This is a genomic window from Candidatus Scalindua japonica, assembly GCF_002443295.1.
Classification (GTDB): Bacteria; Planctomycetota; Brocadiia; order Brocadiales; family Scalinduaceae; genus Scalindua; species Scalindua japonica.
On sequence record NZ_BAOS01000046.1, the window covers coordinates 1 to 46,790 of the forward strand.

General features: G+C 38.2%; 35 protein-coding genes and 1 tRNA gene. 20 read left to right on the forward strand and 16 right to left on the reverse strand.

Annotation, left to right across the window (positions count from 1 at the left end; all coding sequences use genetic code 11):
* The 3 genes from SCALIN_RS21005 to SCALIN_RS21015 all read left to right on the forward strand — a co-directional run.
* The coding region (locus tag SCALIN_RS21005) for a glycosyltransferase family protein (RefSeq protein ID WP_203415609.1) at positions 1-839 on the forward strand (839 nt) is incomplete at its 5' end.
* Positions 840-1,082: 243 nt separating this feature from the next.
* Entirely contained in the window at positions 1,083-1,667 is a 585-nt protein-coding gene (locus SCALIN_RS22945) for an acyltransferase (RefSeq protein WP_203415604.1), read from the forward strand.
* Positions 1,668-1,721: 54 nt separating this feature from the next.
* Positions 1,722-5,384 (forward strand): polysaccharide lyase family protein, encoded by a 3,663-nt coding sequence (locus SCALIN_RS21015; protein ID WP_096896396.1) that lies wholly within the window; start codon positions 1,722-1,724, stop codon positions 5,382-5,384.
* 61 nt (positions 5,385-5,445) lie between these two features.
* On the opposite strand, the gene SCALIN_RS21845 is transcribed toward SCALIN_RS21015, so the two are convergent.
* Complete coding sequence (locus tag SCALIN_RS21845) at positions 5,446-5,985, reverse strand: hypothetical protein (protein ID WP_133112136.1); 540 nt, start codon at positions 5,983-5,985, stop codon at positions 5,446-5,448.
* Between the two features lie 6 nt (positions 5,986-5,991).
* The gene (locus tag SCALIN_RS21025; protein ID WP_096896398.1) at positions 5,992-6,828 is read right to left on the reverse strand and encodes a metallophosphoesterase; all 837 of its coding nucleotides are present in this window, start codon (positions 6,826-6,828) and stop codon (positions 5,992-5,994) included.
* A 176-nt stretch (positions 6,829-7,004) separates the two neighbouring features.
* Between SCALIN_RS21025 and rfbC (SCALIN_RS21030) the strand changes: the two genes are divergently transcribed.
* The 5 genes from rfbC (SCALIN_RS21030) to SCALIN_RS21050 are packed head-to-tail and all read left to right on the forward strand — an operon-like array spanning position 7,005 to position 11,539.
* Positions 7,005-7,565 carry a dTDP-4-dehydrorhamnose 3,5-epimerase gene (gene rfbC, locus SCALIN_RS21030; RefSeq protein ID WP_096896399.1) on the forward strand — a complete coding sequence of 187 codons (561 nt, stop codon included), beginning with the start codon at positions 7,005-7,007 and terminating at the stop codon, positions 7,563-7,565.
* Positions 7,555-8,424, forward strand: a complete 870-nt coding sequence (gene rfbD / locus SCALIN_RS21035) for a dTDP-4-dehydrorhamnose reductase (RefSeq protein WP_096896400.1) — start codon at positions 7,555-7,557, stop codon at positions 8,422-8,424. The genes rfbC (SCALIN_RS21030) and rfbD overlap by 11 nt, the downstream gene beginning before the upstream one ends.
* Entirely contained in the window at positions 8,411-9,667 is a 1,257-nt protein-coding gene (locus tag SCALIN_RS21040; protein WP_096896401.1) for a class I SAM-dependent methyltransferase, read from the forward strand. The genes rfbD and SCALIN_RS21040 overlap by 14 nt, the downstream gene beginning before the upstream one ends.
* Before the next feature lie 13 nt (positions 9,668-9,680).
* Positions 9,681-10,637: a dTDP-glucose 4,6-dehydratase gene (locus tag SCALIN_RS21045; RefSeq protein ID WP_096896402.1), complete on the forward strand. Its 957-nt coding sequence runs from the start codon at positions 9,681-9,683 to the stop codon at positions 10,635-10,637.
* A 2-nt stretch (positions 10,638-10,639) separates the two neighbouring features.
* The gene (locus SCALIN_RS21050) at positions 10,640-11,539 is read left to right on the forward strand and encodes a glycosyltransferase family 2 protein (RefSeq protein ID WP_096896403.1); all 900 of its coding nucleotides are present in this window, start codon (positions 10,640-10,642) and stop codon (positions 11,537-11,539) included.
* A gap of 19 nt (positions 11,540-11,558) precedes the next feature.
* On the opposite strand, the gene SCALIN_RS21055 is transcribed toward SCALIN_RS21050, so the two are convergent.
* Together SCALIN_RS21055 and SCALIN_RS21060 are read right to left on the reverse strand one after the other, a co-directional pair.
* A complete protein-coding gene (locus SCALIN_RS21055) occupies positions 11,559-12,887 on the reverse strand; it encodes an FAD-binding oxidoreductase (protein WP_096896404.1) in 1,329 nt (442 codons plus the stop codon).
* Positions 12,888-12,922: 35 nt separating this feature from the next.
* On the reverse strand, positions 12,923-14,557 hold the full coding sequence (locus SCALIN_RS21060) for a glycosyltransferase family 39 protein (RefSeq protein ID WP_133112138.1): 1,635 nt from the start codon (positions 14,555-14,557) through the stop codon (positions 12,923-12,925).
* A 348-nt stretch (positions 14,558-14,905) separates the two neighbouring features.
* Between SCALIN_RS21060 and SCALIN_RS21065 the strand changes: the two genes are divergently transcribed.
* The 3 genes from SCALIN_RS21065 to SCALIN_RS22480 all read left to right on the forward strand — a co-directional run bounded on the left by SCALIN_RS21065 (position 14,906) and on the right by SCALIN_RS22480 (position 20,523).
* Positions 14,906-15,646 carry a S1C family serine protease gene (locus SCALIN_RS21065; RefSeq protein WP_162532456.1) on the forward strand — a complete coding sequence of 247 codons (741 nt, stop codon included), beginning with the start codon at positions 14,906-14,908 and terminating at the stop codon, positions 15,644-15,646.
* A 195-nt stretch (positions 15,647-15,841) separates the two neighbouring features.
* Positions 15,842-20,278 (forward strand): tetratricopeptide repeat protein, encoded by a 4,437-nt coding sequence (locus tag SCALIN_RS21070; protein WP_096896407.1) that lies wholly within the window; start codon positions 15,842-15,844, stop codon positions 20,276-20,278.
* Between the two features lie 71 nt (positions 20,279-20,349).
* Positions 20,350-20,523, forward strand: a complete 174-nt coding sequence (locus SCALIN_RS22480; RefSeq protein ID WP_162532457.1) for a hypothetical protein — start codon at positions 20,350-20,352, stop codon at positions 20,521-20,523.
* A gap of 234 nt (positions 20,524-20,757) precedes the next feature.
* Here SCALIN_RS22480 and SCALIN_RS24240 read toward each other — a convergent pair whose 3' ends face one another.
* Complete coding sequence (locus tag SCALIN_RS24240; protein ID WP_096896408.1) at positions 20,758-21,096, reverse strand: group II intron maturase-specific domain-containing protein; 339 nt, start codon at positions 21,094-21,096, stop codon at positions 20,758-20,760.
* Between the two features lie 202 nt (positions 21,097-21,298).
* Between SCALIN_RS24240 and SCALIN_RS22950 the strand changes: the two genes are divergently transcribed.
* Positions 21,299-22,177 (forward strand): PEP-CTERM sorting domain-containing protein, encoded by an 879-nt coding sequence (locus SCALIN_RS22950; protein WP_096896409.1) that lies wholly within the window; start codon positions 21,299-21,301, stop codon positions 22,175-22,177.
* Positions 22,178-22,190: 13 nt separating this feature from the next.
* Here the strand turns inward: SCALIN_RS22950 and SCALIN_RS21085 are convergent, their stop codons facing one another.
* The gene (locus SCALIN_RS21085) at positions 22,191-23,354 is read right to left on the reverse strand and encodes a M20 metallopeptidase family protein (RefSeq protein ID WP_096896410.1); all 1,164 of its coding nucleotides are present in this window, start codon (positions 23,352-23,354) and stop codon (positions 22,191-22,193) included.
* A 515-nt stretch (positions 23,355-23,869) separates the two neighbouring features.
* On the opposite strand from SCALIN_RS21085, the gene SCALIN_RS21090 reads away from it, so the two are divergent.
* Positions 23,870-26,095 (forward strand): DNA polymerase domain-containing protein, encoded by a 2,226-nt coding sequence (locus tag SCALIN_RS21090; protein ID WP_203415610.1) that lies wholly within the window; start codon positions 23,870-23,872, stop codon positions 26,093-26,095.
* 35 nt (positions 26,096-26,130) lie between these two features.
* Here SCALIN_RS21090 and SCALIN_RS21095 read toward each other — a convergent pair.
* From SCALIN_RS21095 to SCALIN_RS21115, 5 genes are all read right to left on the reverse strand, one after another.
* A tRNA-Leu gene (locus SCALIN_RS21095) sits at positions 26,131-26,218 on the reverse strand.
* Positions 26,219-26,367: 149 nt separating this feature from the next.
* Positions 26,368-26,832: a hypothetical protein gene (locus SCALIN_RS21100; RefSeq protein ID WP_096896411.1), complete on the reverse strand. Its 465-nt coding sequence runs from the start codon at positions 26,830-26,832 to the stop codon at positions 26,368-26,370.
* Between the two features lie 55 nt (positions 26,833-26,887).
* Positions 26,888-27,922 carry a flotillin-like protein FloA gene (floA, locus tag SCALIN_RS21105; protein WP_096896412.1) on the reverse strand — a complete coding sequence of 345 codons (1,035 nt, stop codon included), beginning with the start codon at positions 27,920-27,922 and terminating at the stop codon, positions 26,888-26,890.
* A gap of 17 nt (positions 27,923-27,939) precedes the next feature.
* A complete protein-coding gene (locus tag SCALIN_RS21110; protein ID WP_096896413.1) occupies positions 27,940-28,401 on the reverse strand; it encodes an NfeD family protein in 462 nt (153 codons plus the stop codon).
* 7 nt (positions 28,402-28,408) lie between these two features.
* Positions 28,409-29,896: an NfeD family protein gene (locus SCALIN_RS21115; RefSeq protein ID WP_096896414.1), complete on the reverse strand. Its 1,488-nt coding sequence runs from the start codon at positions 29,894-29,896 to the stop codon at positions 28,409-28,411.
* 256 nt (positions 29,897-30,152) lie between these two features.
* Here SCALIN_RS21115 and SCALIN_RS21120 point away from each other — a divergent pair, with 256 nt between their 5' ends.
* On the forward strand, positions 30,153-31,706 hold the full coding sequence (locus tag SCALIN_RS21120; RefSeq protein WP_096896415.1) for a sigma-54-dependent Fis family transcriptional regulator: 1,554 nt from the start codon (positions 30,153-30,155) through the stop codon (positions 31,704-31,706).
* A gap of 112 nt (positions 31,707-31,818) precedes the next feature.
* Here the strand turns inward: SCALIN_RS21120 and rfbC (SCALIN_RS21125) are convergent, their stop codons facing one another.
* The 4 genes from rfbC (SCALIN_RS21125) to SCALIN_RS21140 all read right to left on the reverse strand — a co-directional run bounded on the left by rfbC (SCALIN_RS21125) (position 31,819) and on the right by SCALIN_RS21140 (position 35,397).
* Positions 31,819-32,373: a dTDP-4-dehydrorhamnose 3,5-epimerase gene (gene rfbC, locus SCALIN_RS21125; protein ID WP_420885452.1), complete on the reverse strand. Its 555-nt coding sequence runs from the start codon at positions 32,371-32,373 to the stop codon at positions 31,819-31,821.
* A gap of 73 nt (positions 32,374-32,446) precedes the next feature.
* Positions 32,447-33,502 (reverse strand): dTDP-glucose 4,6-dehydratase, encoded by a 1,056-nt coding sequence (gene rfbB / locus SCALIN_RS21130; RefSeq protein ID WP_096896417.1) that lies wholly within the window; start codon positions 33,500-33,502, stop codon positions 32,447-32,449.
* 10 nt (positions 33,503-33,512) lie between these two features.
* Positions 33,513-34,535, reverse strand: coding sequence for a DUF362 domain-containing protein (locus tag SCALIN_RS21135; RefSeq protein ID WP_096896418.1), 1,023 nt, complete (start codon positions 34,533-34,535; stop codon positions 33,513-33,515).
* 382 nt (positions 34,536-34,917) lie between these two features.
* Positions 34,918-35,397 carry a hypothetical protein gene (locus SCALIN_RS21140; protein WP_096896419.1) on the reverse strand — a complete coding sequence of 160 codons (480 nt, stop codon included), beginning with the start codon at positions 35,395-35,397 and terminating at the stop codon, positions 34,918-34,920.
* Positions 35,398-35,632: 235 nt separating this feature from the next.
* On the opposite strand from SCALIN_RS21140, the gene SCALIN_RS21145 reads away from it, so the two are divergent.
* The 5 genes from SCALIN_RS21145 to SCALIN_RS21165 all read left to right on the forward strand — a co-directional run bounded on the left by SCALIN_RS21145 (position 35,633) and on the right by SCALIN_RS21165 (position 43,184).
* On the forward strand, positions 35,633-36,250 hold the full coding sequence (locus SCALIN_RS21145) for a hypothetical protein (protein WP_096896420.1): 618 nt from the start codon (positions 35,633-35,635) through the stop codon (positions 36,248-36,250).
* The gene (locus tag SCALIN_RS21150; protein ID WP_162532459.1) at positions 36,247-37,368 is read left to right on the forward strand and encodes a porin; all 1,122 of its coding nucleotides are present in this window, start codon (positions 36,247-36,249) and stop codon (positions 37,366-37,368) included. Before SCALIN_RS21145 ends, SCALIN_RS21150 begins: the two co-directional genes overlap by 4 nt.
* 638 nt (positions 37,369-38,006) lie before the next feature.
* The gene (locus SCALIN_RS21155) at positions 38,007-38,867 is read left to right on the forward strand and encodes a universal stress protein (protein ID WP_096896422.1); all 861 of its coding nucleotides are present in this window, start codon (positions 38,007-38,009) and stop codon (positions 38,865-38,867) included.
* A gap of 51 nt (positions 38,868-38,918) precedes the next feature.
* Positions 38,919-42,383, forward strand: a complete 3,465-nt coding sequence (locus SCALIN_RS21160; RefSeq protein WP_096896423.1) for a mechanosensitive ion channel domain-containing protein — start codon at positions 38,919-38,921, stop codon at positions 42,381-42,383.
* 258 nt (positions 42,384-42,641) lie between these two features.
* Positions 42,642-43,184: a hypothetical protein gene (locus SCALIN_RS21165; protein WP_096896424.1), complete on the forward strand. Its 543-nt coding sequence runs from the start codon at positions 42,642-42,644 to the stop codon at positions 43,182-43,184.
* A 78-nt stretch (positions 43,185-43,262) separates the two neighbouring features.
* Here the strand turns inward: SCALIN_RS21165 and glgP are convergent, their stop codons facing one another.
* A complete protein-coding gene (glgP, locus tag SCALIN_RS21170) occupies positions 43,263-44,948 on the reverse strand; it encodes an alpha-glucan family phosphorylase (protein ID WP_096896425.1) in 1,686 nt (561 codons plus the stop codon).
* Positions 44,949-45,342: 394 nt separating this feature from the next.
* Between glgP and SCALIN_RS21175 the strand changes: the two genes are divergently transcribed.
* Positions 45,343-46,734, forward strand: a complete 1,392-nt coding sequence (locus SCALIN_RS21175) for an MFS transporter (RefSeq protein WP_096896426.1) — start codon at positions 45,343-45,345, stop codon at positions 46,732-46,734.
* Positions 46,735-46,790 lie beyond the last annotated feature (56 nt).

Below are 46,790 nucleotides of genomic sequence, written 5' to 3' on the forward strand. Positions count from 1 at the left end.
TTGCTACTATATGCACTTTTTTCATTCTTTTGAAAGAAAAACCAGACATTCTTATTGTCCCAAACCCATCTGTAGTTTTGTCTTTCATTTCCGCGGTTTACAAATATGCTTTTAAATATTCATTAATTATTGACCTCCATACGCATTACATTAATCCTCAGGGGTTAAATGGCTTGCTTTTTCAGTCGTTAAATAGATTCTCACTAAAATGCTGCAATTTGATCATAGTAACTAATAGTTCCTATCAGGAGAAGATAAGAGACAAAACAAACAATGAAATATTCATTTTGCCGGACATGATCCCCACGTTTGACCGCAAATTCAAGAAAGTACCGCTTAAGGGTAAAGTAAATATATTGTATGTATGTACGTTTTCAGAGGATGAGCCGTGGGAAGAGGTAATTAAAGCGGGAAGTCTACTGTCTGAAGGTATTTGTGTCTATATTACAGGAAAACATAATAGATTTAATAAAGATATATTACCTTCAAATATTGAACTAACCGGCTTTTTGCCAATTGAAATGTATCAAAATATGTTGAGGTCAGTGGATGCCATCATGGTTTTGACATACGAAGAGGACAATTTATTATGTGGAGGTTATGAAGCCATTGCCGCAGAAAAACCCTTAATAATATCAAACAAGAAAGTAATAAAAAGGTTTTTTAGTAAAGGTTCTGTTTATACTGAGAATATTGCAAAAGATATAGCTGAGGCTATAATGAAAATGTTTCAACATAAGGATAAGTTAACTGAAGAGATGAAAAGTATTAAATTAATTAGAGATGAGGAATGGAAAATTCAATGGAATAATTTCTTAAATAAAATATATAGAAAGTGATGCTGGTATAGTTGGCTCGGTACATCTATTTCTCCTTTTTTGACCCGTGTTCAATCTTGCATGATTAGTGTTACTATTGTATAGTAAATGTTCTTTTATTTAAAAGATCGCGTGAAGAAACTTCTTGAAATTAACTGATTCATTTTGCTTTAAATTATATTTCAATGCCGGCCACTCAATAATTTAATATATTGTAATTCAGGTTGAATATGTATTCAGTTTACATTCAAATATTTACTATCAATGAGCGAAGAAATACAATTAATCAACAAAATCCGTTCTCAGGGGTTGTTTGAACTTATTCATAAAAGTGTAGGATATTTTAAGGGGATACTCACATCACTTATAAGGTTTCAAAAAATATCTAAGATAAGAATAATAGGCAGTATTAAAATTGTTAAAAGAAAAGGTTTGATAAGTGTTGGAGATTTTACCACTTTCTGGCCGTGCGTAAAGCTCAATTGTCAAAATAGCGCTAATAATAAAATTGCCAGGTTACAAATAGGTCATAGTTGCTCTATTGGTGACAGAACGGAGATACATTGCGGCGAAAACATTGAAATAGGTAACTACGTAATTGTAGCATGGGATTGTGTCATTATGGACCGTGATTATCATTCTTTAAATGGCACGCGGGAAATCGTAAAAACTGTTAAAATTATGGATAGAGTCTGGATTGGATGCCGTTCAATTATATTGAAAGGTGTTACCATTGGTGAAGGCTCTGTGGTTGCCGCGGGTTCTGTGGTAACTCGTGATGTGCCTCCATATACCCTTGTCGCAGGTAATCCAGCGAAGGTAATCAAAGAGGTTAAGGAATGGTGCTGAATTGATAACATACTTTTTTATTTTGAATAATTTAGAAAGGTTGGAATATTACTAATGGCTATATATCCGAAAATCATGAAAAGATCAGGGATCAGAATACTTTTAATCATCTTGGGCATTTTTATTTTTGCGGGTTATGTACAGGCGAATGAAAATATGATAAATATTGGTGGTCTGGAATTTCCGGCTGATTGCTCCCTTGTGAAAAATGAAAGGCCGCGTCTGCTGTTTCGTGGCAGAGACCTGCCTGCGTATAAGTCCAGAATCCAGGGTGTGATGAAAACGGATTATGAGCGTTTTAAGGCATACTGGGACAAAAAAATCTCTAAGAAGGACTATAAATTGTTTTCGCCGGAGCAAATGGATGGCATCTGTCTGGGGGTACTATACCAACTCAGCGGTGAACGTCGTTATGCCGATGTTATTAAGAATTCACCATTCTTTGAAAAAGGGAGTATATTCTGGTCATACCCCTTTACCCTGGATTTGATCATGGACACTCTCACCAGGGAGGAGATTACTAATCAGATAGACCGTTTCCTTGCGCTTGGTAGGCAAAATAAGTTCCGGTGGTCAACTGGTAGTGATTGCCTGTGGCCTGCTTTAGTTCTTTACGGCTCTGATCCAGATCGTGATGAAGAAATTGCAAAGTGGATTGCTCGTGGCGTGAAGGAAACCAGAAAAGTAATTCAGTCTTCAAATTACAGTGCGGACAATCGAGGTGGAGATTTTAACAGTTTTTCCTATATCGGCAACCACTCCCTGGTCCGACTTGGAGCGCATATTACTGCCATGAGCAATGCTCTTGACGAAGATACATGGCAGACAAGTACATGGATGCGTCACCTGGCCTCATACTATATCTACCATTTTATGCCATGGAGAAATAGCGTCATCCATTTTGACAACACCACCGGTCTTGTGTTTGGTCCTGTCGGAAGCTCTTTTGGCGGAGAGTATCTGCTGCACGCTGCTCCGGCACGTTACCGGGACGGGCTCTATCAATGGTGGATTAATCAATTCCTTGTCGCGGAAAACCCGAAAGCCAGAGGCTGGCGCAGAGAGTCCAGAGAGAATCAAGTCATGGCCGGCTTCTGGGGAAGGCTTCTTTTTTACGATCCTGAAATTCCCAAACGGAAGCCGAAGGACATTCCTCCCAGTCGTTTCTTTGCCACTCGTGGTATTGCTTCAATGCGTGAGAATTGGTCCAAAGATGCGACTTTTGTGCATTTCCGCGCGGGAGCGCTTGGGGGACTGGGAGACAATCGTCACAATGCGGATAATAACACCTTTACCATTTATAAAAAAGGCATCCTGGCATTGGATACTGGCGGGGCCCATTTGCTGGACATGAAAAGACTTAAATTCAACCCGTCTGCGATAACCGATTATTCTTCCAGGACGCTGGCCCATAATGGCATTCTTATCAAACACGAAAAGGAGGAGCCAGTAGCAATTGGAGGAGGATCTCTGCTACGACACTGGCCTGCCCAATGGTCTGAGAAGCGTGGTGTAAATATTACAGAAAGAAATGTTGCTAAGATTATAGCGTATGAAACATCCCCGGAATTTGACCACGTGTGCGGAGATGCTACTAATAATTATGACCCCAATGATGTGGACCTTTTCACCAGAGAAATGGTCTATGCCCGTCCCAATCTCATATTCCTGTATGACCGCGTTGACACTGCGCGTGATCTGTGTCACTCTACATTTCTTCTGCACACTGCTGATAAACCCGTGATAGATGGAAGTGAAACACCGGATCAGCGTATTCATCCCGAGGGACATTATCTCTGGGATGGAAATGTGGTTACCGTCACAGATGAAGAGATGGGTGGCAGGATGTTCTTAAAGATGTTGCTGCCCGAGACACGGGAAATACGACTGCTCGGTGGCGAGTATCACGAGTTTGAGACACCGGATGGAAAGAACCATGGACCTACAGCAGAAACTTACAAGATACCCCTGGACAGTGGGGCCATCAGGCAATCCCGGTTACTGGGAGAAGGTCTGCGTGGTTGGAGAATCGAGGTGGAAGAGAAAAACGGTGACCGTTCACAACGTTTTTTAAACGTCTTCCAGACTTGTGACGAAGGTGTTTCCAGAATGGTCCCCTGTGAACTTGTGAGTCGTGATGATATGGAAGGGGCAAAGGTGCAAATTGACGGTCGTACTGTCGAAGTGCTTTTCAACAGCAAAATGCCGTCAGGAGGAGAGATTTCCATCCGTCAGGATGGGAGAGACATCATCCAGCGAGCTCTTGCAGATAAGATCGAGGACCATTATGAACGCTGGAAGAGTCATCCCGGGTATGAGAAGTGGATGAATGATCCTTTTCTTCAATCAGTGGTGTTGGGAGATAACCCGAAACAGAGCCAATCATCAATATCTCTTTTACAGACAGCGACAAATACCGCAACCAAAGCAGAAAATACAGGTACAATTCATGACGGACAAAATATAGTCAGAGACATACTTTTTAAAGAAGATTTTGAAGATAAGAACTTTACTTCGCGAGGATGGTATGATAATACAAACTTGAGTTTAACAGTATCAGAACATGTTCCGGGAAGTAAAAGTTCTGTTGTATTCCACTTCAAAAAAAATGATAAGACGCCACAATCCGGTGGGGCAATAAGAAAGAAATTTACAGAAACTGACGAAGTTTATGTCAGCTATTTTGTCAAATACAGTTCAAACTGGGAAGGATCTAATAAGACATATCACCCACATGAGCTTTATCTATTGACAAACATTGATGATGACTGGATTGGGCCCTCTCGTACTCATTTAACAGCCTATATAGAGCAAAATGAAGGAGAGCCTCTTCTTGCTATACAGGACGCGCTGAATATTAACCAATCAAAGATAGGCGTTGATCTTACACACGTTACCGAAAACAGGGCTGTAGCAGGCTGTAATGGAGAGGGGAGCTGTTATAAGGTGGGGAGTGGCCACAACAATGTAAAACATTGGAAGGCAGGCAGTATTTATTTTAAGGATAAGCCTGGTAAAAATTACAAGAGTGATTGGCATTTTATAGAAGCTTATTTTAAATTGAATACTATATCTGGTGGAGAAGGTGTGGCAGATGGTCAGATAAAATATTGGTATGATGGCAATTTGATCATTGACCACAATGATGTCATAATGAGGACTGCGATGCATCCCGATATGAAATTCAATAAGATTCTTATCGGGCCATACATAGGTGATGGTTCTCCTGTCGATCAGACCTTCTGGATTGATAATTTAACGGTTGCAGCCTCATCTACGGGTGACACCGCCCCTCGGAATAAAATCAGTTCGGAATTACAAACTAACATGACTGAAGATGAAAGTTTGCAGGAACAGCTTGACAATCTATACCAGATTCCGGGTGTAGAATGGTTACATCAAGGTGTGGATTTGACAAAAGATACTAAAGGACCTTTTACTGTCAAGATTCGGGTGGAAGGGCTTGAAGAGGAGAAGCATTCTACCGTCTTTCCGAGAATTAGATATTATGTTGGTACCGGTAAAAGTCATGGATACTATGATATGAAATATGAAGGAGAAAATGTTTGGAGTTTTGATATTCCGGATCCGAACTGGCACAAGTACCGCGCTAATAGTATCCATTATCATGTTAAACTCTTTGATGAAGCAGGTGAGGTTGTTTCAGAGAGCCGTTGGGAAATAGAATTGATTGATTCATTTATCCAATCATATTAGCAACTATATACAATTAATTATTGGCCCCACATACACCAGGCGCAGGGGAGGAGGAGGGGGTTCATTCCAAATGAATATTATCAAGGAAAATTGTATGTTTTTTTCTGGGTTGTACCAGGAAGATGATTACCTGTTGGACGGTTGCAAGGACTATTCTTCTATTTGTTCCTGATGTGTGTAAACGGTTTAATGGAAGAGAAATATGGTTCATGCCATATTTAAGAGTACTTTCGTGGTTGTATCTATTGTGAAATGAAGGAGCGTTCTGGTCATCTATACGAATGGTAAAGAGTAGCGGTGTTTCTTCCTGGTGGTACATGTCAAAATTAAGAGTGCTGTAGCTTGACCAATCCGGATTGAACTTATTCAGCTCTACTCCGGGATAGGAAGAGGGATACAACTCCATCTTAAGGCATCTTTGACCTGACGTTGCGTGCCTGTCTGTAAGGGTGAAGAGCGATTTACATTGCCATGAGAGTGTATCGAGTGTGTCTTCTGTCTCAAAATCGTACCTAAATGGTTGCCTTGGTGAACAACTCATTAAAAGCATAGGTGGGAGTAGTAATAAAAATAACAAACGTATTAATTTGGTATTCAACATTAAATATTACTCAATAAATTCAAATAATACGACTTCTGGAGGCATGCCAAACCGAAAACGTAGATCTGATGTGCCAATGCCGCTTGTGACATATAATGATTTATTTTCGTTTCGATATAAACCGTAAATGTGTGCAACGTCAGGCTTCCTTTTAATAATCTTCCAGATAAATTCAGGGAGAAACACCTGACCTCCATGGGTATCGCCGGAAAGGACCAGGACATCCTCTGTTGCGTTTATACTATTGTACACAGAAGAGACGTGAGAGAGTACTATAGTCGGTTTGCCATTATGCATCTTATGCAGAGTTTTTAAGTCAGGCGCATAGTCCGAATTTCCTAAGCCGATAATAGAAAATTGTGTACCTCCAGCTTCGAGATCCATGCGAGCATTTCTTAAAAATTTGACTTGATGTTGTATCGGTGGGAGTGTGCTTCCTTCTGAATGACAAAACAGGCAAGACCATCTAGAGAAAGAATAATCCGCATCTCCCATTACAGCGTATACACCAAGTGGAGCGCTTAATTTTGACAGGAAGCTTATAGCGTTGTCGTAAGCCTGTTTCCCCGCATTCCATTTAACATAATCTCCCGTTAATAAAATCAAGTCGGGTTTGAGTGTGTTTAAGATTGTAAGTGTGTGTTTTATAGATAAAGACCTGTTTTCTCCGATATGTAGATCGCTAAGCTGTACTATTTTTAATTTCTTAAATGTAGATGCCAGGGCTTTATTTCTGATCTTAACTGTCTTTAAGTTAACTTTCTGTGGTTCGATGTAGAAACTGTACAATACAACCACTATCAGGCTTGTAATTGTGATTCCAATAAAAAATTTTCTCATCATTTTTAAACAACTTTTTTTGTTTTCATTTTCAAATATTCTTGATTTTTTTTACTAACTTACTATACTCACATAAATTACTTAAAGTAGTTTCCTGTCAACAAATGTTCAAACGCTATCTTTACTATTCTAAAGTCTTCGTCTCGAATATTTATATCTGAGATTATCGGAAATAATAAATGTCATTTCAATTCAAAAAACTTGCCATACCGGAAGTGATCTTAATCGAACCTGAAGTGTTTAAAGACGATCGCGGTTTTTTTATGGAAACATATAAGCTTTCTGATTTTAAAAAAACAGGCATTGATGTTGATTTTGTTCAAATATGCCATTCTCGTTCGAGTAAGAATATTTTGCGTGGATTACATTACCAATTAAATCCAAATGCTCAAGGAAAACTTGTTCGTTGTATTAAAGGTGATGTTTTTGATGTGGCCGTTGATATTCGTGAAGGCTCTCCTACTTTTGGCAAGTGGGTTGCTGAAATACTTTCTGAGGATAATAATAAAATGTTGTATATTCCTGAGGGGTTTGCTCATGGGTTTGTAGTGTTAAGTGATTGGGCAGATATGTTGTATAATATGACGAATGAATATGCCCCGGAATCAGCACGTGGAATCGCATGGGATGATGCTGGTTTGGCTATTTCATGGCCTGTCAGTAACCCTGTATTGTCTGAAAGTGACCAGAATAGTCCGGCACTTGAAAAAATAGATAACACATTTAAATATGAGAAATAAATTTTTAATAACCGGCGCAAATGGGCAATTAGCAAAAGCATTTATTTCTCAATTAACAGATGCAAAGAAGGAAGTCAGTTCATTTACTAAAGAACAGTTAGATATTTCAAATTATAACGCAGTCATCAAAATCGCGAAGGATATAAAGCCGGATTATATTATTAATTGTGCCGCATTTAATTATGTAGATGCAACCGGGGAAGAATATGATACAGCCTTTGAAATCAATACTAATGGAGTAAAAAATTTAGCGTTAAGTAGTAAAGAAATAGACGCTTTTTTAGTCCATTTTAGTACTGATTTTGTTTTTGATGGGAAGAAAGACGGTTTGTATACAGAAGAAGACCTGCCTCATCCGGTTAATCCTTATGGACAGAGTAAATTAGAAGGGGAGAGAATTCTCAAGGAGGTCGGTGCTGATTATTTATTACTCAGGACTAGTTGGGTGTTTGGGGATGGGAGACAAAATTTCTTATATAAGCTTTCTCAGTGGGCGGCTAAAGCAGATGTATTAAAAGTCACTGCAAATCATGTTTCGGTGCCTTCTTACTCAGAAGACATTGCCAGAGTCACTTTATTAGCTTTAGAAGCGAAACTTAAATGGCTTTATCATTTGTGCAATAGCGGTTATGCTTCGCGTTACGAATTAGCACGACAATATTATGAGTCTATGGGAATTGAAAAGGTTATTATACCTGTCCCTGATACTTATTTTAAAGAAAAGGTACAACGCCCTTATTTCACGGCTATGTCAAATGCAAAGATTTCTCATGATTTAAACATCACCATTCCCGATTGGAGAGATGGGGTCAATCGCTTCTGCGAGCAAATGAAGGAAGGTAAATATGCGAGATTTTAAAGAGACCACATCATGTAGAGTTTGTCGATCTGAAAATTTATTTCAATATCTTGATCTTGGAAGTCATCCATTGGCTAATTCTTATATAAAACAGAATCAAGTTAATGAGGAAGAGTTTAAAGCTCCGCTGAAGATTCTGTTGTGCGAAGAGTGCGGCCTCTCGCAACTATCTGTAGTGGTTAATCCGGAGAAAATGTTTACTCATTATTTGTATGTTAGTTCTACTCCTGAGACGTTCAGAGATCATTGTGATCAGCTGGCTGGGGATGTAAGTCAATTATTGCATCATGGTACAGATAAGTTTGTTCTGGATATTGCAAGTAATGACGGTTGTTTATTAAGAGCATTTCAAAAACAAGGGTTTAAAACATTAGGAGTGGATTCTGCGAAGAATCTGGCAAAAGAAGCTAATGAAAAAGGGATTGAAACTATTTGTGGTTTTTGGTCAACGTCTATCGCTTTAAATATAGTTGAAAGATATGGCAGGCCGTCAATTATTACCGGGCAAAATGTATTCGCGCATGTTGGCGATGTTCATGAATTTGTCAAAGCGGTTGAAATTTGTTTAGATGATAAAGGAATGTTTATTTTAGAATTTCCATATTTATTAGATTTCATTGAACGTAATCTTTTTGATACCGCTTACCATGAACATGTTTCTTACGTAGGAGTAAATCCTGTTAAATATCTTATCGAAAAATACGGACTTGAGATCATCGATATTAAACGGTTTTATAATATTCATGGAGGTACGATTAGAATAATTATGGCAAGAAAAGGGGTGTATCAAGTTTTCGATAATGTCAGGGAGGTATTAGAGCGGGAAGAAAGCTTTGGTATTAAAAACAGTGAAACCTATATCGCATTTGCTAAACGTGTGGATAAAATTAAACAAAATTTAATTGCTTTGCTTGATCAGGCGAAAGAAGAGGGACGGACTATCTGGGGATATGGGGCAAGCGCGAAAGGGAATACTCTTTTGAACTATTTTGGTATTAATAACCAATTGATAGAACGTATTATTGATGATAATCCTAAAAAATGGAAATATTTAACACCCGGTGCAAGAATACCAATTTGCGGGATTGAGGAGTTAAATTCAAAAGACAATATGGTGGATGATTTATTATTATTAGCCTGGAATTTTGGTGAAGAAATACAAAAAAGATGTATGGCTGTCGGGTATAAAGGAGATTTTATTTATCCTGTTCCGAGGCCAGAAAGAGTAAAATCTGTATCATAAAATAATTGGAGCCATGATGTCGAAAAAAGTTGTTGCGGTAACAGGCTGTTTAGGCTTTATTGGATCTCATTTCACTCGTGCTTGTTTACATAGAGGATGGAATGTCTGGGGGATCGATAAGATAACTTATGCGGCGCATGAGCACTGTTTACAAGAATTTAAAAGGTCAGACCTTTTTAAATTTACACAGGCAGATATATGTACAATGACTCATCTGTATGATATTGACGTTGTTGTTAATTTTGCGGCTGAAACACATGTAGATAATTCAATTATGGATGCCAGGCATTTTGTTCAGACAAATGTTTGTGGTGTTGAAAATTTATTGGAATTAATCAGAAGTAAGCGTAATTATGAAATGCCTTTATTGGTCCACATCAGTACAGATGAAGTATATGGAGATATTGCAGAAGGGCTTCATAGCGAAACAGATATTTTAACGCCGAGCAATCCTTATTCTGCTTCCAAAGCAGCAGCAGATTTACTGATTTTAGGTTGGCATAGAACGCACGATATTCCTTATAATATTATCCGTCCAACCAATAATTATGGTCTGGACCAGTATCCTGAGAAACTTATTCCTAAGGCGGTTAAATATTTAACATTAGGTAAGCCAATTCCAGTTCATGGGGATGGGAGTTGCCGAAGGAATTGGTTGCATGCACAAGATACAACGCAAGGGATAATGACAGTTATTGATAAGGGAGAGTGTAATACCGTCTATAATTTATCAGGTAACTGTGAATTGCCAAACAAAGAGGTTATTCAAAAGATTATCAATTATTATTTTGGCGAAGAACCATCTGATCCGGAAAAATATACAAAAACAAATTATGTTCGTATTGGGGAAGATATACGCTATTCATTAGACGATAGCAAATTGAGGAAACTGGGATTTAAGCCTGAACAAGATTTTGATGAACAGCTTAAGGCACTCGTTAAATATTATAAAGATCATTTTATTTGGTGAACATGAAATTATCAGTCATAACTCCCATTCATAATGAAACTGAATGTATCCCTCTATTCTTAGATAAAATCAAGCCTGTCTTAGATGATTTAAAAGGGATTGAGGGGTGGCAGTTGTTTTTTGTTAACGATGGAAGCACAGATAACTCTTTAGATTTACTTAAACATGCACATCTGAAAGATAATCGAATTAATGTTATTTCATTATCAAGAAATTTTGGATATCAAGCGGCGCTTTTAGCTGGACTTCAGACTGCAGATTCTGATGTATATGCAATTATAGATGTTGATTGTGAAGATCCACCGGAATTATTGAAAGTCTTTCTCCAGAAAATCAATGAAGGTAATCACCTAGCTTATGGGATACGTTCTCAGCGGCCGGAACCAAAGTACATTGTCTGGTGCCGAAAGATATTTTATAAGTTGAATATGCTGATAGCTGACAGTAATGTTTATATGTGGATGGCAGAGTACAGCATGTTTACTCGTCATCTACGTAACGCAATTTTGAAGCCACAAACAACATTTCCTTTTTTGCGTACTGAAATGGCTTATGCAGGGTATAAATCGGAAGGTATTCAATATCAACGTCAAAAACGTATAGCAGGTAAATCTCACTATAAATTTTATCAGATGGCAAGGTTTGCTATTGCGGGAATTCTGGCAGGTACTACTTTTCCTCTACGTTTTATATTATCTTTGTCTGTAGCCATTTTTTTGGTGTTTAGTGTTTTGCTGTTTTCAATTCATGATCTTTCGCTGTTAACTTTTCTAACGATAGATTTAGGTTTGTTTTATCTTTTGATTACTATTCCTCTCATAAGCATATATTTGGCTCGAACATATAAAAATGTTGTTAATAGACCTGGATTTTTTATTGACCCACAAGACACCTATATTTAATACAGAAATTACAATGTTACTAAATATTCAATCGCTTTGACTGTAATGATTGAAACTGATTTTCTTTATCTAATTTATGCTTGTAAATAATAAATTCTTCGGATTTGTTATAACTTTTTTTAAACATTTCAGCGCTCATTCTCGCATCCTTGGTTAAATATAATCTTCCGCCATAATCTGTAACTATTTCATCTAATTGATCTAAAAAAGCAAACAACTCAGAAGAAATAGGAAAATCTAATGCAAGTGTAAATCCCTCCATTGGAAAGGATATCAGGTTTGCGTTTTCTTTGCCAAAAAGTTTCAATCCAGCAAAAAAGGAACCCATTTTACTCTCATTTACTTTCCTTAATATCTTGATAATGCCATCTTTGCATGCATTCTTAGGTAAAACAAACTGATATTCAGTAAAACCTCTTTTCCCATAGATTCTGTTCCAGTTATGGATGCCATCAACGGGATAAAAAAAAGAGTCGTAGTCAACTATAGAGTCTTCTGCCTTTTTAGAATGTTTGTTATAGATGAGAACATTAATGATTTTTACGGTTAATTTATTCAGTGTGAAATCAGGAAACATAAATGGGATATTAAACCTCTTTTTTTTCTTTATTTTCAGTAGGTTTTGAGAAATATCTGATTTCTTCATATCTTTCGTTGTTGCATGCTCTCCTAACATCAAAATACCCCTTCCGGACTTCTCTCCTTTCGAAAGGCAATCTATCCAGGCGATTGAATAAGTGAAGTTATTGTACTGTTCAAACAACTCCATCATCTCGTAAATATTTCTGGCCCTGATAGTTTTCTGCTTTATATAAGCGGTTTCAATTCTTTTTAACCTTATTACCGCATTGAGAATTATTCCCGTTAGTCCCATTCCCCCACATGTGGCCAGGAATAAATGGTAATTTGCCACTCTTGAACAACGAATAATCATACCTCCGGGCAACATAATGTCCATAGATACAATATAGTCTGAAAATGAGCCCTCTTTATGATGATTTTTACCATGTACATCACTGGCTATCGCTCCACCTACCGTAATAAATTTAGTCCCTGGAGTTACAGACAAAAACCAGCCTTTTAAAATACACTTATCAATAATTTTATCTAAACTGACACCGGCATCACATTTGATAGTCCCATTATTCTCATCAAAATCATGTATGCTATTTAGACTGAGGAGAGAAATTATGTTTTTATTTAATGAAGAGTCTCCATAACTGCGGCCTGACCCCCTTGTTATGAGAGGATGCTTATCTCTTAAATGCTCTTTCAGGCCGTTATCGGTGCTGAATTTTTTAATGTCCGCGTCTATTACAGGATAATTTCCCCAACCTGATAATTTCATATAAATCTTTTAAATGGTATCAATGATGTTTTAATCTATTTAGTATCTAAGTATCTCTGAAGGGCACTTTGCCAGTAATTGTTGTTATTCAGATTTACCGGTTTCATTACTTTTACAAAAAACCAATCGGTTTCTGCATTACCCACTTCTCCAACTGTTTTTAAAACAATATTTGGATATTTTAAGCGCAAGTTGCTCTCCCAGTCATAAATGGCAAAGTCATTATTCAGGATCACATAATCAATTTCACCATTAAAGTCGCTTTTTGCCCATCTGTTGCCACGTATTGTATCAATGATTGTAACATTCACATCAGGATTGATGTATGGCCATAATTCTGTTGGCCCAACTACCGTGTAATGTTTTTCTTTATTTTTAAAAATTTCATCCATTAGTTCGATGACTGCACTCTCACTATATTTTTCCTTTATACTATAGGTAATAAATTTACCACTAAAAGCTGCCAGTAAACCCACTGCTACTATCGTTAATAAGAGGAGTAATGACCGACTCAAGTTTTTTATTCCCGGACTAGGTGTTAATTCTAACTCTTTACAAAGAATTAAGAAAAAGAATGGAACAATAGGTATAGCGTGATCTGCCCAGGGATGTGGGTCCAGCGCCAAAACTCCTATAGCAGATAAACATCCGACAGGAATACTGATGCGTGCTAATATTTTTTCTTTGGTTGAATGTCTAAAGAGAAAAACAATAAACAACACAAGAGCTAAGATTAACGCAAAAAATTCTCCTGAATTTGACAAAAAGAAATAATCGGACCACCTTCCTGTCTCTTTCTCAAATACAGGCAAGACACCATTTTTTAGAATTGAAACAACCGAATCCCCTACATCCATATTAAAATTTACAGGAATTTTAGTTGGGATTAGAGTATCCATAATGCCCTTTTGAAAAATAAAGCTAAGGGTACCGGTTAATATAAGTGAAGCATAAAATTGTTTTTTAAATTTAGATATGCTATTCCAGGAAACTATTAATTCTGTTATTAAAAATGATATCAAAAAGGCGAGGGGAACAGCAGAGGTAACATGTATTAAGCTCAAAAGAGAGATGCTCAAAATACCTGAAATGTATAATATCAAATGATTTTTCTTGGCTCCTGTTTTGATGAGGAGAAAAACTGCCAGGGTCATGATAGTTAACATTAAATCCGGGCGTAGGTTGGAAGAGCCTACTCTGATAATGTTTGTATCCGTTAAATAAAGTAACCAGCATAACAGGACAATAAACTTGTTGCCGGATATTTTTCTTAAAAGCAGATAAACCATTGTGAACAAAATAAGCATTTCAATAATACCAAATGCTTTAGCAGACCATATACCTGCCCCAAAAATTTTAAACCACCACGACATCGGTATGATTCTTACGGTCCTGCTCACATCGTAACCAAAAGAGGCCTTTACTCCATTGATATCCTGGAGTTCTTTAGCACTCTGCTGGCTTTCTCCCGGATCTGAATTTCTCGACAGGGAGAGAGCAGGATAGCTGTAAAGCCCTCCATCTACACCAAGCGGCACATAGACGTACATGACTATGATAAGCAAAATTGTGGTGATTAATGCGCCGGCACCTACCATATATACAGGTTTTTTCTCTTCTTGCAGCAGATTCTTGAATGATTTAATGAAATTATTTTTTAAATATAGCATTGAGACCGTTAATGATTCAAAATTGTTCAATTATTTAGATGGTCAATTGTCACCATTCTTATTGATAACCTGTTAATATTTATTGTTTCTTTTTTATCGTATTTCTTTTTATAATACGCAATTATCTATGAAAGTGTTGAGTGTTTACTTTCAGCTTAATAACACAATTGTGATGAATTGTCAACTTTTGACGATGTTTGTTCAAGTTTGAACGGCTTCCATTTTAATATTTTTCAGATCAGATTGTATTGTGCCGTATTATTTGCATAATCTCTTTATGTACCCGGTTAAACTCTATTATGTTCAATACGTGATATCATGTGTTTTTTTTCTTTTTTTACATTACTATTGCTGCTAACAATTGGAAATGTTTCTGCTCATGGCCGTGATACCCATCTGGTAGAGACGATAAATAGAATCAAACCTTCAATAATAGCGGTTGGGACCTATCATCCACTTTCCAGACCTGCAGTAAAATTCTATGGTACTGGTTTTGTCATTAGTAGAAATGGTTTCGCAATTACGGCAGAGCATGTAATAAGTGCGATAGCAAGAAATGGCGAAATGGGTAATTTATATGCTTTTTTTCCTGATACAGGGAACTCAATAAAAGTAAGTGCTAAACTCATAAGCAAGAATATAAAATATGACCTTTCGATTATTAAATTGAAAGGAAGTGGATTTGATTATTTAAAGTTAGGAGATTCTTCAAGTGTTAAAGAAGGTCAGTCTATCGCACTTTGTGGTTATCCATATGGCCCTGTTTTTGGATTGCATCCAACTACACATACTGGAATAATCAGTAATATAAGTCCTATGGTAGTTCCCGTACAGAATATGTCATTACTTTCCAATAGAATGATAAAGGCATTAACAGACCCATATTACATCTTTCAGATTGATTGTACGGCTTTTCCCGGTAACAGTGGTGGGCCGCTGGTTCTTCCTGAAACGGGTGAAGTTATAGGTGTGTTGAATAGTGCATTTATAAAGATCACAAAGGAGAATAAGCAGATATCTACCGGCATTAGTTATGCGATACCTATCAATTATGTAAGAGAGCTTATTGAATCTATCAAAAAGAAGTGACATACATATTAAATGTTTCTTTCGGGTTAGAGTGTTGTATTTATTAAAGTTACAATGAAAGTTTTGTGTTGATAGTAAAACAATTTTGTAGTTGACATAATTTACTACTGCTATATTATAACAAAATATTGTATAGCTATTTAACTGTATTGTCCTTAAATATCTTAATATTGAAAAAAAAGGGGTGCTAAATTAATGGATGAATTTAAAAAAACACGCAGGAAACGTAGGCAAAAAAACACTGGTATGATCGAGAGTACCGATAATCCGGCGAAGAGATACAGACGCTCCAGGAGTTCCAGGGGTACGAAGTTCTGGATTTTGTTTGTGGTAGTTCCAATAATTGTCGTGTTGTGTGCGTCTATAGGCTCTTACGGTTTATACAAAAAGAGAAAAGCATCTCGTTACGAAAATACTAAACAAGGTCTGCAGCAAGGATCGATATATGCAAAATTAAATAGACATAATGATGCAATTAAAGAGTATAAAAAGGCGTTGGAGAAGAACCCTCAGGATATCAATATCCTCTATCAATTGGGCATTTCATATATCAAGTTAAAGGAATTTGACAAAGCGGTAAGTGCGTTTAAAACTGCCCTCAAAATCAAACCGAATTACTCAAAAGCACGTTTCCAGTTGGCAGTCATTAGATTAACTAAGGCAAAAGAGTTAAGAAAGCTTGGTGAGAGTGAATCTGTTGTTTTAGAAATACTGTTGGATGCTGAAGATATATGCAGAGAGATAATAGAGAAAGATAATAATTTCATACAGGCGTATGCTTTATTAGGGGAAGTTCATTTCTTACAAGGATTACTTGATGATGCCATAATAGATTATAAACGTATACTCAAAATTGATAATTCATATGTAAATGGTCATATTGCTCTTGCCAGGTTGTACGTGAACAAAGGTAGTTTAGATATGGCAGAGGAGGAGTGTAAATTAGTGCTGTCAGAATTTGAACCCGATAATAAGATGGTGCAGTTTCTCTTAGCGACAATTTACGAGCAAAAAGGCATGTATGATGAGGCCGTTTCATTATTGATGCGGATGAGCGAGGATGCGCCTGGTAATACGATGGTGAACATACAATTAGGTTTATTATATTTGAAACTGTCTAAATTTGATGAGGCACTTGAGCAAGCCGATAAAGTTGCTTCTCCGCTGCCACCGGCAGTATATTTTATTAAAGGAAGTGTGTTGCTGCAAAGAAAAAAATTCAAGGAAGCTATTACCCTCTTGAAAGAGGCAGTTATTAGCTTGCCTAAACTGGTAGAACCACACTATTTTCTGGCACATGCTTTATCAGGGATTGGGCGTTTTGAGGAAGCTAAGACTGAGTTTAAAACTGCCATCAACCTCGCTCCAAATTTCGTTCCCGCAAAAATTGGTCTTGCGAAGCTCCTGTCGAGCGCGGGTTGGCATAAAGAAACAATTGATCTGTGTAATGAAGTCCTTGAACTCAAACCTGACAATGTGGATGCGATGCAATTGCTTGGTCTGGCATATATTAAAGAACAAGATTTTGAAAACGCTGAAAAACAGTTTCGGAAAATTCAAGAGATAGACTCATCTGTTGGTGATATTAATATGGCCTATTTGAGCCTTACTTCGGGACAGTTAAGCAAGTGTATACGTCAGTGTGAGGAGATTCTCCATACTGATCCTGAGACAGTAAAAATTTATGATATTCTGGGTCTGGCACACATAAGACGAGGTGATTTCGATAGTGGTATTGAACAATTTAAGAAGGCCCTGAAGTTAAATCAGAATTCAATATCTACTCTTGTTAATCTTGCAAAGGTTTACGTAGTAGCTGAAAGAATAGATGAGGCGAAGAAAATACTGAAAACAACGTTATCAACAAATCCGGATAATTTAAAAGTATTGTCTTTATTAGCAGGTATATATCAGAGGGAAAGCAATGTTGATGAGTCGGCAAAAATCTTTGAACGGATAATAGAAATAGACCCTGATTTAATTGACGGTTATGGATTAGCCAGTATGTATTTCTTGCAGGGTAAGACAGACGAGTCGATTGATTTGTATAATAAGGCGCTTAAACTCATTCCTGAAAATGTTGTAATACTTACGAATCTTGCCCTATCGTACCAACAAAAGGAAAATTATGTAGCATCTCTCAAATATTGTACAAAGGCAATTGAATTAAGACCTGAAAATCCATCTTATAAGTTTATGTTGGCAAATATTTTTATTGCTAAAGGTGCACATAGCGCCGCGAAGGAGCAAATTGAATCTATACCATCTTTCTCAGGTGACCAGAAAAATGCGTTTCTTGAATTAATAGATTTATCCCAATTGGACGAAAAGAAAGGAAAGCAGATAGCACTTGCATTAAATAAAATAATCTTTCTGAGGCAAGGTGGTTTATTAGATTTGGCAATAAAAGAGTGTAAAAAGGCAATTGAGATTTTTCCTGAAAATATAATTCCTAAAGTAATCCTGGCTAATACCTATCTCAGTTTAAAGCGTAACGAGGAGGCGATTGCAGTATATTCTGAAATTGTCAAAGAGAAACCGGAGTTTGCGTCCTCTTATTATGATCTGGGAATGGCATATATTTTGAGCGGTAATCAGGACCAGGCACTTTCAACGTATCAAATGCTTGATGATAATGATGAGGGGTCTGTGTCGGCTCGCCTGGTACTTGCAGGTACTCTTATGAAAGATGGTGATGCGGAAAAGGCGGAAAAGGCGGCAAAGATAGTTGGGGATGTTATAAAAATAGATCCGAACAATTTGATGGCTCAAAGTTTGTTGGGTAAGATGAGCCTTGCGGATAAGGATTATTCAAAGGCAGAAACCGCATTCACGAAGATGATTGAATTAAAGGGTGATACTTTTGAAGGTCATTTTAATATGGCAAGAATGAAATTATCTCAAGGTGAATATGAAGAGTGTATTCAGCACTGTAAGGTGGCATTGCGAACAAAGCCTGTAGATGTGCGAATACATAATATCCTGGGAGTTGCTTATATGAGGAAAGGTATGTTAAAAGATGCGGCATTATCTTTTAATAAAATAATAGACATTAATTCTGATTTTATTCCGGCTTATCTGAATCTTGCACATATGAACATGGTTGCGCAAAAGCCTGGCATAGCTTCTCTTTTGTACAAAGCTGCACTGAAGGTGGATTCTGATTCAGTTGAAGCTCGAATTGGCTTAGGAAATTCATACGCGCTATTGAATGATAATGTACTTGCTATTGCTGAATTTGAGACGGTGATAAAAAAATATCCTAACAATATTGATGCTCATGTTGCATTGGCAAGAAGCAATATTGCTCTGGGTAATAACACGAAGGCAAAACAGGCAGTAATGAATGCTTTAAGCATAGACACTGATAATCCAATAGCACGTTCTGTGCTAACGAAGATATATGTAATAGATGAAGATATGCAACAGGCAATAAAACAGTTGGAATGGGTTTTGGTAAAAAGCCCTAAAACAATAGAAGTTTATGATCTTGGGGTTTTGTATGTGGACATTGGAGAGTTTGATAAGGCTATATCAGTTTATAAGCAGGGTGTAGACAATTTTCCTGGTAATCACTTATTGTGGTGCAATCTTGCAGTTACTTATCAATTAGGTAAGGATTATAAAAGTGCTAAAACTGCTTTTAATAAGGCATTAACAATTCAGCCGGATGGTATTATTCCAAATTTGTGCATGATTCATTTATATATGGCTAAAGGTGAAATAGATAATGCGAGACAGCATTTGAAAAACTTGACAATAATCGGAGATGTAAACAAGCGGAGGTATCTGCGTTTGTTGGAATTGTGTGGTAAGGATGTGGAAGTAGCTGATAAGGTATCACATCATTTATCACGGGCTATTATTTATTCTAATAATAGATGGTCCAAACGTATTATAAACGAATATGATGAGTTGATAAAAATGGTACCTGGCAATGCTGTTGCATATAATGCAAAGGCAGATAATCTGGTATTGATTCGACAATATGATAAAGCAATAAAAGCTTATAAGAAAATAATAGAAATAGAGCCGGAATCTCCGGATGCTTATATTAAACTTGCCGGTGTATATAGACGTAGTGGGGACAATGATGAGGCATTGGCTCAGTTTAGAAGGGTAATACGTGTTGATCCTGAGAATACTATTGCTCACTTGAATATAGGCATTTTGACAGAAGCCAAAGGTCTGCTTGAGGAATCAGTCAATTTTTATAATAAGGTAATAGAATTAGACCCGAATTCTTCGGTTGCGTACAATAACCTTGCATGGTTATATGCATCAAAAATGAAGAATAAAATTGAAGAAGCATTGGTGCTGGCAAAAAAAGCAAAGGAACTTAATCCGAATAATCCAGCCATTGCCGATACTCTTGGGTGGATTTACTATTTGGATGCTGATTATGACAATGCTGTTTCGGAGCTTAGAGCTGCGGCGCGTAATGCGACATGGAACCCTTCTATACGTTATCACCTTGGGGCTGCTTATTACAAAAAGGGGATTCTGAGAGATGCATTGAGAGAGATGGAACGTGCATTAAAAATTAGTAGCACTTTTCCTGAGGCGGAAGATGCAAAAGAAATTATTGAAAAAATAATAATAAACAAGGTAAGGGGCAACAGTAGTAAGTGAGTATACTCGGCTTTGGTTGATTATGAAGTAATAATTAATGTAAAAAAAAGAGTTTCGGTGGCATTTTTATAATGGTGCTGACAGTTGGATTTGTTTTGACAACTGCTAATGCAATTCCAACCAGCGGCACCGCCGCCGATTTAACTGGAACCCGGGCCGCAGAGGTCGATGGGGAGATAAACATAACAGATACTCCAAATCACGCGGATGCTACTCTTGATTGGCTCATCATAGATATAATTTAGATGGCACTTTACTACACATAGACTTTTAACGGATTCAAATAGCCCGCTATAAATCATTTCACTCTTGATCTTTCGGATTCTGCTATAGTTAATGGGGTGTTCCAGAATGGAGTTATTACTGACGTCACCATTAACGGTAATGATATAGTTGACAACAAGTTATATCCTTGTAAACCCTACGTATTACTCGTGGCGACTGCGTATAGCTGCTCTGTTGTAGAGTAAAGGTTAAAATCATACTTTAGTACATTTGCTGAGTAAGTATTGTTCGAATGACAGTAACCCCATTCTTCTCAACCGGCGTATTGGAAAACGTCTGTTGTCAGTCCTCCGTTTTATTGAGCACTTAAAGCATCTCAGCCTCATGCGTATCCAACATTCTAATCTTCCATATACTACCTGTAAATCGCCAGGTCGAAAGTAATTGACGTGCTCTCTTATCACAGGAATGAGTCTGCCAATAACTGTTTTCAGGTTAACGCCTTGTGATCGTTTAGAGTCATGAGGTGTGAAATAATAGTTGACAGTGACAGCAATAGTGTTTATTATATTAAACAAAAGAGGCGGTAGCAAATAGCATTATCCCTGTTGAACATATTTTCAATTATACAAATTAAGTATTTCATTTTCAGCTGAAAAATACGAAATAAACTGTTGGACATTAGTTTGTATTATTATCTTGTCACAGAATTTTTTTTTTATTCTGGTAGAGAGCGATCTTGGTGTGGTGAGTAGGTTAGCTCTTTTAAATATTTATTAAAGAGAGGGACGTATTATGATGTTAATGTTTTATAGAAAATGCAGTACTATAGCCGTATTGTCAGGTATTGTCACGTTGATGGTATTCTGCTCAACGGTGATGGCTACACCAGTTGAGTCGGTTTTTTCTGACCCTGCCAATGGGTGGATGCAGTTTGCGGATGATGACGGTATCGCTACCGGACACGGAGGTCAGAACTTCGATACGGAATATCTCTTTTACAAGATTGATGGTGATAATCTTTCAATAGGGCTGCAGACAGGGTTTGATGTGGAAACCGGAAGGAATGGTACTGGTAGATATTATACGGGAGACCTTGCGTTATCATTTGATGGCGATCACTCAGGGTTTGGCGGCAGCGGATATGAGTATGCTCTGGACTTTGGATTACAAACCAGAGATTTGAGGAAAAGGTCCCAGGGAGACCCACAGAATATCGATGCTAACGTCCACGGTACCATCGGTACGTCCGGTATAGATGTTGCTGGCTTGTACGAGAATGTAGAGTGGTATAACGGCCATATGCAAGTTAATACGGATGATGGTGATGGTGAAGACGAACCTCCATTTGCAATGAATGAGGGTGATATTGTAGCCAACGCTCTGCAGTACAATATTGGGGATTTGGGAACGAACAGTTTTTACAGAATAGTTACATTTGATACAACTTTGGTTTCTGAGGCATCTGATGGAAGCTATTCAGTGCACGCCCACTATACAATGAACTGTGGGAATGATTCAATCCATGGTGGTTTTGCTGTTGTTAATAGCTCTAACAGCTCTGAGCCTGTCCCTGAACCTGCTACTGTGGTTCTGTTAGGAATCGGTCTGATTGGGTTGGGAGGAGTATATATTAGAAGGAGATATATACGACGCCTAAGTGAGAATGTTTAAGAGTGGTGTAATGTTAAGATAAACGCTCAATAGTCAGTTTTGCTGCTTCAGCAAGGAATGCAGCGCCGATACCCAGGGCGTCTTCATCAAAATCGAATGTAGAGCTGTGAGCGGGTATGCATTCCAACCCCTTCTTCTGCGATCCCAATCTTACCAGGCATCCGGGGATTTTTTCCAGATAATAGGAGAAATCTTCACCACCCATACAAGCAAATTTGGTGTCAACCAGAGCATTGTGTCCAATGGAATTAATGACAGCAGTTTTTGCGATTTCAGACTCTTCCACGGTATTTATAACTGACGGGTAGCCCATAGTAAAGTTTACGCTGACTTTTGCGTTGTGAAGTGTCCCGGCAGCATCTACGATACGTGTTATACCAGACATTATTTGATCTCTTATCTGCGTGTCTGTCGTACGTATTGTACCGGAAAGTTTAGCCTTCTCTGCTACCGCATTAGGCACAGAACCTCCCTCGATCCGCCCTACCGATACAATTGAGGGATACAAGGGATTTACTTCTCTGGAAACGATAGTCTGAAGGGACATTACTATAAGACTGGCTACTACAATTGCGTCAACTGCATCGTGAGGCTGTGCGGCGTGGCCTCCCTTACCTGTAATTGTAATATCGAATCTATCGGTAAATGCCGAGATCGTACCGGCTTGTACTACTAATTTTCCTGTCTTGTAATGTCTGTCCAGATGGCATGCGAATATTGCTTCTGCTTTAACAAGCAGTCCCGATTCCATGATTTTCTGCGCTCCACCACCGCCTTCTTCTGCCGGTTGGAATACAAGTAACACGCTGCCCGTTTGAAGAGATTCTTTAAGTAAAGAGGCTGCCCCGATCAGCATTGCGACATGCCCGTCATGACCACATGCATGCATTACACCCTCTGTTTTTGAAGAAAACTCAAGCCCTGTCTCTTCCTGGATAGCCAATGCATCCATATCTGCCCTCAAGGCTACAACAGGCCCTGTATCATTACTTTTATTTATACGGCCTATTACACCGGTTTTCCCAATTCCTGTAGTTGCTTCAATACCAAGCCTCTTTAATTCCCTGGTTATGATGGTAGCAGTATTCTCTTCCTGATAACCAAGCTCCGGATACATATGGATTTCACGACGTATTCGAACCATATGTTGAAACAACTCTTTTGATACAATATTCATAAATTCATTCTATTATAATGGCGATAAATATCCAGATTAAAATCAGTAGCGTCAGATTAGGTTTTTGCATATAGCAATTTTTTGCTCCAATACTGTCATTCCCGCATGCTTTAAGCGGGAATCCAGATTGAACGAACCACTTGGATACCCGATAAAGAAATTCCTGCCCGAATAGGTACAGGCTGGCGGGTATGACAAAAAACGGTATACGCAAAAACCTAACCGGACGCTACTGAATTAAAATAGTCTTTTATATATTCTGCAGAGTTAAATTTTCATTGGGTTGCACGAACAAACTCATATGTCCATGATGTTTCCTTTAACATACTGAAAGTATAACAAACAGGGTTTGTACATGCTGTCTTTACATAAGGTACAAAAATATGTTTATTTCTACTGGACAAAAAAGTACTGGACCATAGAATACTAATTCAGGGATTTTTTTCAATTCTTCTATTTAATTCCTGAATTCTTTAAATCCTAAATTACCTAAAAAGGAAGGTTATCAGTTACAAATGGATATGAAATTCAAAAAAGTATCTTTTCACGAGAATGAGATTCTATTTGGTCGTGATTCTACTCCTTTTATTACGGCTGTTGAGTTTGATGGTAATAATAGTGTAGAGATTTTTTTTCGTAAAAAAGATAAAGTTGCATCAAAGAAGGAAGTATTTAAACCTTTTATTTTATTGGAAGATACTATCCATATGGAAGGATGGAACGGTACGTATGAGGCAAAGAGGCTTAATGGAGATGCTTATTATAAGTACCTGGTCTTTCTGGAAACCTGGTCAGATTTGCAGCTATTGTTAAAGCATTTTAAGAAGAAGACCGGAGCAACTCCGGCAAGTTTGAGCGCTCCTTTTCTCTTTTTAAATGATCCGGTTCATCAATACCTTGTTTTTTCAGGACAAACACTCTTTAAAGAGATGTTATATATTGATCTTGTCAGACTACAGCTTGACATCGAAACATACTGTGCTGAGGGGTATGAGTTTTCAAATCCATATAGAGATGAAGACAGAATTACTCTGATATCTCTTTCGGACAGTAGTGGTTGGGAGTATGTAATCTCAGGAAAAGAATATGGTGAGAAAGAGATGCTGGAGGTTATGGTTGAACAGATAAATTTAAGAGACCCTGACGTAATCGAAGGTCATAACATATTTAATTTTGATTTAACTTACATATCGGCGCGTGCGAGAAGGTACAAGGTTCCTTTGGCTATTGGCCGCAATAAACAGGTACTTAAATCTCATCAGTCACGTTTAAATATTGCAGAGAGAACAATCTCTTATAAAAAATTTGAGATATATGGTCGTCATATTGTGGATACGTACTTACTGGCACAGATGTATGATGTTACTGCCAGGAATCTGGAGAGTTATGGCCTTAAGAATGTAGCCAGGCATTTTAATCTTGCTTCTCCGGATAGAACGTACATAGATCCGGACAGGTTAAGTTGGTATTTTGATAATAAGCCAGATGAACTTTTAAAATATGGCCTGGATGATGTCAGGGAGACAAGGGCAATAAGCGAAATCCTGGGCCAGAGCTTTTATTATCAGACGCAGATATTTCCATACTCGTTTCAGAATACTATTATCAGAGGCAATGCGACTAAAATTAATTCTCTTTTTATTAGGGAATATATAAGTTCAGGTCATTCGATTCCCCGGACATCCCAGTCCAGAGAGTACTCAGGTGGATACACAGATATGTTTCTTCAGGGTGTGATCAACAGAGTTTTATACTGTGATGTTCAGTCACTGTATCCATCCATAATGTTAACCTTTAAATACTTTCCGAAAGTTGACGAGCTGAATATCTTTCATTCACTATTGGGTGACTTGAAGGATTTCAGATTAAAGACAAAGGAGATGATGTCTACTGCTGAGACAAAATCTGAAAAAATGTATTTTGACGCGCTCCAGTCCACGTTCAAGATACTCATTAATTCATTTTATGGTTATCTGGGTTTTGCGTATGGACACTTCAGTGATTTTGAAGAGGCAAACAAAGTAACGGCAAAAGGACGTGAAATTATTAAATCCATGATTGAATGGCTGGAGGATAACGATTGTAAGGTGATAGAGATTGATACAGACGGTATATACTTTGTTCCTCCCGGCAGAGTTAAACAGGAGGAGGATGAGGAAGAGATCATTAATGAATTATCCAGTGCGCTGCCTGAAGGTATAAATCTTGAGTTAGCCGGCAGATATAAAGCAATGTTCAGCTATAAAATCAAGAACTACGTACTCCTTGATTATGATGACAAAATAATTATCAAGGGATCTGGTCTGCGTTCAAGAGGTTTAGAGCTTTTTCAACGCAGGTTTATGGAGGAGATGTTTCTTCATTTGCTTAAGGGAGAGGGTGAAAAGATGGATGGTCTTCTGGATAAATACGAAAAAGAGCTGACAGACCACAAGTGGGACAAAAAGATGTTTATAAAAAAGGAGACCCTGAAAGAGTCCCTTGCTACCTATTCCGAAAAGGTAAGTAAAAAGAAGAGGAGCGCTGCCGCGGCCTATGAACTCGCCCTTAAGTCAGAACGCAGCTATCAGCCGGGTGATCAAGTATCTTATTATGTAATTGGTGATAAGAGCAGGGTGAGGGTATTTGATAACTGCAAACTTGCTTCACAGTGGGACAGGGAAGAACCGGACGAAAATGTAGAGTATTATAAAAAAAAGCTTAAAACGCTATATGATAAATTTAAGCCGTTTTTCGAATAAATCATATTGGGGGTTTTTAAGCCCAATATGATTTATGGTGCCAGAGGTGGGAGTCGAACCCACACCCCCATTACAGGGACCGGATTTTGAGTCCGGCGCGTCTGCCAATTCCACCACTCTGGCTACCAGATTATATATTTAGAAGCTTCTTCCTGTCCGTGTAAGTTCATGAAGACGGTTGACGTTTCCTCTCTTTCGAGAGGATTCCAGTTGGAGTTCTCTTGAAAGAGAGGAATTCGCTCTGAAAATAGTAACCGCAAAGATCCAATGTATTAAAATAATCTATGATTCTTTCTCTTTGAAATTGGAGGGCCAATTATCTCCGACAAAATTATTGCACTTGGAAGATCTTGCTTTGATAAGGGGCCCCACGGAAATTTTGTATGGTAAATTACTTTCTTTTCAGGAAGAGGTGATTTTTGTTTCTCTTTATGTTTATTTACCAATTGAGATTTAAACTGATGAACCCTGTTCTTTGTCTCTGGTCCCTCTCTCTGCGAAACTGTTTTTTTTAAAGGTTGATGTGTTCTTCTCTTCGTTCTTATTTGAGGCTCAGGCTTTTCAATACCTAGTAGCTCTTCCATGTATCGGCTGAGCTTGCCCTCTTCTCCTCTTGTTTTATATTCCGTGTCATTTGTCCTGTCAATATCAGTACCCGGTCTGTTTCTGGCTCGATTCTTAAGAGCAGTATATATTATAAAAGCGATTATTATTACTGACCAGACTAATTGTTCCATTCATATTTCCCTTGAATTGCCAGAAAAATTAAATCTAATTAGGGTAAATTCGTATCTACATTTTTGGAATATCGTCACTTGTCTTGGAAATAGACGTTCTCATTTCTGTGTCTGCCTGAATATTCTTCAGGTGATAGTAGTCCATTATTCCAAGGTTACCCTCTCTGAATGCCTGAGAAATTGCCTTTGGCACTTCTGCTTCTGCAAGGACCACTTTAGCCCGGTTCTCTTCTACCAATGCCTTCATTTCCTGTGCCCTTGCTACCGCCATTGCTCTGCGTTTCTCAGCTTCTGCCTGGGCGACTATTTTGTCAGCTTCTGCCTGGTCTGCCTGCAGTTTAGCCCCTATATTATCTCCAACATCTATGTCAGCGATGTCGATAGATAATATCTCAAATGCGGTACCGGAATCAAGTCCTTTTTCTAAAACTCTTTTTGATATTGAATCAGGGTTCTCCAACACTCTCTTGTGCGTTTCTGCTGAACCAATTGTAGTTACGATCCCTTCTCCAACGCGCGCGATGATTGTCTCTTCCGTTGCGCCTCCGACTAATCGCTCTATGTTTGCTCTCACTGTCACTCTGGCCTTTGTTCTGAGCTGGATACCATCCATTGCCACTGCGTCAATAGTTTGTCTCCCTTTATCCGGATCAGGGCAATCAATAACCTTTGGGTTGACACTCGTTTTAACTGCATCGAGAACATCTCTTCCTGCCAGATCTATTGCACAGGCCCTGTCAAAGCCCAAATCAATCTTTGCTTTATCAGCAGCAATTAATGCCCTGATGACGTTAGGTACGTTACCTCTTGCCAGGTAGTGTGCTTCAAGCTGGGGAGTGTCGTAATCCAGGCCTGCTTTCTTTGCCATAATACGAGAATCAACAATAGTCCTCGCGTTGACACGTCGGAATGTCATTCCAATTAACTGGATGAGGGCGACATTGGCGCCAGACGCTAATGCTTGTATATACAACCAACCGTATTTAAAAATTAAGAGAAGAAATAAAATTAAAAAGATGGAAGCGATAACGATCCCAATTGTCAAAACTTCCTTGGATGCGACTAGTAAAGGTATGTTTATGTTTATCATTTCTTTCTCCTTCGGTTTTATGTTTTTACTGGTCTTACTACTATTCTATTTCCTTTTACTTCTGTAACCTTAATCCTGGTATCTTTTAATATCATTTCGCCTTCTGAGATGACGTCTACTTTGTGGCCGTTTATATTCGCAGTCCCTGAAGGTCTCAGTGTAGTAATTGCAACACCTTCAGTTGATAACAGTTCGTCTCTTTTGTCTGTAGAAGATGCAAAACCCTTCTCTGACGCCTTAACGGCAAAAGTCTTCGTGAGAAGTTTATACCATGTTATAAAAAATATTGGAATAAAGCAAATACCTATAACCAGTAATATGTGTCCTAACAGGTTTGATATGTGTAAATATGCAAATATTATGCTTGTAATAACGCAGCCTGCACCACAAATTCCGACTATCGCCCCTGGTATAAATAACTCTATGGTTATCGCAATCAGGCCGATTACATATAATGTTATGATCCCTGATATACTCATAATAATTTTATACAGCCTTTACAACTATTATATTTCCTCTGATTTCTATTATTTCAACGATTTGCCCTTTTTCAATATACTCTCCCTCTGTTACGACATCGAGTATGTTATTGTTAACTTCAATCTTGCCGGTAGGGTGTAAGGTGGTAGACGCCAGCCCCTGCGTGCCTGGCAAACTGCTCTTCCCCGCAGGTTGGGGCGGGATTACATAACCGCTTTGAGCGGTCTCAGAAGTTGTTAAGACCAAACGGTTAAAAAATGGTATACCCGGCATAAATCTGAATAATAGAAAAATGGTAATTCCGCTGCCAATAATACTACACATCACTGCAAATATATTTTTAACAAACATATCGACGTCATACGGTGTTCTTGGGATAGTAAAATCCTGAAATGATAAAATTGCTCCTATAAGTATTAAAATAATTCCTGGAATTCCAGCAATACCAAAACCAGGTATTAAGAGTATTTCAACAGCTATCAGAACTATACCTGAAAAAAATATAATAATTTCAGGTGCTTCTGCCAGGCCAACGAGATGTTTGCTCAGGAAGACTGTTGCGAGGCAGGAAATACCTATGATTCCAGGTAATCCAAAACCGGGGCTCTTGAATTCCATCCATATAGCCGCCAATCCAATACCAAGCAGGATTGGTGCAATTTTTGCCAGGAATCTTACCATCTCCTCAGACCAGTTTGTTTCTAATATATCAGGAGTAGCGTTTTCTACATTCAGTAAACTTAATAATCCATTACGGTCTTCCACAATTCCCTTTGCGAATTGGTATTCATATGCCTCTTTTGCATGCATTGTGAGTAGCTTTCCCTCTTCTATAATCAACTTTCTGGACTTGATTCCCTTTTTTGTCTCCTCGGTCATTTCTTTAAGTTCTCTGCCGGAAATATAAAACCCATCAGGTTTTTCTTCTGTAACTATTCGATAGACTTCTATCTCTTTTGTAACCATTGCTTCCGCAAGCAGAACAGGATAACCGTTCTTTTCCGCAAATTTTCTGAACTTTGTCCTCAGGACAGTCTGGATTTTTTCACCGACAGTTTTGTAACCACCTTCAGAAGAGGGGACAATTGGTTCACAATCTCCTAATTCCGCCTGAGGAGACATGTATATTTCATTACATGAAATTGCTATCAGAGAACCTGCCGAAATTGCCTTTGTCGGAATAAATGCTACTGTTTTTGTATTCTTGATATTGCTGATATATTCTGATATTTCAAATGCGGGTTCCAGTTGACCTCCAAATGTGTCTATCTCAATAATTATGAGATTTGAGCCATTCTCTTTTGCAATTTCAACTCTTCTTGTCAGAGAACGGTAAATACCACCATCAATTGTCCCACTTAGAGGTATAATTGATACCTTATCGTCATATGAGTTGTTTTCCGTTGGGGCGGTAATATTTTCTGATCGAGTTGATACTGTTAATATGAAGTGAGTAAGTAATAAGGAGAGTAAAATATTTATAAACTTTTTCATGATAGATACTTACCGTAAGGTGCAATTAACATTATAGACAATGGAATTTATCAGAAATCAGATTGCTTGTCAACTTCATTAGTATTTGGTGCACTTATGGCGTGTAAAGCTGGTTAATTCACCGTTTGCTGTAATCTTCCGGATGACAGTTATGGGTAATATTCCCCAGTTTTTCCCAATAATAGTTGACTTTCGGGTACTAAATTTGTAGCATGCTATCTTAATTTAACAATAATTTGGAGAAATTTTACATAAAATGGATGGTACAACTAGCTTAAGGGTTGAAGATATTGTTAGAAACAAAAATCTGAAGGAAACTCATTTACATGATATTCTTGAGGCCAGCGCGATTATTAATTCTAAACTGGATTTGAACCATGTATTGAAACAGGTTATTGTTCACGCTACAAGGCTGACTAATTCCGTTGCGGCATCCATTATACTGAAATGTGATTCCAGCGATGATCTGGTTATTCGTTATGCGACTGGTCCTGCTTCCAATGCGATTTCAAATGTCAGATTTCCTACGGACAAGGGTATTGCCGGATTCTGCATAAATACAGGGCAAATTGTTGTAGTTTTTGATGCCAAGAAGAATCCACACCATTTTGCGGACATTGATAAACTTTCAGGCTTTAATACTGAAAGTGTTTTGTGTGTTCCATTGTGTGTAAAAGGTAAAACAATCGGTTGTGTTCAATTGTTAAATAAGTGTGATAGTACATCGTTTAACAATGAAGATATTGCTGTTGCGACAATAATGAGTAATTTTGCTGCTGTGTCTGTTTCGAATGCTAAGAGCTATGATAACCTGCAGAGAACAAATTTTGCTCTCAAGTCACAGTTATTTACAACAGATATGGTAACTGGTAAGAATAGTAAAATGAAGAAAATTCTACAGTCTATTAATAAACTGAAAGATACAAAAAGTAATGTTTTAATTCTTGGTGAATCAGGCACCGGTAAAGGTGTCATCGCACGCGCTATTCACAGGCAAAGCAGTCGAAAAGATAATCCGTTTGTTACCGTTAATTGCTCAGTCTTATCACCGACACTGTTAGAGAGTGAACTATTTGGACATGAAAAAGGGGCGTTTACCGGCGCGGACAAACTAAAGGTGGGGAGGTTTGAGATTGCAGACAGTGGAACGGTATTCTTAGATGAAATTGGAGAAATTGACAAATCGATACAGACTAAACTTTTAAGAATTTTGCAGGAAAAAGTTTTCGAACGTGTGGGTAGTACTAAAACCCTGACAACAGATATTCGCATAATAGCTGCGACAAACAGCGATTTAGAAAAAGCGGTAGAGCAGAATCTGTTCAGGAGAGATCTCTATTACCGCCTGAAAGTTATCGTTTTCCAACTGCCACCACTAAGAGAACGAAGGGAAGATATACCAGCCTTCGCGCAATTCTTTCTGGAAAGATACTGTAAAGAGTTAAGTAAGTCAGCACGTACGTTTGATAAGAATTGTATGAGTGCTTTGGTTAGTTATGATTATCCGGGTAATATAAGAGAGTTAGAAAATATTGTTGAAAGGGCTGTCGTTTTAGCGGAAGGTGATGTTATTCATATTAGTGATTTGCCGGATGAAATTCAATATAGAAAAAAAGCTGTTTTTGATAGAAAGATTGAAGCTCCTGAAAAAACCAAATCAATTTATGAAATGGAAAAGGATGCGATTTACAAAACAATGCTTGAATGTTCGTGGAACCAGAGTATGGCTGCACGTTTATTAGGGCTTAGTCGTGACAAATTGAGATATCGTATAAAAAAATACAAAATAGAAAAACCTGCTGAAGATTAATACGAAAGGAGTTTCCTTTCAATATTGTACTGCCTCTGTAACATTCTCAGGGTATCTTTGTTCCCATGTCATCAAGTAGTTAACAGCGCCTCATGAAGAAGATGTGTATGCTTTACTGGTAAATTGGAAGATGTATTTCCGGCGCCTCTTTCAATCCTGGATATTGCTTGTCTTTATCTGATACCGTCGGAACTTCTACAGGCCAGTCTATTCCAATTGAGGGGTCTGACCATACCACACCATATTCATCATCCGGGTTATACAGGTCAGTAGTTTTATATAACACATCTGCAGTTTCACTGACGACGCAGAAGCCATGAGCAAAACCTTCAGGAACAAAAACCTGTCGTCTGTTTTTTTCGGAAAGATATGCTCCTACCCATTTACCAAATCCGGGAGATCCGCGACGTATGTCAACAGCAACATCATATATTTCCCCCGTAATAACATAAACCAATTTGCCTTGTGGGTGGTTTAACTGATAGTGCAGTCCTCTCAGTGTCCCGCGTGTTGAGTGTGAGTAATTGTCCTGAACAAAGACATGGTCTATGCCCGCGTCAGCATATTTCTTCTGATGGAAGGTTTCCATGAAAAAACCGCGGGAATCATTAAAAACTTTAGGCTCAAGCAGTAAAACGCCTGGCAGGTCCATGATAGTATATTTAATAGACAACTGTTAAAAGCTCCTGATCTGTTATAATATTGCCTTCTCAGCAATGATATTTTCTAATCTTTAAAAACTAAGTACCATAGTGTTCTTTGACCCACGTTAAGTATTCACCACTCTTTATTCTGTCTGTCCAATTTGTATTCTGGAGATACCATTGGATCGTTTTTTTGATACCTGATTCAAAGGATTCTTCCGGAGACCAACCCAGTGTATTCTTTAATTTGCTGAAATCAATCGCATATCTTCTGTCATGACCGGGCCTGTCCTTTACAAACTTGATCAACTCTCTTCGTGGGCGATTATCCGGTAATTTTTTGTTATCATCCAGTATTTCGCAAATCATTTTTACAAGTTTCAAATTTTCCAGTTCATTATTACCACCGACATTATATGTCTCACCGTGAATTCCTTTTTTCATAATCATCCAGACTGCCGTGCAGTGATCTCTTACGTATAACCAGTCTCTGACATGCAAACCATCTCCATAAACAGGTAGTGATTCTCCTTCAATAGCATTAAGGATCATCAGTGGGATCATCTTTTCAGGAAACTGATATGGGCCATAGTTATTGGAACAATTTGATATTGTGATGGGCAGGTTATAGGTCTTATAGTATGCCCTTGCAAGATGGTCAGACGATGCCTTGGATGAGGCGTAAGGACTATTTGGTTTATAGGATGTTTCTTCTGTAAAGAAGCCTTCTGCACCCAGACTGCCAAATACCTCATCTGTACTGACATGGTGAAAAAGCTTGATGCTGTCAATATGGCTTCTGGCGACATCTAACAAATTAAAGGTCCCAACTATGTTGGTTTGAATAAATGTATCAGGCTTGACAATAGATCTGTCGACATGCGATTCTGCTGCAAAATGGCAAACACTATCAATTTGATACTCTGTAAATATTTTTGTGACCTCTTCCTTATCACATATATCAGCCTTGATAAATTTATATTTTTCAGGAAAGTTTTCATCTGTCCCGGTCAAGTTATCAGGATTTCCGGCGTAAGTCAGATTATCTACATTAATTATCCTTCCTGAAAAATCAGATTCCTCAAGAAGATAACGGATAAAATTTGCTCCGATAAAACCGCTTCCACCGGTAACTAATAAGTTTTTGTACATCACTGGCTTTCTATATTGCTATGACATCTATCAACGAAGGGTCGTCAACTCCAATGCCTAAATTTGCGGCTGTTTCAATATACTTTGGTTCTCTGCCAGCCTCTTTAAGAGATGGCATATTTACCTCTTTTCTCTTTTTCTCAATAATCTGTGCTCCAACGCGGTCCAGGGCTACAGGATCTGTTCCAATCAACATACCCTGAAAATCCCATGACCATTGCGGTTTGAAAGCCGGACCTCCATGGTATTGCGCCTTCAGTGCATCACAAACAATTAATCGAAGTTTGTCCTTTATAAAAGGGTGGCTGTTGAGATCCGCAACATAAGGGTCACAATTACTATCATGGTATTTGTTGGGATTATGTATAATCCCAAAGAAGTTCTTCATCCCTATCGATACACCGGCAAGATCGTGGTCTTTCAGGATCGGTACATTTACTATAGCAGTGCAGAATGATGATGCTATCTTACTGAAACAACTGCCAATGCTGCCGATGATCAGTGGTTTTGAGGTGTACCCTCCTGAGGGGAGATCGTCTGTTCCAAAACACTTGAAGCCATTGTTACTTCTACGAATATTAAATCCGGCATCTTCCAATTCTCTATTGAATCTTTCAAATATTACTATATTACTCTCTCTTACACCAGCCGACTTTATACCGTTTATAATAGCCTCAACTATTTCCGTATGAGGTGAAAACCTCTTGCCGGCCAGACAATTAAGTTTAATCCCGACTATATCATTTTTGTTGAAGAGCCTGCTCCACGCTACCATCGGATTTTCTGAACCTGTTATTTTTAATAATGCACTGTCAATAGCCATACTAATAACATTCGTGTCTGCTCTTCCATTAGCATTTATGAATTTCCTGTCTTTTGCAAGTATAACTCTCGACCTTAATAGAGTATTTTCTTCTGCATATAGAGTTTTAAAAAAATTACTATTACCTAATAAGAGAGACGAAGCGCAAAGCCCGGTCCCTATAGCGGTTGCCTCTTCAAGGAACTCTCTCCGAGATTTATTGATAGTCATTTAATTTAATTATTAACGTGAATATGCGCGAAAGTTTGTGAGATTCAGAAGGATTATTATAGCAAAATGTGGCTTCGTGTCAATGTATTGATGTATCAGATATGAAATGTATAGAAAGGGGGGTACAATAATTTTGCACTATTTGTATGTTGACATACTAAAAAATAAGCCTTATCTCAACAGGTGAGATAAGGCTTATTGTGTATTTAAAAGTAAAATTGCTGAAAGTAGCGTTTAGCGTATTTTACTGGAAATTGAAAGTACTTTAACTGTGAAATCCTTCTCTTAACATAAAAAACACTGGCTACTGCTCTATATTTAATTTGTTAAAGAGATTTCTCCATTCCTTTTACAAATTCGTCAGTTGTTTTCGGGAATTGTTTCAATGTGAAGATTCGATCAATGTCTCTTCAATTTCATCTAATGCGTCTATTCTTGTGCCTCCATCATTGGTGCTCATCTGTTCTCTCAACTCTTGAACGGCCTGCCTTGCTTCTATCAGGTTCTTTGTATAACCGGCTTTGTCTGTTTCCAAGACAAGCTTTGCAACTGTTACAACCGTTAATTCATTCTGCAGTTCAGCAAGTTCTCCATCAAGTTCTTCACTTGCTTCTGTTAGTTCAGCCACTTGCATTTCCAGCTCCTTATTCTGTTTGTCAACCTTACTCAGCTTCATAATCATATCAGGTACTTTCAATATTTCTGTTTTACCTGCTAATATCTGCTGCTCCATATGATGTACTCTTTTTAATTGAGCTGTGTATTTACCAATAGAGGTAATTGCAAGTGTGAAAAATATAATAGCAAAAACTGCAAAAAAAGCAGTTGTTGTTGCAAAAATTTTAACCTTTCCTGTAGCCATCGTTTCCTTCTCCTTTCAAACGCATTTTTCTGTAAAAAGTTAATGGAGTTATGTTTAAACAGTTTTCGTTAATCTAACAAATAGCGGATTTTATGTCAAGTACGAATTTGTTGTCGAATTAATTGTCTCCGTACCATATTTAACTTCCGTTTATTCTGATATTTATGATTGAATCTGTTAATTGTTCCTGTTTAAATTTAGCATTATGAACATTTCCATAAAACATAAATATTCCATGATAATTACTCTTTGTGCCCTGAATATTCTCTTTTGCCAGAGATATTCTGCCGGATACGGTTATAAGAAGAGTGAAGATCCTATTATCACGGTTTTCAAATCAGTGATTTTCAATGGCAGAAAGGGTGATTGGGAGAGAGTTGCGCTAGACATTGACACGATTAGTGACAGAATTGATGATGTTAAAAATATTTTTGATGTAAACCTCAGACCGGCGCTTAATGCGGGCCTGTGCCAGCATAATTTTCAGGAAGTAATCAAGGTAATGGCTAACCTTGTATTCCTCGCGATGAAAGAGAAATTTTATTGGAATATCAGTGAAGGTCTTCGCATATTTATGAAGGCAAAGGTCAGGCTCCGGCTTGCCGATGAATATTATACCCTTTTGCTTTCGGGGAATGTCAGAAGATATGATAGGCTGAATGGTACGAAATTTCATGATGATATCTTCAATAAGTTTGCAGAAGCCGGAAATGCTCTGGGGAGCATCGGTTTTCTTGGAGCAGGGGCTGTCAGCCCGAAACTGAATGATTTTGAAATTGCCACAAAGGAAATCGAACAAAAACTTCTTATTGTTTTTCCATATTTTCAGAGTGGTGAAGAGATAACATATTGATAAACTTACGTAAACTGTTTCAAAATACAACTATTACAGTTCTCATTATAATTAGTACACTGAACTTGTCCCAATGTGATGTTGTTGGACAGGATATAACAGACAATCAGTTTTTTTTTGATGTAGATGAGATAAAGTTTCCGGAGCCGAAATTACTCAGTCCGGAGTTTCACGGCAACTTAAGTCTTGGGGTGCCATTTTCAGAAGGTCTCGATGAATCGGAAAAAGGCTCATCAAAGGTCTTTCACCAGACAGAAATTACCCTCTGGGCAGGAGTACAGATATTTAAAGGCTTGTCATTTGTTACTGAGCTTGAGATAGAAGAGGGTTTTGAGGTTTATGAGATTGAGAGATGCGCGCTGGATTGGAAGGTATTCAATAACAAATGCGTTTTAAGAGTAGGGAAGTTTTATTATCCATTTGGTATTGAGAGACTGGTAGAAAATGCAGTTAATAACAAACTTATAGACAGGCCGAATCCATCTATTAAGATAATTCCGGGGACATATTCTGATGAGGGATTGGAACTATACGGAAATCTTCCTTTCCTCTACAAAACAAGATTACAATATGAGTTTGCGGCAACTAACGGGCTCTCCAGTTTTGAGGGAAAAGGGGAGCAGCATCTGGATGATAATAATGATGATATCTCACTGGGAGGGCGTCTGGGTGTTGAAATATTACCGGACTTCGAAATAGGAGGATCTTATTCTACAGGTAAGTACGATGACGATGAAAGATACAGAATGGATTTTGTGGGAGTGGACGCGTTGTTTCGCAGAGGTGGTTTTGAGATACGGGGTGAATACATAAGGAGTAACGTTGAACGGCCAACTGATGCAGGAGGAAGTTTTGATCGTGAGGGTTACTACATTCAGACTTCATATAAATTCTTGCCTGATATAAATTACATTGAGCATATTGAGGTTGTGGGAAGATTCGATTCTGTTGATCCTGACGATCTTGTGACAAATGAAGGTGATATGGACAGGGTAGCTGTGGGAGTAAATTTATCTCCATCACACCATTTCATACTCAAGTTACAGTACGAAATGGAAAATGAGGCGACCGAGGATAGAGAAAACAAAGGATTTATTCAGATGAATATCAGGTGGTGATGATTGCAGAGGGAAAATGAAACAGAGAAGCAGGTGCCGACCGTACCGATTAACAGATTTAATTGTTTTCTCCTACTGGTATAACGTCTGGATAAATCTACATTTCGTTATGGGTTTTCTTTAGTTTGGTTCCAGGCACATATATGTTCGGGTAATCATAAAAATATCTCTATCGAAAATTTATAAAAAGTAAAACGATGTTTTGCCGTAATCAAACACGATATATAAATATTCAAAAAAAGTACAGAGGAGCTTCGCCTGCTTTTATACTAAGATCAATAACCAATCATCATTGTATCATCCATTTGTCGTTTGTAGTTAAAATACATTAACATGTTTTAACAAATTATAGTATTATAACAAAATAAAATGAAATATTATTAACGTCGCAAATTAATTACAAATTGAGTGATTTTGATATCGCTGTTAACGTATTGCGTCGCTTCATTTTTCATGTGAGGTTCTTGTAACAAGAGTAACGTTTATTACGCTGTATATCCATGTACATAAGGAATTTGTTTCGGAAATACAAATGATGGTAAGTTGTTAAAATTAATAGATTCTGAGAAAATAAGTGGCCTTGTTCGACTGAAGGCGGGTAAGGATAACACATTGAATTTCTGGATATTGCATTACTCATGAAAATTATATTAGCTGTAGACGGTTCTAAGAATTCAGAATGGGCAGTAGATTTCCTTCTGAAGATTCCATTGGCAGAAATGCCTCAGATCAGCGTGTTGCAAATAGTGCCTGAGAAAAAGCATATGACTCCTTTTTTAGATTCAGTCTATCACAAACTATACAAAGACACGATACAGGAAAAGATAGATAAAGATATTTTGTCTGCGGAGACACTGACCACACGAATTGCAGAACAACTAAGATCCCGATGGAATCACATAGAGTCCATAATTGAGAAAGGACAGGTATCGGATAAGATTATAGAAAGGGCAAAAGGAGAAAAGGCGGACTTGATCATTCTGGGCTCACGAGGACTTAGTAAAGCAAAATCTTTCTTTTTAGGCGGGGTTTCTCAAAAAGTCACTACTTACGCTCCGTGTTCAGTTCTTGTTGTAAAGAAAAAAATAAGTACATTCAAGAGAGTCCTTATCGCGACAGATGGGTCTCACTATTCCAATGTCGCTGTAAAATTTCTAAAATCCTGTTTTCTAACAAAAGAATTTAGTACCACTCTTCTTAACGTTTGGGACTCTCCTGTCATCCTTCCACAATTTGCTTATGAAGCTATAGGGGAAAAACGCCTTAAAGAGTTGCATAAAATGGCATTCTTGGCAAATGCTTTATGCGTTGAAGGTGATCCGGCAGAAATGATTAATGATATAGCCCAGCGAAGAAAAGTCAATCTTGTAATTGTCGGATCAAAAGGTCTTACGGGAAATAAGCGATTTCTTTTAGGTAGTGTTGCCCGAAAAGTGGTTACTTACAATAATAGCTCTGTTCTTGTTGTAAAGAGCATTGATAAGCCAAATATGACTTAGTAATAATATGTTGACGAGGAGAATGGTTAATTTGCAGGAAAAGATAAATTTATGAAAATTATGTATCGACAAAATATTTTGATGGTTTTCATCCTGGTATGGAGTATGGGGGACATTAATTTGTCTGCCCAGGAGGTAAGTCCACCAACTGGTTCTACTGATATTGTGTCATCATACTCCGCTGAAGTACTGAATGTCCACAAAGTCAGCACTTTGATTACCGAAATCGAAGGTAAAACGGAGCTTGATGAGGCCCTTCGCGCAAAATTGCTTGAAAAGTATCGCGCGGCATTGTATCAACTGGCGTTATCTCAACAACACAAAAATGAAACAGAAATTTTAAAACGTTATATCGAGGCCACTCCGGAAGAGACCAGAAAACTCCGGGAACAGTTACTGGAGGCTCAAAAATCTGATATTCAAAATAAACCGTTACCTGCTGATATATCCGAATATACAACATCCAGGGAATTGGAGTTAAGGCTTGCTAAAGAACAGGCTGACCTGACAGCTCTAAAGAACAAAGTGACTGGTATTAAAGCGGAAATACAGCAACTCCAGATGCGGCCGGACAATATACAGAGTGAATTGGTTGATGCGAAACAAAGGCTTGACGAATATACTGAAACTCTCAAAGCCGGTTTGCTTAACGAAGAGAACCCAACAGAATCGAATGCACGTATAATACTGCTACAAGCCAGACAAAGCTCAGCTTTACATGAAATTAACAAGCTCGAACAAGAACTAATGAGCCACGATGTGAAAAGAGAATTACTGCTGGTAACACGAGATGTTTTCAATATAAAGGTATCATACACAGAGCACATTGTAAAAGCTATTGAGGATATGGTAAACCAGTTTCGTGAGAAAGAAGTTAAACAAGCCAGTTTAGCTGCTGAAGCTGATAAACATAAAGCTATAGACAAGCACCCTGCCGTAAAAGGACTTGCGGGAGAAAATGCAGAGTATACTTCCGAATTAACAGATGTGGCTCATTATATTAGTAAAATTACTCCACAACGGACATCACTCAGCGATCATCTCAAACAACTCAAACTTGATTACGAAAACGCGAAAAAACAGATTGAAATCGCAGGTAACGTGGATGAAGCCCTGGTACAGATCATGCTCGATCAACGAAGAAGATTACCGGATTTAAACGGCAAGAGAAAAATCAATGAGGAAATAAGAAAGAAAGTTATTGCGGCAAGATTGAGAAGATTCCGGTTAGATGAACAAATCAGACCAATGAGTAATATTCCTCTGGAAGCAGCACGTATTATGAGCGAAAAAGTGCAAAAGCCTGTTCTTGAGGCAGACGGGAAGGATATTGAGAATGAAATTACCGTCCTTTTAACTAAAAAAAGTGAACTTCTTAGTAAATTAGATGCCGCCTATGGAAGTCTGCTTAAATCACTGGGAGAATTTCATTCAGAGTTGAATCAATACATAGAAAATGTTCAGGTTTATGCTTCTTTTATGGATGAGCAATTAATGTGGGTACCCAGTTCACCACCATTTAGCAAGTTAACATGGCATAAACTGATTAGTTCATTTAACTGGTTATTTTCGCCGTATAATTGGAAAGAACTGGGCATTGCCAGTTTGAGCATCTTTACTAATGCTCCGGTGTTATCCGGGATAGCCATATTAATAGCATTCTGGCTGTTTTCTACTAGAATCAAGCTCAAGAAAGGGCTGGAGGCGATATCCAATAACATAGGAAAAATATCTACAGATCATTTTAAACATACACTTCTTGCCTTATTAATAACCATATTATCAGCTATCCCTTTTCCGTTCATTCTTGTATTTTTCTCCTGGCAGCTGTTGAAGATCGAAGAGTCTGTTGAATTTGTCAAGGCATGTGGATTTGGACTGCTTTTCACCAGCTGGTTCATGCTGAGTTTTCAATTTTTCAGAGCTGTCTGTTATAAAAAGGGTCTTGGTGAAACTCACTTCAAGTGGAAAAAAACCACGTTGAAAGTTCTTCGTAATAATCTGTTCTGGCTGCTTATGATTGTCTCCATAGCAAGTTTCTTCACTACCCTGGTAGAATACCAGAGCAATAATAACTTCCGTGACAGCCTGGGGCGATTAGGTTTTATAATAGGGATGGCTGCTTTTACCGTTTTTATACAAAGGGTAATTCAACCCAAAAAAGGTATTTTTGGAAACATAATCTCTGAAAATCCTAATGGATGGTTGACCCGCATGACGTGGCTCTGGTATCCTGCCGCAGTACTACTGCCTGTATCACTTGTAGGATTGGCAGCTTTTGGCTATTACTATGTCGCTTATCAGTTAGGTCTTAAGTTACTGCAAACCCTGTGGATACTATTTGGGGCAGTCATTGCCTATTATATAGGTATCAGATGGTTCTACATAAAGGAGAGGAAACTTGCACTTGAGCAGGCGTTGGAAAGACGAAAAGCCGCTGCTGCCGCAAAGAGCGTCGCAGAAGGGACAATTGAAATAACAGAAGTCGCGTTGCCACAATTTGAAGAACCTGTTGTTAATCTTTCAGCAGTAAAAGAACAGACAAGAAATCTACTCAGGTCTTTTATCGGTTTTTCCGTGATCATTGGAATCTGGATAATCTGGGCTACCGTATTGCCCGCACTTAATGTCCTCTATAAAATTAATCTCTGGTCACACACTGTGGTGATTGACGGTAGTCCGGCGCTACAATGGGTTACCCTCTTTCATTTAATGCTCTGTCTGGTTGTAGGAGTGACTACGGCTGTCGTTGCAAAAAACCTTCCTGGCGTTCTCGAAATCGCTATTCTCCAGAACCTGCCGATTCAGACGGGAAGTCGCTACGCCATTACATCGATCAGCCAATACATTATCGTCACTATAGGTTTAGTCTCGATATCTAAGATTATGGGAGTGAACTGGGCACAATTCGGTTGGTTGTTCGCGGCCCTCAGCGTTGGTATCGGATTTGGCCTGCAGGAAATAGTTGCAAACTTTGTGTGTGGTATTGTGTTGTTTATAGAACGTCCTATACGTGTGGGCGATATCATAACCGTTTCAGATGTGTCAGGGACTGTCACTAAAATCCAGATTCGAGCTACAACAATCACCAATTGGGATCGTCAGGAATTCGTAGTGCCTAATAAGGAATTCATCACCGGGCGTATTCTTAACTGGACTCTCTCTAACACCACAAATAGATTCACTATTGATGTGGGCATCGCCTATGGATCTGACGTGGAGCGCGCACGAGAACTGCTTTTGCAGATTGCTGGTGAACACCCTGCGGTCCTGAAGGACCCTGCTCCTTTCGCAATGTTCCAGAAATTTGAGGACAGCTCATTGCACATGTCTTTGCGTTGCTACTTGCCAAATCTGGATAAACGCCTGGCAACAATTCATGAACTCCACTCTGATATCCACAGAAGATTTAAAGAGGCAGGTATAGAGATCGCATTCCCTCAACGTGATATTCATGTAAAAAACACTGATAATGTTGTTAAAGAATCTGAAGGTCAACAATTCAGAGAAAAATAAATAGTATGAACTTGAGAATATGAGTCAAAAAGAAATAAAGGTAAGCAGTATGATAAAAATATAACGTGTTTAACCTTCATTTATTATTTGTAGCATTTTGATTGAAGTTGAAGAGGACAATAGCGGGAGCTGAAGAGTAGTAAAAAGATTCATGTGTAAATGGGAAATGCATGATAAAGTGTGGAAACAGCAAACTTAAATGAACTTGTGCAAAGGATAGAAAACCTTTTTTGCGATTTGCAGTATCATTTCTGAACTATGAATAGTGACAAATTAAGATTGATGGGAACATGTATTTTATCATTTTCAATTTTCTGTCTGGTAACTGTGCTGGTTTATGTAGGTTATGAAATCAATACGGTTATCACGGAGATACGTCCTCTTGTTAAAGAGAGGGAGAGTGGAAAGAGCCTCGTCTCAGATATCGCGAGTGAGATAGTGAATCTCAGATATTCTATCCATGATGTTGTTGTAACCGTAGATCAGGCAAAAGCAGAGATAGAGAGCATTGATCAGAATATCACACCTCTGATTCATGAAATTGAATCCGTGCGACGTGATATGCCAGTACTCATCGACAGAACGGAAAAGCTTATGGTGACGGATGTTCCTGATTTACTATTGAGAGCGGAGCAACTCATTGCAGATATTGAAAAAGCGGGTGAACGTGCAGGCAAGGGTGCTGTTAAAGGCGCTGTCAAGGGTACTATCGGACTTCCTGTTAACACCGGTATTGGCATTCTGTCCTCTCCGGCAAAAATATTTAAAAAGAAGGAAAACTCAGATCAAAAAATGAAGTGACAAAAGAAATTAAGCCTTAAAACTGAGTAATCAACTTGTTTGATCACTGTTTCATAAAGGCTTGGATTAATAACGGTATTACAGGAAATAGGCTTTCACAATGTACTGCTGTAACATTCTCTGTGTATTAAAAAATGAACCGTTTATTGCAATACAATTCTTCATGATGTCAACATAGTGCTTCTGCTTTCGGTAGAATAGTGGAATAATTTCAGAAAGTTTATTGTATAAAGACAGTGCATCTTTTGACCGGTCACTGACGCCATCCATATCTTGGTCGTTGCTGTCAATAGACCACCCTGTTACATCTTTAATGTAGCCTTCAAGCCACCAGCCATCCAGAATACTGAGGCTGGGCACACCATTCAATGCAGCCTTCATTCCACTTGTTCCAGACGCTTCAAGAGGGGGTTGTGGAGTATTGAGCCAGAGATCGACACCGGAAGTAATCATCTTGCCAAGTTCCATGTTATAATTCGGAATATATGCAATCCTGATGTCTCCCTTCAACATACTTTTCAATTGATGAATCCGTTTGATAAGTTCCTTGCCGCCTACATCTTTTGGGTGGGCTTTCCCTGAATAGATAACCTGAAAAAGACCGACTTGAGATGAAATTTCTCTGAGCCTCTCAAGGTCTTGAAAAAGGAGATCTCCTCTTTTGTAAGCTGCTGCCCGTCTTGCAAATCCTATGGTGAAAATATCCTCATCCATTCCTGCATTTGTCTGATGGTTTACATACTGAATCAGTAATCTCTTTGCTTTAGCATGAGCAACCGATAATTCATCTTTTGGGATATTCAAAGCATACCGTAAACTGGCATTGTCCTCTCTCCATCCCGGAATATAACAATCGAATAAGTCCTGTATGGGCTGAGATGTCCATGTCTCAGCATGAACACCGTTTGTAATGGAGTCAATTATATAGTTTGTAAACATATGACGTGATACTTCGCCATGCTTTTTGGCAACACCATTGACATAATGACTTAAGTTAAGCGCTAAATACGTCATATTTAAAAGTCCACCACAGCAAAATACATCTTTCATGTCAAGAACTTCCCGATTCCCCAGAACACGCGTCACCAGATCCATAGCAAACCGATCATGTCCTGCGGAGACAGGTGTATGCGTAGTAAAGACACAGCTTTTCCGTACCGCTTCAACATCTTCGGTTATTATGGATGTTCTCCCTGCCTTATTAGCTTCCTCATCCAGAAGTTCTAATGTCAGAAGGCTTGGATGCCCTTCATTCATATGAAATCGTTCAATATCATGATATCCAAGTGATCGGAGCATTTTCACGCCACCAATACCAAGGATTACTTCCTGGCAAATGCGATAATGGTCATCTCCGCCATAAAGAAAATCCGTTAAGTTTCTATCCCATTGAGAATTTTCTTCAAGATCAGTATCCAGGAAATAAACAGGGACCGTAAAGTCGTTGATACCTTTCATATCATACTTCCAGGCACGAAGATATACCATACGACCCTCTATGGTCACAGTGACTCTCTCCGCCATCTCTACAAGAAAGTCTTCAACAACCCATTCCACGGGTTCTTCAGTCTGCCATCCACTGGAATCCAGCCTTTGATAAAAATAACCCTTTCTATACAGTAGTGATACAGCTACCAAAGGTATTTTAAGATCGGAAGCTGAACGTATTGTATCTCCTGCCAACACACCCAATCCTCCGCTATAGGTTGGCATCCCTGATTTCAAGGCTATTTCCATAGAGAAATATGCAATTTTACCATTCATAATATTTTAAAACATTCTGTTACATTCAATGTAAGATTGCAAACTCGGTATCCGCAAAGAGAACATAATGCGGCCTTACCCTATTATTTATTATTTTAAGAATACTGAAATTTTCAGTCGCAGGGGAGACAAGAAATTCCATATTTAAACAATTTATCCTTCGTAGTCTCCGCACGGTTGAAGTACTTTGGAGGATGAATACTACGGAGAAAGAGGGTTTACATTAAAAACTAAATTTCATATAAAATCAACTATGTTTTTGCCAGAACTTATTATTGACAATAAAAGTATTTTCTTGTAAATGCTAACGTTATAATCCATAATTCGATTTTTTCTTTACTAAGCACTAATATAAACACTTTGGGCTTTTTTCATCATTTACAGACGGGAAACAATGAACACTAAGAATAATTCCATTCAAAAGGTTAAAATACGTAAGACATTGAAGATGTCAATTTTTGAAGGCAGTTTCTCGGGTATTTCAGCTTCAATCTTTGAATATTTTATCCGACCGCTTGCACTCTTTCTGAATGCAAACCTTTTTCAGATTGGTATATTATCATCCTTTCCGCAGTTGCTGATAAGCGTTACTCAACTCTATCTTCCGGATTTTCTCAAACGGTTTAAGAGTAGAAGGAACTTTGTCGCTCTTTGTGCCCTTATTCAAGCTTTCATGGTGATTCCCATAATATTAGTACATTATGTGCCAAAAAACGTGCAAATCCCACTGTTAATATCATTCTACTGTTTATACGCGATTATCGGTTCCATGATTGTGCCTGTCTGGGCGTCCCTTATGTCAGATATTGTTCCAAAACGAATTAAAGGTTTGTATTTTGGCAGGAGGGCAATGGTAATAGGAGTTTCTTCGCTTATCGTTGTCTTATTCATCGGTTATCTGCTTCAGGTATCTTTGCAGAAAGTGTTCTGGGGTTTTGTTGTGATTTTTACCTTTGCATGCGTTCTCAGAATAATTTCATCATTTATTTTGATGAGGCATTACGATGCACCTCTTCATATAAAACCTGAACACCACTTTTCATTTTTCCAATTTCTTAAAAGATCAAAAACCGGAAACTTTGGCAAATATGTTTTTTTCGTATCTGCAATGTCCTTTTCAGTATTTATCGCTTCACCATATTTCAGCGTATATATGCTTAAAAGAATTCATTTCGGATATGTTGAATACACCATAATAAGTGTCAGCCCTCTTCTTTTTGGTCTCTTATTAAAACCTGTCTGGGGAAGGATTGGAGACAAATTTGGTAATCTATTTGTAATCAGGGTTTGCAGTTTGGTGATTGCACTTGTTCCTGCCGCATGGCTTGTTTCAAAAAATTTTTACTGGCTCCTGTTAATACAAGTACCTTCAGGACTTGCCTGGAGTGGTTTTAACTTATGTACATTAAATTTTATTTACGATTCCGCTATCCCGGAAAAGAGGGTACGCTGTATATCTTATTTCAACACCATGTATACATTTTCTGCATGTGCAGGTGCTTTTCTGAGCGGATTGCTGGCTAATTACGTACCTGAACTATGGGGTGAAAGGTTATTGTCGATTTTTGCAATCTCTGCTATCCTGAGAGGAGTAACTCTCCTGTTTTTTTATAATCGTGTTAAAGAGGTAAAACGAGTAAGGCCGTTTAAATTAGAGAAAGAGTATTTCAAGGAAATCATTCCAGTCTTTCGGCCAAACCGGGGCTACATACGGCCTGTCAGTGTTGATATAGATCAAGATACCAGTTGTCCTGTCAAAACACACAATCCGAAAAAAAGTTTATGATCATTTCGTTACTTATATATACGGCTTATTGAATCGGCGATTTCAATACACGGGTT

Coding starts and splice junctions, on each gene's coding strand:
- floA (WP_096896412.1), bottom strand. CDS start 27,922: ATGATAAACATAAACATACCTTTACTAGTCGCATCCAAGGAAGTTTTG.
- SCALIN_RS21025 (WP_096896398.1), bottom strand. CDS start 6,828: ATGATGAGAAAATTTTTTATTGGAATCACAATTACAAGCCTGATAGTG.
- SCALIN_RS21040 (WP_096896401.1), top strand. CDS start 8,411: ATGCGAGATTTTAAAGAGACCACATCATGTAGAGTTTGTCGATCTGAA.
- SCALIN_RS21055 (WP_096896404.1), bottom strand. CDS start 12,887: ATGAAATTATCAGGTTGGGGAAATTATCCTGTAATAGACGCGGACATT.
- SCALIN_RS21115 (WP_096896414.1), bottom strand. CDS start 29,896: ATGAAAAAGTTTATAAATATTTTACTCTCCTTATTACTTACTCACTTC.
- SCALIN_RS21060 (WP_133112138.1), bottom strand. CDS start 14,557: ATGCTATATTTAAAAAATAATTTCATTAAATCATTCAAGAATCTGCTG.
- SCALIN_RS21090 (WP_203415610.1), top strand. CDS start 23,870: ATGGATATGAAATTCAAAAAAGTATCTTTTCACGAGAATGAGATTCTA.
- SCALIN_RS21160 (WP_096896423.1), top strand. CDS start 38,919: ATGAAAATTATGTATCGACAAAATATTTTGATGGTTTTCATCCTGGTA.
- SCALIN_RS21140 (WP_096896419.1), bottom strand. CDS start 35,397: ATGGCTACAGGAAAGGTTAAAATTTTTGCAACAACAACTGCTTTTTTT.
- SCALIN_RS21155 (WP_096896422.1), top strand. CDS start 38,007: ATGAAAATTATATTAGCTGTAGACGGTTCTAAGAATTCAGAATGGGCA.
- SCALIN_RS21050 (WP_096896403.1), top strand. CDS start 10,640: ATGAAATTATCAGTCATAACTCCCATTCATAATGAAACTGAATGTATC.
- SCALIN_RS21135 (WP_096896418.1), bottom strand. CDS start 34,535: ATGACTATCAATAAATCTCGGAGAGAGTTCCTTGAAGAGGCAACCGCT.
- SCALIN_RS21175 (WP_096896426.1), top strand. CDS start 45,343: ATGAACACTAAGAATAATTCCATTCAAAAGGTTAAAATACGTAAGACA.
- SCALIN_RS22945 (WP_203415604.1), top strand. CDS start 1,083: ATGAGCGAAGAAATACAATTAATCAACAAAATCCGTTCTCAGGGGTTG.
- rfbD (WP_096896400.1), top strand. CDS start 7,555: ATGAGAAATAAATTTTTAATAACCGGCGCAAATGGGCAATTAGCAAAA.
- SCALIN_RS22950 (WP_096896409.1), top strand. CDS start 21,299: ATGATGTTAATGTTTTATAGAAAATGCAGTACTATAGCCGTATTGTCA.
- SCALIN_RS21845 (WP_133112136.1), bottom strand. CDS start 5,985: ATGTTGAATACCAAATTAATACGTTTGTTATTTTTATTACTACTCCCA.
- SCALIN_RS21110 (WP_096896413.1), bottom strand. CDS start 28,401: ATGAGTATATCAGGGATCATAACATTATATGTAATCGGCCTGATTGCG.
- SCALIN_RS21165 (WP_096896424.1), top strand. CDS start 42,642: ATGAATAGTGACAAATTAAGATTGATGGGAACATGTATTTTATCATTT.
- rfbC (WP_096896399.1), top strand. CDS start 7,005: ATGTCATTTCAATTCAAAAAACTTGCCATACCGGAAGTGATCTTAATC.
- SCALIN_RS21015 (WP_096896396.1), top strand. CDS start 1,722: ATGGCTATATATCCGAAAATCATGAAAAGATCAGGGATCAGAATACTT.
- SCALIN_RS21120 (WP_096896415.1), top strand. CDS start 30,153: ATGGATGGTACAACTAGCTTAAGGGTTGAAGATATTGTTAGAAACAAA.
- glgP (WP_096896425.1), bottom strand. CDS start 44,948: ATGAATGGTAAAATTGCATATTTCTCTATGGAAATAGCCTTGAAATCA.
- SCALIN_RS21045 (WP_096896402.1), top strand. CDS start 9,681: ATGATGTCGAAAAAAGTTGTTGCGGTAACAGGCTGTTTAGGCTTTATT.
- SCALIN_RS21100 (WP_096896411.1), bottom strand. CDS start 26,832: ATGGAACAATTAGTCTGGTCAGTAATAATAATCGCTTTTATAATATAT.
- SCALIN_RS22480 (WP_162532457.1), top strand. CDS start 20,350: ATGGTGCTGACAGTTGGATTTGTTTTGACAACTGCTAATGCAATTCCA.
- SCALIN_RS21145 (WP_096896420.1), top strand. CDS start 35,633: ATGATAATTACTCTTTGTGCCCTGAATATTCTCTTTTGCCAGAGATAT.
- rfbB (WP_096896417.1), bottom strand. CDS start 33,502: ATGTACAAAAACTTATTAGTTACCGGTGGAAGCGGTTTTATCGGAGCA.
- SCALIN_RS21070 (WP_096896407.1), top strand. CDS start 15,842: ATGGATGAATTTAAAAAAACACGCAGGAAACGTAGGCAAAAAAACACT.
- SCALIN_RS21085 (WP_096896410.1), bottom strand. CDS start 23,354: ATGAATATTGTATCAAAAGAGTTGTTTCAACATATGGTTCGAATACGT.